At 72.9% G+C, this 57671-nt stretch carries 48 protein-coding genes, 1 tRNA gene and 2 riboswitches (2 of these 51 cut by a window edge); of the genes, 21 read left to right on the top strand and 28 right to left on the bottom strand.

The genetic code is table 11. The annotated features are described in order from the left end of the window. The 15 genes from ACIOJE_RS10670 to ACIOJE_RS10600 form a co-directional block, all read right to left on the bottom strand. A protein-coding gene (locus ACIOJE_RS10670) for an aspartate aminotransferase family protein (RefSeq protein ID WP_400775034.1) crosses the window boundary here: on the bottom strand, nt 1-342 show its start. The gene continues 1065 nt to the left of window position 1, outside the view; the window shows 342 of its 1407 coding nt (coding positions 1-342); it begins with the start codon at nt 340-342; the stop codon falls past the left edge of the window. Continuing rightward, on the bottom strand, nt 332-2242 hold the full coding sequence (dxs, locus tag ACIOJE_RS10665) for a 1-deoxy-D-xylulose-5-phosphate synthase (RefSeq protein ID WP_400775032.1): 1911 nt from the start codon (nt 2240-2242) through the stop codon (nt 332-334). Before dxs ends, ACIOJE_RS10670 begins: the two co-directional genes overlap by 11 nt. Nucleotides 2243-2360: 118 nt before the next feature. Continuing rightward, nucleotides 2361-3389 (bottom strand): adenosyl-hopene transferase HpnH, encoded by a 1029-nt coding sequence (hpnH, locus tag ACIOJE_RS10660; RefSeq protein ID WP_280679636.1) that lies wholly within the window; start codon nt 3387-3389, stop codon nt 2361-2363. Between the two features lie 2 nt (nt 3390-3391). Then, entirely contained in the window at nt 3392-4072 is a 681-nt protein-coding gene (locus tag ACIOJE_RS10655) for a 1-hydroxy-2-methyl-2-butenyl 4-diphosphate reductase (protein WP_400775030.1), read from the bottom strand. Beyond that, nucleotides 4069-6153, bottom strand: coding sequence for a squalene--hopene cyclase (gene shc / locus ACIOJE_RS10650; RefSeq protein ID WP_400775028.1), 2085 nt, complete (start codon nt 6151-6153; stop codon nt 4069-4071). Before shc ends, ACIOJE_RS10655 begins: the two co-directional genes overlap by 4 nt. Nucleotides 6154-6160: 7 nt before the next feature. Beyond that, on the bottom strand, nt 6161-7249 hold the full coding sequence (locus tag ACIOJE_RS10645) for a polyprenyl synthetase family protein (protein ID WP_400775139.1): 1089 nt from the start codon (nt 7247-7249) through the stop codon (nt 6161-6163). Between the two features lie 218 nt (nt 7250-7467). Further along, nucleotides 7468-8901, bottom strand: a complete 1434-nt coding sequence (gene hpnE / locus ACIOJE_RS10640; protein WP_400775026.1) for a hydroxysqualene dehydroxylase HpnE — start codon at nt 8899-8901, stop codon at nt 7468-7470. A gap of 172 nt (nt 8902-9073) precedes the next feature. After that, nucleotides 9074-9931: a presqualene diphosphate synthase HpnD gene (gene hpnD / locus ACIOJE_RS10635; RefSeq protein ID WP_400775138.1), complete on the bottom strand. Its 858-nt coding sequence runs from the start codon at nt 9929-9931 to the stop codon at nt 9074-9076. A gap of 41 nt (nt 9932-9972) precedes the next feature. After that, the gene (gene hpnC / locus ACIOJE_RS10630; RefSeq protein ID WP_400775135.1) at nt 9973-10953 is read right to left on the bottom strand and encodes a squalene synthase HpnC; all 981 of its coding nucleotides are present in this window, start codon (nt 10951-10953) and stop codon (nt 9973-9975) included. A gap of 289 nt (nt 10954-11242) precedes the next feature. Then, the gene (locus tag ACIOJE_RS10625) at nt 11243-12052 is read right to left on the bottom strand and encodes an ABC transporter ATP-binding protein (protein WP_280679621.1); all 810 of its coding nucleotides are present in this window, start codon (nt 12050-12052) and stop codon (nt 11243-11245) included. Next, nucleotides 12045-12986: an ABC transporter permease gene (locus tag ACIOJE_RS10620; protein ID WP_280679619.1), complete on the bottom strand. Its 942-nt coding sequence runs from the start codon at nt 12984-12986 to the stop codon at nt 12045-12047. Before ACIOJE_RS10620 ends, ACIOJE_RS10625 begins: the two co-directional genes overlap by 8 nt. A 137-nt stretch (nt 12987-13123) precedes the next feature. Next, a complete protein-coding gene (locus tag ACIOJE_RS10615) occupies nt 13124-14023 on the bottom strand; it encodes a glycosyltransferase family 2 protein (RefSeq protein WP_400775023.1) in 900 nt (299 codons plus the stop codon). 73 nt (nt 14024-14096) lie between these two features. Continuing rightward, a complete protein-coding gene (locus ACIOJE_RS10610; RefSeq protein WP_400775132.1) occupies nt 14097-14834 on the bottom strand; it encodes a CDP-alcohol phosphatidyltransferase family protein in 738 nt (245 codons plus the stop codon). A gap of 91 nt (nt 14835-14925) precedes the next feature. Continuing rightward, a complete protein-coding gene (locus ACIOJE_RS10605; protein WP_280679615.1) occupies nt 14926-15987 on the bottom strand; it encodes an iron-containing alcohol dehydrogenase family protein in 1062 nt (353 codons plus the stop codon). After that, the gene (locus tag ACIOJE_RS10600; protein WP_400663629.1) at nt 15975-16730 is read right to left on the bottom strand and encodes a sugar phosphate nucleotidyltransferase; all 756 of its coding nucleotides are present in this window, start codon (nt 16728-16730) and stop codon (nt 15975-15977) included. The genes ACIOJE_RS10605 and ACIOJE_RS10600 overlap by 13 nt, the downstream gene beginning before the upstream one ends. A 455-nt stretch (nt 16731-17185) precedes the next feature. Between ACIOJE_RS10600 and idi the strand changes: the two genes are divergently transcribed. Beyond that, entirely contained in the window at nt 17186-17842 is a 657-nt protein-coding gene (gene idi / locus ACIOJE_RS10595) for an isopentenyl-diphosphate Delta-isomerase (protein ID WP_280679611.1), read from the top strand. A 118-nt stretch (nt 17843-17960) separates the two neighbouring features. On the opposite strand, the gene ACIOJE_RS10590 is transcribed toward idi, so the two are convergent. Then, nucleotides 17961-18548 (bottom strand): ATP-binding protein, encoded by a 588-nt coding sequence (locus tag ACIOJE_RS10590; RefSeq protein ID WP_400775021.1) that lies wholly within the window; start codon nt 18546-18548, stop codon nt 17961-17963. 309 nt (nt 18549-18857) lie between these two features. Between ACIOJE_RS10590 and ACIOJE_RS10585 the strand changes: the two genes are divergently transcribed. Further along, a tRNA-Leu gene (locus ACIOJE_RS10585) sits at nt 18858-18942 on the top strand. A 404-nt stretch (nt 18943-19346) separates the two neighbouring features. Next, nucleotides 19347-21029, top strand: a complete 1683-nt coding sequence (locus ACIOJE_RS10580) for an APC family permease (RefSeq protein WP_400775018.1) — start codon at nt 19347-19349, stop codon at nt 21027-21029. A 195-nt stretch (nt 21030-21224) separates the two neighbouring features. Here ACIOJE_RS10580 and ACIOJE_RS10575 read toward each other — a convergent pair whose 3' ends face one another. Continuing rightward, a complete protein-coding gene (locus tag ACIOJE_RS10575) occupies nt 21225-22214 on the bottom strand; it encodes a class I SAM-dependent methyltransferase (RefSeq protein WP_400775015.1) in 990 nt (329 codons plus the stop codon). Nucleotides 22215-22699: 485 nt separating this feature from the next. Between ACIOJE_RS10575 and ACIOJE_RS10570 the strand changes: the two genes are divergently transcribed. Together ACIOJE_RS10570 and ACIOJE_RS10565 are read left to right on the top strand one after the other, a co-directional pair. Further along, complete coding sequence (locus ACIOJE_RS10570; RefSeq protein ID WP_280679752.1) at nt 22700-23164, top strand: DUF6624 domain-containing protein; 465 nt, start codon at nt 22700-22702, stop codon at nt 23162-23164. 112 nt (nt 23165-23276) lie between these two features. Further along, nucleotides 23277-24707 carry an aldehyde dehydrogenase family protein gene (locus tag ACIOJE_RS10565; protein WP_400775012.1) on the top strand — a complete coding sequence of 477 codons (1431 nt, stop codon included), beginning with the start codon at nt 23277-23279 and terminating at the stop codon, nt 24705-24707. Between the two features lie 150 nt (nt 24708-24857). Here the strand turns inward: ACIOJE_RS10565 and ACIOJE_RS10560 are convergent, their stop codons facing one another. Then, nucleotides 24858-26381, bottom strand: coding sequence for a glycine hydroxymethyltransferase (locus ACIOJE_RS10560; protein WP_400775010.1), 1524 nt, complete (start codon nt 26379-26381; stop codon nt 24858-24860). A 41-nt stretch (nt 26382-26422) separates the two neighbouring features. Beyond that, nucleotides 26423-26518: riboswitch (ZMP/ZTP riboswitch) on the bottom strand. A 305-nt stretch (nt 26519-26823) separates the two neighbouring features. On the opposite strand from ACIOJE_RS10560, the gene ACIOJE_RS10555 reads away from it, so the two are divergent. The 4 genes from ACIOJE_RS10555 (at nt 26824) to ACIOJE_RS10540 (ending at nt 32561) form a co-directional block, all read left to right on the top strand. Then, nucleotides 26824-27798 carry an ABC transporter permease gene (locus tag ACIOJE_RS10555; RefSeq protein ID WP_400775007.1) on the top strand — a complete coding sequence of 325 codons (975 nt, stop codon included), beginning with the start codon at nt 26824-26826 and terminating at the stop codon, nt 27796-27798. A gap of 139 nt (nt 27799-27937) precedes the next feature. After that, on the top strand, nt 27938-29689 hold the full coding sequence (locus ACIOJE_RS10550; protein ID WP_400775006.1) for an ABC transporter substrate-binding protein: 1752 nt from the start codon (nt 27938-27940) through the stop codon (nt 29687-29689). Nucleotides 29690-29800: 111 nt separating this feature from the next. Further along, nucleotides 29801-30793 carry an ABC transporter permease gene (locus tag ACIOJE_RS10545; protein WP_400775003.1) on the top strand — a complete coding sequence of 331 codons (993 nt, stop codon included), beginning with the start codon at nt 29801-29803 and terminating at the stop codon, nt 30791-30793. 142 nt (nt 30794-30935) lie between these two features. Continuing rightward, nucleotides 30936-32561, top strand: coding sequence for a dipeptide ABC transporter ATP-binding protein (locus ACIOJE_RS10540; protein WP_400775000.1), 1626 nt, complete (start codon nt 30936-30938; stop codon nt 32559-32561). On the opposite strand, the gene ACIOJE_RS10535 is transcribed toward ACIOJE_RS10540, so the two are convergent. Further along, nucleotides 32519-33088, bottom strand: a complete 570-nt coding sequence (locus tag ACIOJE_RS10535; protein WP_400774998.1) for a GNAT family N-acetyltransferase — start codon at nt 33086-33088, stop codon at nt 32519-32521. The two genes, ACIOJE_RS10540 and ACIOJE_RS10535, sit on opposite strands and share 43 nt — an antisense overlap. A gap of 41 nt (nt 33089-33129) precedes the next feature. Here ACIOJE_RS10535 and ACIOJE_RS10530 point away from each other — a divergent pair, with 41 nt between their 5' ends. The 7 genes from ACIOJE_RS10530 to ACIOJE_RS10500 all read left to right on the top strand — a co-directional run bounded on the left by ACIOJE_RS10530 (nt 33130) and on the right by ACIOJE_RS10500 (nt 38448). Then, nucleotides 33130-33600 (top strand): cytidine deaminase family protein, encoded by a 471-nt coding sequence (locus ACIOJE_RS10530; protein ID WP_400774995.1) that lies wholly within the window; start codon nt 33130-33132, stop codon nt 33598-33600. 183 nt (nt 33601-33783) lie between these two features. Then, on the top strand, nt 33784-34329 hold the full coding sequence (locus ACIOJE_RS10525) for an EF-hand domain-containing protein (RefSeq protein ID WP_280679592.1): 546 nt from the start codon (nt 33784-33786) through the stop codon (nt 34327-34329). 131 nt (nt 34330-34460) lie between these two features. Continuing rightward, complete coding sequence (locus ACIOJE_RS10520; RefSeq protein ID WP_400774993.1) at nt 34461-34880, top strand: gamma-glutamylcyclotransferase family protein; 420 nt, start codon at nt 34461-34463, stop codon at nt 34878-34880. 228 nt (nt 34881-35108) lie between these two features. After that, entirely contained in the window at nt 35109-36347 is a 1239-nt protein-coding gene (cbiE, locus tag ACIOJE_RS10515; protein ID WP_400774990.1) for a precorrin-6y C5,15-methyltransferase (decarboxylating) subunit CbiE, read from the top strand. Continuing rightward, nucleotides 36344-37105, top strand: coding sequence for a precorrin-4 C(11)-methyltransferase (cobM, locus tag ACIOJE_RS10510; protein ID WP_400774988.1), 762 nt, complete (start codon nt 36344-36346; stop codon nt 37103-37105). The genes cbiE and cobM overlap by 4 nt, the downstream gene beginning before the upstream one ends. After that, on the top strand, nt 37105-37902 hold the full coding sequence (locus ACIOJE_RS10505) for a cobalt-precorrin-6A reductase (RefSeq protein ID WP_400774987.1): 798 nt from the start codon (nt 37105-37107) through the stop codon (nt 37900-37902). Before cobM ends, ACIOJE_RS10505 begins: the two co-directional genes overlap by 1 nt. A 42-nt stretch (nt 37903-37944) precedes the next feature. Then, the gene (locus tag ACIOJE_RS10500) at nt 37945-38448 is read left to right on the top strand and encodes a DinB family protein (RefSeq protein ID WP_400774984.1); all 504 of its coding nucleotides are present in this window, start codon (nt 37945-37947) and stop codon (nt 38446-38448) included. Between the two features lie 76 nt (nt 38449-38524). On the opposite strand, the gene ACIOJE_RS10495 is transcribed toward ACIOJE_RS10500, so the two are convergent. Together ACIOJE_RS10495 and ACIOJE_RS10490 are read right to left on the bottom strand one after the other, a co-directional pair. After that, complete coding sequence (locus tag ACIOJE_RS10495) at nt 38525-40054, bottom strand: UDP-N-acetylglucosamine 1-carboxyvinyltransferase (protein WP_400774981.1); 1530 nt, start codon at nt 40052-40054, stop codon at nt 38525-38527. Between the two features lie 137 nt (nt 40055-40191). Then, nucleotides 40192-41490 carry a cobalt-precorrin-5B (C(1))-methyltransferase gene (locus ACIOJE_RS10490; protein ID WP_400774979.1) on the bottom strand — a complete coding sequence of 433 codons (1299 nt, stop codon included), beginning with the start codon at nt 41488-41490 and terminating at the stop codon, nt 40192-40194. A gap of 297 nt (nt 41491-41787) precedes the next feature. Here ACIOJE_RS10490 and ACIOJE_RS10485 point away from each other — a divergent pair, with 297 nt between their 5' ends. Then, nucleotides 41788-43527 (top strand): TIGR03767 family metallophosphoesterase, encoded by a 1740-nt coding sequence (locus ACIOJE_RS10485; protein ID WP_400774977.1) that lies wholly within the window; start codon nt 41788-41790, stop codon nt 43525-43527. Between the two features lie 106 nt (nt 43528-43633). Here the strand turns inward: ACIOJE_RS10485 and ACIOJE_RS10480 are convergent, their stop codons facing one another. The 3 genes from ACIOJE_RS10480 to ACIOJE_RS10470 are packed head-to-tail and all read right to left on the bottom strand — an operon-like array spanning nt 43634 to nt 47273. Beyond that, nucleotides 43634-45190, bottom strand: a complete 1557-nt coding sequence (locus ACIOJE_RS10480; RefSeq protein ID WP_400774974.1) for a precorrin-2 C(20)-methyltransferase — start codon at nt 45188-45190, stop codon at nt 43634-43636. Then, nucleotides 45187-45813: a precorrin-8X methylmutase gene (locus tag ACIOJE_RS10475; protein WP_063350072.1), complete on the bottom strand. Its 627-nt coding sequence runs from the start codon at nt 45811-45813 to the stop codon at nt 45187-45189. The genes ACIOJE_RS10480 and ACIOJE_RS10475 overlap by 4 nt, the downstream gene beginning before the upstream one ends. After that, nucleotides 45810-47273 carry a cobalamin biosynthesis protein CobG gene (locus ACIOJE_RS10470; RefSeq protein WP_400774971.1) on the bottom strand — a complete coding sequence of 488 codons (1464 nt, stop codon included), beginning with the start codon at nt 47271-47273 and terminating at the stop codon, nt 45810-45812. Before ACIOJE_RS10470 ends, ACIOJE_RS10475 begins: the two co-directional genes overlap by 4 nt. Nucleotides 47274-47440: 167 nt before the next feature. After that, nucleotides 47441-47526, top strand: a riboswitch (cobalamin riboswitch). A 43-nt stretch (nt 47527-47569) separates the two neighbouring features. Here ACIOJE_RS10470 and ACIOJE_RS10465 point away from each other — a divergent pair. From ACIOJE_RS10465 to lnt, 3 genes are all read left to right on the top strand, one after another. Then, nucleotides 47570-47800 (top strand): hypothetical protein, encoded by a 231-nt coding sequence (locus tag ACIOJE_RS10465; protein ID WP_400774969.1) that lies wholly within the window; start codon nt 47570-47572, stop codon nt 47798-47800. Nucleotides 47801-47869: 69 nt separating this feature from the next. Continuing rightward, nucleotides 47870-51544, top strand: coding sequence for a cobaltochelatase subunit CobN (cobN, locus tag ACIOJE_RS10460; RefSeq protein ID WP_400774967.1), 3675 nt, complete (start codon nt 47870-47872; stop codon nt 51542-51544). Between the two features lie 89 nt (nt 51545-51633). After that, nucleotides 51634-53397, top strand: coding sequence for an apolipoprotein N-acyltransferase (gene lnt, locus ACIOJE_RS10455; protein WP_400774964.1), 1764 nt, complete (start codon nt 51634-51636; stop codon nt 53395-53397). On the opposite strand, the gene ACIOJE_RS10450 is transcribed toward lnt, so the two are convergent. Together ACIOJE_RS10450 and ACIOJE_RS10445 are read right to left on the bottom strand one after the other, a co-directional pair. Continuing rightward, complete coding sequence (locus tag ACIOJE_RS10450) at nt 53373-54137, bottom strand: VOC family protein (RefSeq protein WP_280679567.1); 765 nt, start codon at nt 54135-54137, stop codon at nt 53373-53375. The two genes, lnt and ACIOJE_RS10450, sit on opposite strands and share 25 nt — an antisense overlap. Nucleotides 54138-54204: 67 nt before the next feature. Continuing rightward, nucleotides 54205-55113, bottom strand: coding sequence for an NADP-dependent oxidoreductase (locus ACIOJE_RS10445; RefSeq protein WP_280679565.1), 909 nt, complete (start codon nt 55111-55113; stop codon nt 54205-54207). Between the two features lie 309 nt (nt 55114-55422). Here ACIOJE_RS10445 and ACIOJE_RS10440 point away from each other — a divergent pair, with 309 nt between their 5' ends. Then, nucleotides 55423-55905: a GntR family transcriptional regulator gene (locus tag ACIOJE_RS10440; protein ID WP_400774960.1), complete on the top strand. Its 483-nt coding sequence runs from the start codon at nt 55423-55425 to the stop codon at nt 55903-55905. 166 nt (nt 55906-56071) lie between these two features. Here the strand turns inward: ACIOJE_RS10440 and ACIOJE_RS10435 are convergent, their stop codons facing one another. Then, the gene (locus ACIOJE_RS10435) at nt 56072-56947 is read right to left on the bottom strand and encodes a GyrI-like domain-containing protein (RefSeq protein WP_400774957.1); all 876 of its coding nucleotides are present in this window, start codon (nt 56945-56947) and stop codon (nt 56072-56074) included. A gap of 132 nt (nt 56948-57079) precedes the next feature. Further along, on the bottom strand, nt 57080-57671 hold the 3' portion of the coding sequence (gene gdhA, locus ACIOJE_RS10430) for an NADP-specific glutamate dehydrogenase (protein ID WP_400774954.1). 806 nt of this gene lie beyond the right edge of the window; the window shows 592 of its 1398 coding nt (coding positions 807-1398); the start codon falls outside the window, past its right edge; its stop codon occupies nt 57080-57082.

Raw genomic sequence — 57671 nt, 5'->3', positions numbered from 1 at the left:
CTCGGCGAGCAGCCCGGGCAGCGGCGAGCAGTCGAAGCGGACCAGGTCCGGCAGGTCGAGGTCCATCACCTGCTGGATCGCCGACCGCACGACCGGGTGGTGGCGGCCGAGCGCGAAGATGCCGAAGCCGGCCAGCATGTCGAGGTACTCGTTGCCCTCGGCGTCGTAGAAGTACTGGCCCTTGGCGCGCTCGTAGTACTTGTCGAAGCCGATGGTGTGCAGCATCCGCGGCAGCTGCGGGTTGAGGTGGCGGCCGTGCAGCTCGTACCGCTCGGCGCCGCGTTCGGCGATCAGCGCGGCGAGGTCGAAACGGGCGGCGGTACGGTCGGGGTCAGCCGGCATGGCGCTGGTTCGCTCCTCGGGTCGGTAGCAGGTTCTTGGCGAAGACGGCGGTCTGGGCGGCGACCCCGGTGCCGGTCAGGCCGGTCTCCTCCAGGATCTCCCCGCGCGCGGCGTGGCCGAGGAACTCCTGCGGCAGGCCGAGCACCCGCACCGGCACGTCCACGTCGGCGTCACGCAGCGCCTGGGCGATGGCGGCGCCGACGCCGCCGGTGCGGCCGTTGTCCTCGACGGTGACGACCAGCCGGTGGGAGGCGGCCAGTTCCGGCAGGGCCGGGTCGACCGGCTTGACCCAGCGCGGGTCGACCACGGTCGCGGTGAAGCCCTCGGCGAGCAGCAGCCGGGCGGCGTCCAGGCAGGCGGCGGCGGTGGTGCCGACCGCCACCAGGAGGATCTCCGGCGCCCGCCCGGTGCGCAGCAGGACGTCCACCCCGCCGATCCGCTCGACGGCCGGCACCGTCGGACCGATGTTCGCCTTGGGGAAGCGGATCACGGTGGGGGCGTCGTCGACCTCGACGGCCTCGCGCAGCTGGGCCCGCAGCTGGTCGGCGTCGCGCGGGGCGGCCAGCCGCAGGCCCGGGACGACCTGCAGGATCGACATGTCCCACATGCCGTTGTGCGAGGCGCCGTCCGGCCCGGTGACCCCGGAGCGGTCGAGGACGAAGGTGACGCCGAGCCGGTGCAGGGCGACATCCATCAGGACCTGGTCGAAGGCCCGGTTCAGGAAGGTCGCGTAGACCGCGACGACCGGGTGCAGACCGCCGGTGGCCAGGCCGGCCGCGGAGGTGACGGCGTGCTGCTCGGCGATGCCGACGTCGAAGATGCGGTCCGGGAAAACCTTGGCGAAGCGGGCCAGTCCGACCGGTTGCAGCATCGCCGCGGTGATCGCCACCAGGTCCGGCCGCTCGTCGCCGAGCGCGACCAGCTCGTCGCCGAACACCGAGGTCCAGGAGACCCCGCCGCTGGGTGTGATCGGCAGGCAGGTGTACGGGTCGATCGGGTTGACGGCGTGGAAGCGGTCGGCCTCGTCCTGTTCGGCGGGCCGGTAGCCGCGCCCCTTGACGGTGAGGCAGTGCACGATGACGGGGCCGCCGAAGTTGCGCGCCTGGCGCAGCGCCTGCTCGACGGCGCCGATGTCGTGGCCGTCGATCGGCCCGAGGTACTTCAGCCCGAGGTCCTCGAACATGCCCTGCGGCGCGAAGGCGTCCTTGAAGCCCTTCTTGGCGCCGTGCAGCGCGTCGAAGATCGGCTGGCCGACCAGCGGGGTGCGCTGCAGCGCGCCCTTGCCGAGGGCGAGGAAGCGCTCGTAGCCCTGGGTGGTGCGCAGGGTGGCCAGGTGGTTGGCGAGGCCGCCGATGGTCTTGGCGTAGGAGCGCTCGTTGTCGTTGACGACGATGACCAGCGGCCGGTCGCGGGCCTCGGCGATGTTGTTGAGCGCCTCCCAGGCGAGCCCGCCGGTGAGCGCGCCGTCGCCGATCACCGCGACGGTCCGCCGGTCGTGCTGGCCGAGCAGTTGGGCGGCCTTGGCGAGCCCGTCGGCGTAGGACAGGGCGGTGGAGGCGTGCGAGTTCTCGACCACGTCGTGTTCGGACTCCGCGCGCGAGGGGTAGCCGGAGAGCCCGCCCTTCATCCGCAGCCGGGAGAAGTCCTGGCGGCCGGTGAGCAGCTTGTGGACGTAGCTCTGGTGGCCGGTGTCGAAGACGATCCGGTCGTACGGGGAGTCGAAGACCCGGTGCCGGGCGATGGTCAGCTCCACCACGCCAAGGTTGGGCCCGAGGTGTCCGCCGGTGCGGGTGACGGCGCCGATCAGGAACTCGCGGATCTCCTCGGCGAGCAGCGGGAGTTCGGCGGCCGGGAGCTTTCGCAGCTCGGCCGGGGACGTGACGCTGGAGAGCAGTGACATGGGTACACCTCACGACTCGAAGTGGTGCGGTGGTGCCGCCGCCCGGCGGGGGCGGGGCCGGCCCGGGCGCGGGGCCCGGGCCGGGCCGGGTGTCCTCGGGAGCGGTCGAACGACTCGCTCAGCGGCCGCGGTTGGCGCCGACGGTCTCGGTGATCGCGCGCAGCGACTCCTTGAGCGAGCCCATGGTGGCGAGTACGGCGGTCGGCTCGTAGCCGCAGTGCGCCATGCAGTTGGCGCAGCGCGGGTCCTTGCCGCGGCCGTACTTGCTCCAGTCGGTCTTCTCGACGAGTTCGCGGTAGGTGGGCACGTAGCCGTCGGCCATCAGGTAGCAGGGCCGCTGCCAGCCGAACAGCGAGTAGTTGGGGATGCCCCAGGGGGTGCACTCGAAGTCGGCCTTGCCCTCCAGGAAGTCCAGGAAGAGCGGGCTGTGGTTGAGCCGCCAGCGGCTCCGGTTGCCGCCGGCGAAGGCCTTGCGGAAGAGCTCCCGGGTCTGGTCGACACCGAGGAAGTGCTCCTGGTCGGGGGCCTTCTCGTAGGCGTAGGCCGGGGAGATCATCATCTCGTCGACCTTGAGTTCGTCGTTGAGGAAGTCCAGCACCTCGACGATGGTCTGCGGGGTGTCGGTGTTGAAGAAGGTGCTGTTCGTGGTGACCCGGAAGCCGCGCCGCTTGGCCTCCTTGATCGCCGCCACCGCCTCGTCGAAGGTGCCCTCCTTGGCCACCGACTCGTCGTGCCGCTCGCGCATGCCGTCGATGTGCACGGCGAAGGTGAAGTACGGCGAGGGCTTGAACTTGTCGATCTTCTTGCGCAGCAGCAGCGCGTTGGTGCAGAGGAAGACGTACTTGCGGCGCTCGACGAGCTGGCGGACGATCTCGTCGATCTGCGGGTGCATCAGCGGCTCGCCGCCGGCGATCGAGACCATCGGGGCACCCGACTCCAGGACCGCGCCGACCGCCTGGGCCACCGGCATCCGCTGCTTCAGGACGCCCGCCGGGTGCTGGATCTTGCCGCAGCCTTCGCAGGCGAGGTTGCAGGCGAACAGCGGCTCCAGTTCGACGATCAGTGGGAACTTGTCCCGCCGTTTGAGCAGCTTCTGCTGCATGAGGTAGGTGCCGACCCGCACGGTCTGGCGCAACGGCATGGCCATGGCTAGCTCGCCTCCTGAGGGAGCGTCGAGGATGTGGGGTGGTTCAGGTCTGCGGAGCCGGGCCGGGACTCCTGCCGGTACCAGTCGACCAGGGCGGGTACCGTCGCCCGCAGGGTCCGCCAGGCGCGCACCCCGGCCGGGAGGGTGCCGGGCCGCAGCAGTTCGCGCTCGGGGGTGTCCACCACCACCCGCAGGACGGCGGCGGGCAGCGTCGGCCGCCGCTCCCGCAGCGCGGCCAGCACCGCGGCGGCCTCCATGTCGACGGCGAGCGCGCCCTGCAGGTGCAGGGCCCGCCGTTCGAGGCCGCGGACCACGTGGTCGGCGGTGTGGTGCACCCCGGCGTGCGCGGTCAGGCCGAGCTCCTTCAGGGCCCGGGCGAGCTCCGGGCCGGAGTCGACCGGGTACAGGTGCCCCTCCGCGTCGCGCACGCCGTCGGCGACCACGACGTCGCCCGGCAGCACGCCCGGGCCGACCGCGGCGCCGAAGCCGGCCACCACGACCGCGCCGTAGCCGCCCGGGGCGGAGCCGAGCAGCCGGCGGACGGCCAGCGCGGCGCGCCGTCGGCCCATGCCGGTGCGCACCAGCACGGGCGGCCCGCCGGCCGAGCCGCGCCAGTCGCCGCCGCGCAGCGCCCAGACCTCGGGACCCAGCGCGCAGAGCACCAGGAGGGGGGCGGTGGTCACCGCGCCGCCCCGATCGCCGGGGTCTCGCCGTTCTCCCGGCCGACGGCGGGGCTGCCGTGCAGGTAGCGGCCGAGCGCGGTGACCGGGAAGACCAGCCGGTACAGGTGGTAGTTGATGGAGAAGTCCCACGGGAACCCGGTGCCGGTGAACTGCGGCTCGTCCCAGGTGCCCTCGGGCAGCTGGGTGCGCACCAGCCAGTCCACCCCGCGCTCCACCGCCGGGTTGGCCCGGCCGTCCGGGCCCTCACCGGCCGCGAGCAGCGCCATCAGCGCCCAGGCGGTCTGCGAGGCGGTGGAGTCCCCGCGCCCGGCCCAGCGTGCCGGGTCGTCGTAGGAGCGCATGTCCTCGCCCCAGCCGCCGTCGGCGTTCTGCCGGTCCTCCAGCCAGCGGACGGCGCGGCGGATCGCCGGGTGCTCGTCCGGCACGCCCGCCGCGACCAGGGCGGGCAGCACCGAGCCGGTGCCGTAGATGTAGTTGGTGCCCCAGCGGCCGAACCAGGAGCCGTCCGCCTCCTGGTTGCGCAGCAGCCACTCGACGCCGCGCCGGGTGCCCCGGTCGCGGGCCCGGCCGGTCTCGGCGAGCATCTCCACCACGTGGGCGGTGACGTCGGCGGACGGCGGGTCGACCACCTCGCCGAAGTCGCAGAACGGCAGCTTGTTGGGCAGCGTGCTGGTGTTGTCGACGTCGAAGGCGCCCCAGGCGCCGTTCTTGGACTGCATGCCGAGGTTCCAGAGCACGCCGCGGTCCATCGCCGCGTCGACCTTGGCCTGGTCGGGGTGGGCGACCCGGCGCAGCGCGAGCACCACCTCGGCGGTGTCGTCGATGTCGGGGTAGGTGTCGTTCTCGAACTCGAAGGCCCAGCCGCCGGGGGCCAGCGAGGGCCGCTGGACGGACCAGTCGCCGCTCTTGCGGATCTCCTCGCCGAGCATCCAGTCGACGGCCGAGACCAGCGCCGGGTGGTCGGCCGGCAGCCCGGCGTCCACCAGCGCGATGGTGGCCAGGCAGGTGTCCCAGACCGGGGACTGGCAGGCCTCCAACCAGCGCCGGCCGTCCCCGGTGTGCACGGTGAAGCGGTCGAAGGAGGAGAGCCCGGCCTGCATCACCGGGTGCTCCAGCTCGTAGCCCTCCAGGTGCAGGGCGATCAGCGAGTAGACGGCGGGCGGCTGGATGCCTCCCCAGCAGCCGTCGGCCTCCTGCCGTTCGACGATCCAGCGGCAGGCCTGGGAGACGGCGAGCCGGCGCAGCGGGCGCACGGCGCGCCGGTGGTAGGCGTGCAGGACCTTGTCGAGGCGCTCGAAGAGGCCGTCCCAGCTGGTGGCGGGGGCGAGCGGCCGGTCGGGGTAGGGGTGGTCCGGGTCGGTGTGCAGCTCGGTGAGCGGGAAGGGCGCCGGACGGACGGGGCGGTGGGCCGAGACGACGGTCAGCGGGACGATGGTCTGGCGGGCCCAGCAGCCGAAGGCGTAGATGTTCAGCGGCAGCCACTTGGGCAGGAAGATGATCTCGGGCGGCATCTCGGGCAGCCGCCCCCACGGCCACCAGCCGAAGAGCGCGAGCCAGATCCGGGTGAAGACCCGGGCGGCCGCGATGCCCCCGGCGGAGCGGACGTACCGCGCGGCGGCCAGCATGTGCGGGGCGTCGGGGTCGTCGCCGGCGAGCTTGAGGGCGACGTACGCCTCGACGGTGGTGGACAGTTCGGGCGGCCCGCCGTGGAAGGTGGCCCAGGTTCCGTCCTCCCGCTGCTGGGACCGGATCCATTCGGCGGTGGCCTTGGTCTGTTCCTCGGTCCGGATCCCGAGGAACTGCCGGAGCAGTAAGTCCTCGGCGTCCATGGTGACGTTGGTCTCCAGGTCGCCCTTCCACCAGCCCTCGGAGCTCTGCAGCGAGAGCAGGTGCGTGGTGGCGCGGGCCAGGGCCTCCCGCGCGTCGGCCGGTCCGAGATCCGCCTCACCGGCCGGCCGGAGCCGGTCGGTGTCCTCGGGCTGCCACCGCCCGGCGCCCAGCAGGGTCGGGGGGCGGTCGCCCACCGCGACCGGCTCGGAATCGTACTCAGGGTCGAGCCGGCCGTCCGCGGTTGCTGTCAACGTAACGTCACCTCTCTCGTACCACCACGAATTCGGCGAGTGCGACGAAGTGCTCGCGCACCTCGTCGGACATGGGCACCTCGTCCAGGGCGGCGAGGGCAGTCGTGTGCTGGCGGCGGGCTTCCTCCTGGGTCCAGGCGCGGCCGCCGGCCTCCTCGATCAGCGCGGCCCGGGCGGCGAGCTCGGGCTCGCCCTCCTCTCCGCGGCCCTTCGGGTCGGCCAGTTGCTCGGCGAGCCTGCGCGAGGCCGCCCCGCCCTCGGCCAGCGCGGCGGCGACCGGCAGGGACTTCTTGCGCTGGCGCAGGTCCCCCCAGTGCGGCTTGCCGGTGACCTCGGTGGCGCCCCAGATGCCGAGCAGGTCGTCCACCGCCTGGAAGGCCAGGCCCAGGTGGTGGCCGTAGCGCTGGAGCGGTTCGGAGACCTTGTCGTCGGCCCCGGCCAGGACGGCGCCGATCGCGGAGGCGGCGGCCAGCAGAGCCGCGGTCTTGCCGCCCTCCATCTCCAGGCACTCGGCGACGGTGACGCTGTCGCGCTGCTCGAAGGCGACGTCCATGGCCTGGCCGTCGATCAGCCGGCGGCTTGCCGTGGTGAGCAGCCGGACAGCACGCACGACGTCGGTGGGGCTCGTACCGCCGGTCACCGCGGCGTCGAGCAGCACCTCCGTGCCGAGCGTCGCCAGGGCGTCGCCGACCAGGATCGCCTGGGCCGGCCCGAAGACCGTCCAGGCGGTGGCCCGGTGCCGCCGGGTCTCGTCACCGTCCATCAGATCATCATGGAGCAGGGAGAAGTTGTGCACCAGTTCAACCGCGACTCCGCCCGGCACGCCGACCTCTGCGGCGGCGCCGGCGGCCTGGGCGGACAGCAGCGCCAGGGCAGGGCGCACGGCCTTGCCGCCGTCGCCCTTGACCGGGGTGCCGTCCCGGTCGATCCAGCCGAAGTGGTAGGCGGCGACGGTGTCCATCGGTGCGGCCAAACGGGCGACCGCGGCCCGTAGCGGCGGGGTGCAGAGCGTGCGGCTGCGGGCGAGCAGCTCCGGCACCGAGACCGGTTCGGCGTGTGCCGTGCCTCCGACGGCGATGCCGGTGCGTGACTCCACGTGCGTTCCCTCTCCCTCGTGGTGCCGGACCGCCCGGGGCGGCCGGGTGCTTGCGATGTCGGTGCGGCTGGTGTGGATGCGGCTGGTGCCAGTGTCGCCGGTGTCGGTGCGGCCGGCGTCGGTAGGGCCCGCGTCGGTGCGGCCGGAGTCGGTGACACCGGCTCGGCCGACGGCGCGCCCGCCGGGTCTGGCGGGGTCCCCGACGGCGGCGCCCGCCGTCACCGGGGCCACCTCCCGTCGCCCCGGTCCACCGGGAGCCGGGTGCCGGTCGCGGCGAGTGCCTCGTCGGCGGCGGCGTGGCCGCTGCGCACGGCCCCCTCCATGGTCGCGGGCCAGCCGGTGGCCGTCCACGCGCCGGCCAGCACCAGGCCGGGGACGTTCGTCCGGGCCGACGGGCGCAGCTGCGCGCTGCCGGGCGCCGGGTCGAAGGTGGCGGTGCGCTCGCGGGTGACGAAGAAGTCCAGCACCTCGGCGCCGGCCGCGGCCGGCAGCAGCCGGGCCAGCTCCGGCAGGTAGCGGCGGCGCAGCTCGGCCACCGGCAGGTCGATCTCGTCCTGGACGGCGGACTGCGAGAGCGCCAGGTACTGGGCGCCGGGGTGGGCCCGGCCGAGTTCGGTGCCGGCCAGGCCGGAGTGCGCGGTGCGGTCGAAGACCCACTGCACCGGGGAGCCGAGGGCGGCGAAGAACGGTCGGCGCAGCACCTTGCGGTCGTAGACCACGTGCACGTTGAGGATCGGCGCGGTGCCGAAGTCGGCCAGCCGCTCCTGGTCGGCGATCGCGTTCGGGGGCAGCAGGGCGGCCGCGCTGTCCTGGGCACCGGCCAGGACGACGGTCTCGGCGGCGATCGGCTCCGCGCCCTCCAGCCGGACGGCGTGCTGGGGCTCGGCGGGCTTGAGCTCCGCGACGCGGGCGCGCAGCAGCACCTTCACGCCGGCGCGTTCCAGCTCGGCGAGCGCCCGGTCGTGGTGGATCGTGCCGAGCGGGACGGCGGCCATGCCGATGTCGGAGGCGCCCGGGTCGGAGAGCAGGCCGGTCTTGAACACCATCGCGGCGAGTGCCAGGGACACCTGGTCGGCCCGGGCGTTCAGGGTCGCGACGCCGACCAGGTCCCAGAGCGCGGCGAGGGTGGTCGCGTTCTGCCCGTTGCGGCGCAGCCACTCGCCGAAGGAGATCTCGTCCAGCGCCGGGTCCGCGAGGTCCAGACCCTGCAGGGCGAGCGCGCCGCGGACCACCCGGGCGCGGTCGGCCGGCCCGAGGTGCGGGTAGCGGGCGAGGCTGCCGGCCAGGTGCAGCGGGACGGGCAGGCCGGCCCGGCGCAGCCGGCCGAGGGTGCGCACCGGGGCCGTCGCGGGCCCGGCGACGGAGAGCACCGGGACGTCCAGCCGGTCCTGCAGGGTGACCAGCCGGGTGGCGCCGAGCCGCTCCAGCAGGCCGCGGTAGGCGGTGCAGCAGCGCAGGTAGACGTGCTGGCCGTTGTCGACGGTCAGCTCACCGCGCTGGAAGGAGAACGCCAGCCCGCCGAGCCGGGGCCGCCCCTCGGCCAGCGTGACCCGGTGGCCGGCCTCGGCCAGCCGCAGCGCGGCGGTGATCCCGGCCAGGCCACCGCCGACCACGACGGCGGCCGGGCGCGCGGCATCGGCTCGCCCGGTCATCGACCCTCCCCCTCGCGATTGCTGGACCGCCCGGCGGCGGTCGCTGTGGCCGGCACGCCTGTGGCGGGCCCGTTCGTGGTCGGCACGCTCGTGGTCGGCACAGTCGTGGTCAACACTGCTCCACCCGCAGGTGATTCCCCGCTGACACAGCGTGACAGAACTGTGGTGAGAATCAAGAACGCCCCCCGGCGAGCCCGGAAAGCGCCACGTACGCCTTCTCCCAGCCCGGCAGCGAGACCCGGCCGCGCAGCACCGACTCGGGGTCGGCGGCGATCCGGCCGAGCAGCCGGTGGTAGATCCCGGCCATCGCGGCGGTGCAGGCCCGGCTGCGGCGGTCGAGCATCGGCAGCAGCCGCAGGCCGTCCTCGAAGGCGGCCTGGGCGCGGGCGGCCTCGAAGGCCACCAGGCCGGTGAAGTCGGCGCCGACCGGCGGCCTGGGCAGGGCGAAGCCCTGCTCGCAGCCGAATCGGGCCAGGTCCTCGGTGGGCAGGTAGGTGCGGCCGTTCAGGGCGTCCTCGCGCAGGTCGCGCAGGATGTTGGTGAGCTGCAGGGCCAGGCCCAGGGTGTCCGCGTACTCTGCCCCGCGCTCGGGGTCCTCGCAGCCGTACACGCCGAGCGAGAGCCGGCCGATCGCGCCGGCCACGCAGCGGCAGTAGACCTTCAGCTCCTCGTAGGTCTGGTACTCGGCACCCTTGAGGTCCATCTCGACGCCGTCGATCAGTTCGTCGAAGCCGCCGAGCGGGATCGGGAAGCGCCGGGCCGCGTCGGCCAGCGCGACCTTGATCGGGTCGGTGTCGTCCTCGGCGACCGCCCCGGCGCGGACCTCGTCCACCAGTTCCCGGGTGCGCACCAGCGCCTCGGCCTTGCGGTCGGACGGGAGGTCCCCGTCGCCGATGTCGTCGACCCGGCGGGCCAGGGCGTACAGGGCCGACATGGCCAGCCGCTTGGGTTCGGGAAGCAGCCGGATGCCATAGCTGAAGTTGCGCGCCTGAAGTCCGGTGACTGCCTCGCAGTACCGGTACGCCGCCATGACCTGGGCCGACGCCAGTGGTGATGCCGCCACTCGGGCGTTCACCTTCCCTTCGCGAAGATGGCCGCCGCCTTCGCTGCGAGGCGGCGCTTGTCCGGCTTCGCCTGCTGCGCGAGTACGTCGTACCCGGCGTCCTCGATGGCCGCCAGGGCCGCGTACCCGCCGGCGGTGAATCCCGCCAGGAGCAGTCGAAGCCTCCCCCGAACCGTACCTACCAATGGCGCGCCGCGGTCGAGCAGGGTGCGGGCCCGACGCACCTCGAAGGCGATCAGCTCGCGCACCGGGCCGTCGGCGGTGGGGGCGGCGAGGTCGGCCTCGGTGACGCCGAACCGGACGAGGTCCTCGGTCGGGAGATAGATCCGGCCGCGGGCCAGGTCCTCGGCCACGTCCTGCAGGTGTTCGACCACCTGGAGGCCGCTGCAGATCGCGTCGGACAGCTCGATCCGCTCGGGGGTGGAGACGCCGGCGATGGCCAGCACCAGGCGGCCGACCGGGTCGGCGGAGAGGGTGCAGTAGCCGATGAGGTCGTCGAAGTCGGCGTAGCGGGCGGTGGTCTGGTCCACCCGGTTGGCCTCGATCAGGCGGCGGAACGGCTCCGGGGTGAGCCCGCGCCGGTCGACCAGCGGGACGAGGCGGCGCAGCAGCGGGTGCCGGGGGCCGTCGGGGCCCCCCGGGTGGAGCGCCGCCCCGAACACCCGGTCGAGGTCGTGCTCCAGGCCGTCCAGCAGCGCGAGGCGGAAGGCGACCTCCGCCGGAGTCGGCGGGCCGGGCTGGGCCGAAGGAGTGGCGGGGGGCCTGGCGTCGACCCCGAGCAGGGCGGCGGTGGCGGCCGGATCGGCCAGGTCGCCGTCGCCGGCGTCGTCGACCAGGCGGGCGAAGCCGTAGACCGCCATCAGGTCGTCGCGCCAGGCGGCGGGCAGGAAGAACGGGGCGACCGGGAAGTTCTCCGCGCCCGCCTTGTCCAGGGTCTCCCCCGCGGAGCGGTTCACCGACGTATCTCTGGGCTGGGCCGAAGCCGACACTGCTGTCACTCCCCCGTTCTACACCGCTGGGTATCACCGGCCCGACTCGGACACGCGTCCGAGCAGGGGCGCCACGTCCGACACACCGCCCCCGCGCCTACAGCCTGACACCACGGGCCGCGCCGGAGAAGACCGCCCCGCCCGGCGCACGGGGCGCTCACCCCCGCGGCGGCGGGCCACCCGGGGTACCGGCGGGGGCGCACGGCAGGGGGCCGGCCCCGGAAAACCCCGGAACCGGCCCCCTGCACGAGTGGCTCACGCACCCACCACCATGGGTCGCCCCACGGTGTTACGGGCGCTCGCCGCGCTCGTAACGGCTCACGACCTCCTCGGTCGGGCCGTCCATGACCAGCTCGCCGTGCTCGATCCAGATCGTCCGCTCGCAGACCTCGCGGATCGAGCTGTTGTCGTGGCTGACCAGGAAGACCGTACCGGCGGACTTGCGCAGCTCCTCGATCCGCTTCTTGCTGCGCTGCTGGAACGCCTGGTCGCCGGTGGCCAGCGCCTCGTCGATCAGCAGCACGTCGTGGGTCTTCGCGGCGGCGATGGCGAAGCGCAGGCGGGCGCCCATGCCGGAGGAGTACGTGCGCATCGGCAGCGAGATGAAGTCGCCCTTCTCGTTGATACCGGAGAAGTCGACGATGTCCTGGTAGCGGCTCTTCACGTCGGCCGGCGACATGCCCATCGCCAGGCAGCCGAGGATGACGTTGCGCTCACCGGTGAGCTCGTTCATCAGGGCCGCGTTCACGCCCAGCAGCGAGGGCTGGCCGTTGGTGTAGATGCCGCCCTTCTCGGTCGGCAGCAGGCCGGCGATGGCGGCCAGCATGGTCGACTTGCCGGAGCCGTTCGAGCCGATCAGGCCGACCGCCTCGCCCTTGTACGCGGTGAAGCTGATGCCGCGCACGGCGTGCACCTCGCGCACGCCCGCGGAGCGCTTGCGGCTGATGATGCGGCTCATCGCCGAGGTCGCACTGCCCTTGCCGGAGCCGGCGCCGTGCACCCGGTAGACGATGTGCACGTCGTCGACGACGACGGTGGGCTCGCGGGCGATGTCCGCGTCCCGGATGGTGTCCAGCTTGCTCAGGTCGACGTCAGCCACGGCCGTACTCCTCCTCGGCCTTCCAGAAGAAGACGTATCCGATCACGAACATCACGACCGCCCAGCCGATGCCGTAGGCCCACTGGTGGTGCGGAAGATCCTGGTGCTGGGGCTGGTGCTTGTTGTAGATGATCGGCGCGAACGCGTGCCGGAGCAGGTCCATGTAGACCGACGCCGGGTTGACGGACATCAGCACCTGGATGGCGTGCGGCCATTCCTTGATCTTGTCCTGGATGCTGAACATCACGCCGGACAGGAACATCCAGGCCCGCATCACGAAGGGGATCAGCTGCGAGATGTCACTGGTCTTGGCGCCGAGCCGCGACATGACCAGGGCGATGCCGGTGTTGAACATCATCTGCAGGAGGAGCGCCGGGATGATCAGCAGCCAGGTGCGGCCCGGCGTGATGCCGCTGATCAGCACGGTGCCGACCAGCACCACCATCGAGATCAGCAGCTGCTGGAGCTGGATCACCGTGAAGGCGATCGGCAGCGAGGCGCGGGGGAAGTGCAGCGCGCGGATCAGCCCGAGGTTGTCGGAGATCGCCCGGGTGCCGGACTGCACCGCGTTCTGGGTGAACTGGAAGACGAAGACGCCGATGCAGAGCCAGGCGATGTAGGTGTCCGGCGGGAAGTTGTCCTTGCTCTTCAGGATCACGCCGAAGACCAGGTAGAACACCGCGCAGTTCAGCAGCGGCGTCACGACCTGCCACAGTTGGCCGAGCTTGGCGTCGGTGTACTGCGCCACCAGGCGGGCGGTGGCGAAGGCCCAGATGAAGTGGCGCCGGGCCCACAGCTGCTTGGTGTAGCTGATCAGGCCGGGCCGTCTGCCGCTGACTGCCAGGCCGTACTTGTCCGCAAGCTGCTTGGGGGTCAGGCCCGCGTCAGCCCCGCGGGGGGCTGAGAGGCTGACGGGTTCACTCACTGTCGACACATTCGTCCTTCACGCGGGATCGGTCGGGGCGGCCGGTCGGCGGGGGTCCGCCGGCCTTGCGCCGAGGGGGATCCACTGGGATCACGGGGAGAGTCCGGCCGGTGTGTGGCCACCGGCCGCGGCGATCGATCATTCGATCAGATGACCGGTGGCCGGCCCAGCCTGGTCAATCGCCAAACGGTACGCCATCGCATGGGCCGCCGCGGACCGCAGGGTTCGCGCCAGCCCGCCCGGAACCCGCCCCACCAGGCCTTCAGCGCCTCCGGGGAGGGGCGGCGGGCCAGGGTCAGCAGGAACCAGGTTCCCAGATAGAGAGGCACCAACAGGGCCGGAAGGTTCCGCCTCGCGAGCCAAACCCTGTTGCGCGCCACGTTGTGGAAGTAGGTAGCGTGCCGGGCGGGCGAGGTCGTGGGGTGGTGCAGCACCACGTCCGCCCGGTAGTCGATGGCCCAGCCGGCGTCCAGCGCACGCCACGCGAGGTCGGTCTCCTCGTGGGCGTAGAAGAACTCCGCGGGCAGCTGCCCGGCCTGCTCGAACACCGCGCAGCGCACGGCGCTCGCGCCGCCCAGGAAGGTGGTCACCCGGGACGAGCGCAGCGGGTCGCTGGCGCGCAGCCGGGGGACGTGCCGGCGCTGGGTGACGCCGGTGTCGGGGTCGGCGATCCGGAAGGACACGATGCCCAGCTCCGGGTCGGCCGTGAAGGCCTCGCGCAGCAGGCGGGCCGAGTCGGTCCGCGGCAGGTGCCCGTCGTCGTCCAGGAAGAGGACCGCGTCCACGTCCCGGCCGTCGCGGCCGAACAGCTCGATGCCGACGTTGCGCCCGCCCGGGATGCCGAGGTTCTCCGGCAGCTCCACGCTGCGCACGCCCTCCGGCAGCGGCGGCAGCGCGGCGCCCTGGCCCACCACGGCCAGCTCGATCGTCGCGCCCTCCTGGGCGCGGACCGAGTCGATCAGGGCGGCCAGTTCCTCGGGACGGTTGCCCATGGTGATGATGACGGCACCGAGACGGAAGGCCTCCGTGTTGGTCGGGGCACTCATCCGCCCACCTCGCTTCGCTCGGCGGGGGCGGTCGCCCACGCGCGCCTGTCCATGATCCGCTCGCTGTGCCCGCTCATCGCAGCCTGCTGGAGAGGACGATGCTGAGCAGGTGCAGCACGGTCTGCAGCATGGCGATCGCAGCCAGCAGCACGACCGCGAGCCGGGTGAAGAACAGCCCGCCGTGGACGGCGTCGGCGATCCCGGCCGCGAGGATCAGCAGCGAGGCCTCGACCGCGCCGACCAGGCGGTGGAACTTCAGGAAGGAGGCCGCCCGGCGGGCCTTGGCCACCGAAGCCGAGCGCGGCACCGAGGCGCTGTCCTGGACCGCCGTCAGGCCGCTGCGGGCCCGGGCCACGTCCACCAGGTCCGTCTCGGACTTGATCAGGATCGCGCCGAGCGCGGCCAGCGTGCCCAGGAACGCCCACTCCCAGTGCGAGCCGCCGCCCTCGCGGTGCAGCAGGTCGGTGGCGCGCAGGCCCAGGCCGGTCAGCAGGGCCGCCTCGGACATGTAGTGGCCGACCCGGTCCAGGTAGACGCCGGTCAGCGAGGTCTGCCGGCGCCAGCGGGCCACCTCGCCGTCCACGCAGTCCAGCAGCAGGTAGACCTGGATCAGCAGGGCCCCCAGCACCGCGCCCACGATGCCCGGCACGACCAGCGCGGCACCGGCCAGGACGCCGGTGAACATCATCAGGTACGTCAGGCCGTTCGGCGTGATCGCCGTCACGGTGGAGAGCACGCGGGTGATCCGCAGCGAGATCCGCCGCATGTACAGGCGCCCGGCCCAGTGCTCGGCGCTGCGGCGCTGGAGCATGCCCTCCGGGTGGATCACCGCGCGCAGTTCCTCGACCGAGGGCCGGCGGGTCAGGTCCACCGGGGGCCGCTCGGCGCCCGTGGTGGAGGGGTCAGCTGTTGACGGCTTGGACATAGTCGGCGTACGCGTCCCTGATGGCTGAGGGGGAGAGGTCAAGGTGCTCAAGGATGGTGAAGCGCCCCGGGCGGGTGTTCGGAGCGTAGTGCACCGCGTCGGTGAACTCCGCCTCGGTGAAGCCGATCTGAGCCGCGGTCACCGGCAGTCCGTGGCTCGCCAGGCGCTCCACGATCAGACCGGTCAGCTCGCGCTCGCCCCGCAGGAAGCTGGCGAACGCGGCGCCGAGGCCGACCTGTTCGCCGTGCTGGGCGGAACGCTTGGGATACAGCACGTCCAGGGCATGCGAGATCTCGTGGCAGGCGCCCGAGGAAGGCCGGGTGCTGCCCGCGATGTTCATCGCGATGCCGGACAGTACCAGGGCCTCCGCGAGGGCCGTCAGGAGGTCCTGATCCTGAGTGTTTCCTGGGTGCCGCAGCAGGTTCTCGCCCGCCGAGCGGGCCATCGCCACGGCCAGTCCGTCCACCGGCTCACCGGTCACCGCGTGGGACAACTCCCAGTCCGCGCAGGCCGAGATGTTGGAGACCACGTCGCCGATGCCGGCCGCCACGAAGCGCGGCGGGGCCTGCCGGATCACGTCCAGGTCGACGATGATGCCGATCGGGCTGGGCACCCCGTAGGAGCCGCGGCCGGCGTCGTTGTCGAGCGTGGAGACCGGCGAGCAGATGCCGTCGTGGGCCAGGTTGGTGGCGACCGCGACCAGCGGCAGGCCGACCCGGGCGGCGGCGTACTTGGCGGCGTCGATGATCTTGCCGCCGCCGAGGCCGACGACCGCGTCGTAGTGCCCGCCGCGCATGGACTCGGCCAGGCTGACCGCGCTGTCCAGGCTGCCGTCGTCCACGTTGTACCAGTCGGCGCCGGGCAGGGCCGGCTCCAGGCGCCGGCGCATCGCCGCGCCCGAGCCGTTGCTGATCGCCACCGCGATCCGGCCCGAGGCGGACAGCCGCTGGTCGGCGAGGATGCCGCCGAGCGCGTCCAGCGCGCCCGAACGGATCTCGACGAACAGCGGTGACGGGACCAGCCTGGTCAGTACTGGCACGCGATCTCCCGCGCCTTCGCCAGGTCGTCGTGGTTGTCGACCTCGACCCAGGACACCTCGCCGATCGGCTGCACGTCGATCCGCAGGCCGCGGTCGACCATCTCCTGGTAGCCGTCCTCGTAGTACAGCTGCGGGTCCCGCTCGTAGGTGGCGCGCAGCGCGTCCGTCAGGTCGACGGCGGCGGACGGGTTGATCACGGTGACGCCGATGTACTCGCCGGTGGCGTCGGTCGGGTCCATCAGCTTGGTGATGCGGCGCATGCCGGCGGCCGGGTCGACGACGACCTTCATCTCCTCGTCGGCGAGCTTCTTCACGGTGTCGAGGGCGAGCAGGATGCCGGCTTCCCGGCCCTCGGCGACCAGCCGGGCGTTGCCCTCCAGCATGGTGCGCTGGACGGAGGCGGGGTGCACGGTGTCGCCGTTGGCCAGCAGCAGGCCCTCGGTGAAGAGCTCGCGGGCGCACCAGAGCGAGTAGGCGTTGTTCCACTCCTCGGCCTTGTCGTTCTCGACCAGGTGGAGCTTGACGCCGTACTTGCTCTCCAGGGCGTCCTTGCGGTCGTACACCGCCTCCTTGCGGTAGCCGACGACGATCGCCGCCTCGCGGATCCCGACCTCGGCGAAGTTGCCGAGGGTGAGGTCCAGCACGGTCCGCTCCCCGTCGACCGGCACCAGTGCCTTCGGCAGGGTGTCGGTGTACGGGCGCAGCCGGCGGCCGGCGCCGGCTGCCAGAACGAGGCCGATCATGCGGGGTCTCCTGATCCGTCGTGCGGTGCGCGGGGGGTGCCGGGGCACCGGCTTTCCGTCCGGCCGGGCCGCGAATCGGCGCGCCGGTGCCGTCGCGAGTGCGGGCACCGTCTCGTAAGCGATGGTAGGCGACCCGGGCGACCAGCCCGAACGCGGCCGGGGGGCTGCGAGGTGACGGGAGGGTGGCGAAGCGGTGCTCGAACGTGAATCGAACGAGTACCGAACGGTCCTGCTATTCCGATGACCCTTCCGAGCACGTCTCGGGCCCATCCGTGCCCGGAATCGGTCGCAGGACGGTCATGATCCGCCCGGTTGTGCGTGGGACCGGTACCGACCGCCACCCATACGGCAGACTGGAGCCCGACGCCGGCGCCGGTGCCCTCGCTGCGTCCGCTGCACTCGGTGTACCGGACGTACCCGATGCTTCCGTTGCTCCCGCCCCCGAAAGAGGCCTCATGCCCCAGAGTCTGCCGACCAACCCGACACACTTCGACTCCGAGATCGACACCGGTCTCGACGTCGAGACAGACGTGACGGTCAACCCGGGGACCACGGCCGGGACCGACGCCGCCGGCACCGGGATCCTGCTCGAACTGGTCGACGACGAGGGCGTCACCATCGGCACCGCCGAGAAGCTCTGGGCGCACCAGCAGCCGGGTCGGCTGCACCGCGCCTTCTCGGTCTTCCTCTTCGACCGGCAGGGGCGGCTGCTGCTCCAGCGGCGGGCACTGGGCAAGTACCACTCCCCCGGTGTCTGGTCGAACACCTGCTGCGGCCACCCGTACCCGGACGAGCCGCCGTTCGTCGCCGCCGCCCGCCGCACCGCCGAGGAGCTGGGCATCGCGCCGGCGCTGCTCTGCGAGGCGGGGACCGTGCGCTACGACCTGCCGGACGAGGCCTCCGGGCTGATCGAGCGGGAGTGGAACCACCTGTTCGTCGGGCTGGTGACGGCGAGCGTCGAGCCCGACCCGGACGAGGTGGACGACTTCGCCTTCGTGACCGCGCAGGAGCTGCGGGAGCTGCGTGCCGAGCGGCCGTTCTCGGTCTGGTTCGAGACGGTCTTCGAGGCGGCGCTGCCGGGGATCCGGGAGATCGCCGGGCGGGACTGGTAGGAGGCGGGACCGTCTCCTGCGGTTCGCGGCGGGCGGGGGGCGGGGGGCGGTTGCGGTGGGTGGGGGCCGGTTGCGGTTCGCGGTGGCCGGTTGCGGTTCGCGGCGGGCGGGGTGCGGCTCAGTCGCCGGTCTCCGGGGGGACGGGCAGCGAGGCCCAGATGACCTTGCCGCCCTCCCCGGTCCGCTCCACGTCGCACACCCCGCCGGCCTGGAGCGTCACGCTCTTCACCAGCAGCAGGCCGCGGCCGCCGGTTCGCCCGGCATCGCTCTCCAGCGCCTTCGGCCGGTACGGGTCGCCGTCCTCGACCGACACCCGCACCCAGCCCCGGCGCACGGCCAGCTCGGTGATCACTTCGGGCGACAGCTCCGCCGCGTGCGTCACCGCGTTGCTCACCAGCTCGGAGACGATCAACAGCACGTCGTCCAGTAGCTCCTGGTAGCGCACCCCGACCATCCCCTGGGCCAGCAGGCGGTCGCGTACCGCGTGCCGGGTGAGCGGCACCGAGGCCTCGGCGGCCGGCACCGGGAAGCGCCACACGCCCTCCACCAGCCCGGCGGGGGTACGGTCCGGCTCGGCGGGCCCGCGTTCCGGACTGCCGCGTCTTGGCTCGGCCTTCGCCGCCCCGCTGATCTGCTCCACGTCCAGCCGCCCTTCGTCCGCGACCCGGGAGTTGTCCGCGCCCCGGGAGTCAGGCGTTCCGCTCATGGCGCCCTCGGTCCACAGAGGCTAGAAGAGGCACCGGCGGGACCGTGGCACCGTCGACAACTTGCCCGTGTCGGACCGCTTCCGGCCGGAACCGACCACGGCCGCCGCCAGGGTCGACTGTTTCCTTCGCGCTCGCCACCGCTTCGGCCGGGTTTCGCGCGCCCTGGCGACCCGTCCCAGCCAGCCCGACCATCCGGACCGGCCCGGACCTCCCCCCACCGGGGAAACGCAGGTGAGAAGCACTCCAGAACCCTGGTAATGTTCTCTCTGTCGCCGAGGGGGCGAGAAAAACCCCGAAGCACACACCCCGTCCGGGTGGCGGAATGGCAGACGCGCTAGCTTGAGGTGCTAGTGCCCTTTATCGGGCGTGGGGGTTCAAGTCCCCCCTCGGACACAATCGAATTCCCTGTGGGATCCGAAAGGAACCCGCGGGGAATTTCCTTTTTCCCGGCCTGTGGCCCGCGGCCCTCGGCCCTCGATGCTCACGGCCGTCACTGCTCGCGGGTTCCGTGTGCGGGCCCGTGCGAACTGAGTGGACCGAGTGGACCGTGCCGGTCCCATGCGGCCTCGTGCGACCTCGTGCGACCTCGTGCGGGCGGCCCAATCCTTGTGATCCGCGCGACTCTTGGGCGCTCTGCGGCCCGGGAACCGGACACGAGATGGCAACGATCGGACGGTTTGAGCTTCCCCTGAGGTATTCGCCCGTTTTTGGCCCATAAGCTGCTTTCCGTTTGTCCGGAAACCAACGCAAAAACCACGACACCACCCGATGAAACCCCGAGCGAGAGGACCGATACGTTGAGTGAGCCCGAGTCGCCGACGGCATCACATCAGAACTACCGCCGATCGCTCGGCACCATCAGCCTGACTGCCGTCGGGCTCGGGTCGATCATCGGATCCGGATGGCTGTTCGGCGCCGAGCGGGCCGCCCGGCTGGCCGGCCCCGCGTCGATCCTGGCCTGGGTGATCGGAGCGGCGGTGGCGCTGACCATCGCGCTCACGTACAGCGAGCTGGGGTCGATGTTCCCGAAGGCCGGCGGCATGGTCCGGTACGGCCAGTACTCGCACGGCTCGCTGGCCGGCTACCTCGCCGCCTGGGCCAACTGGATCGCCATCGTCTCGGTCATCCCCGGCGAGGCCACCGCCTCCGTCCAGTACATGAGCTCCTGGCACTTCGGCTGGGCGCAAGGGCTGTACAACGGCAAGGAGCTCACACTCAGCGGGGTGGCGCTGGCCAGCGTGCTGCTGATCGGCTACTTCGTCCTCAACTGGTTCGCGATCACGATGTTCGCCAAGACCAACACCGCGATCACCGTCTTCAAGGTCGTCGTACCGACGCTGACCGCCGGCGCCCTGCTCTTCGCGCACTTCGACACCGCCCACTTCACCGACCACGGCGGCTTCGCGCCGAACGGCTGGAGCGCCGTGTTCACCGCCGTCGCGGTGTCCGGCATCGTCTGGGCCTTCAACGGCTTCCAGTCCCCGCTCAACCTGGCCGGCGAGGCCCGCAACCCCGGCAAGTCGCTGCCGAAGGCCGTCATCGGCTCGATCCTGATCGCCCTGGTGATCTACGTCGCGCTGCAGATCGCCTTCCTCGGTGCCATCCCGGCCGCCGACCTGTCGCACGGCTGGAGCAGCCTGGCCTACACCTCGCCGCTCGCCGACCTCGCGATGGTCTGGGGCCTCAACTGGCTCGCCCTGCTGCTGTACGCGGACGCGTTCGTCTCGCCCAGCGGCACCGGGATGATCTACGCCGCCACCACCTCGCGCATGATCCACGGCGTGCAGGAGAACGGCCACCTGCCGCGGATCTTCGGCAAGGTGGACGCCCGCACCGGCATCCCGCGCCCGGCCCTGGTGCTCAACCTGGTGGTCGCCTTCCTGTTCCTCGCGGTCTTCCGCGGCTGGGGCTCGCTGGCCGAGATCGTCTCGGTGGCCACCGTGATCTCGTACGTCACCGGCCCGGTCGCCGTGATGGCGCTGCGCCGCCTCGCGCCCGACCTGCCCCGGCCGGTCCAGCTGCGGGCGATGCCGGTGATCGCGCCCGTCGCGATGGTGTTCGGCTCGCTGGTCCTGTACTGGGCCCGCTGGCCCCTCACCGGCAAGGTCATCCTGCTGATGGCGGCCGGCCTGCCGATCTGGGCCTGGTACGAGCTGCGCAAGCCCTGGGCCGAGCTTCGGCCGCACCTGCGGGCGGGCGCCTGGATGGTCGCGTACCTGTTCGTGATGGCCGGCGTCTCGTGGGCCGGCAGCACCGACTTCGGCGGCCGCGGCTACCTGCCCGAGGGCTGGGACATGCTGGTCGTCGCAGCCCTCGGGCTGGCCTTCTACCGCTGGGGCGTCGCCAGCGCCTGGGCCAACCCCTCCCTGGCCGCCGTTCGGCGCGAGATGGCCGAGGAGAGCGCGGCCGGTGCTGCCGGGGAGGCTGGGGCGGCTGGTGAGACCGGCGAGACCTCCGGCCGGGAGCACTCGCGGACCTGAGGGGCGTGTAGCGGTGAAGGGCCGGTCGAGTTCCTCGACCGGCCCTTCGGCGTTGGCGCGGGGTGGCGGGTGGCCGGCCGACGGATGACAGATGACAGCTGACAAGTTTCAGCGAACAGATAACAGATTTCAGATTCTGTTATCTGTTCGCTGACATCTGTCGGTTGAAGTCCGTCCGCTGCCCGCTGCCCGCCGTCAGCCGCGGCGGGCGCGGCGGATGACCGAGGTGACGACTGGGGGGAGCAGGTCGCGGGCGGCGCGCTTGGCGACGTTGGCCGGGCGGCGCAGCTCGGCGGCGCGGGCGCGGCGGGCGGCGAGGTTGCGGGCGGCCTCCTCCTGGGCCCGGCGGGACTCCTCCGCCGCCTGCTCGGCCTCGTGCCGGGCGACCTCGGCGGCCAGCCGCCGGTGGTGGCGGGAGGGACGGAAGGCGCCGATCCCCTCCGAGGTGCCGGTCATCCGGAGCACCTGCTGCCCGTTCAGCGTCTCGGTGCTGAGGTAGCAGCCCGCGGCGAGGTCCACCCGGTCGAGCAGGTCGCGCTGGAACGGCTCCGGGTCACCCCAGGTGCCGTAGAACTTGCACTCGGTCAGCATGATCGGCTTGAGCCCGTGGTTGAACACCGCTCCCCAGGTCGCGGCGGCCACGCCCGGGGTGTGCTGGGAGCGGTAGTCGTCCAGGACCACGACGCCCTGCTCCTGCAACGCGACCCGGGCCACCTGGAGGTCGCCCACGACGTGCTCGTACAGGTGCGAGGCGTCGATGTGGATGAACCGGAACGCGCCCGCCGCGATCCGCCCGCCGGCCAGGACGGACGTCGGGGCCTGGATTATCTCCGGCAGCTCGTCGTGGAAGGAGAGGTAGTTGGTCTCGAAGGCGGAGCGGGTCAGCGACTTCCGGTAGGAGATGTCCATCTCGGCCGCGTTCTCGTCGTCCGGCGCGTCCGAGTCGAAGAGGTCACAGACGGTGAACGTCTCGCCGGGCTGGAGGTGCTCACCGACCACAATCGCGCTGCGGCCCAGGTACGCACCCATCTCCAGCAGGTCGCCGGTGACCCCGGCCTTCTCCTGCCGTCCCATGAACCAGTCGAACGAGTGCCGGTCATGGTCCCAGAACCAACCCGGAACGTCCTCCAGCCCCGCCGGCTCGGCAGGCCGCTGCGACTCGTCCTTCAACGCGGCATCGGTCACGGGATGCTCCTTATGCGGTACGGGATGACCTGCGGATTTGAGCCAGACCTCAGCCCGGTGGCAGTCCCCCGTCGGACCGTGGGACACACCGGTACCGGACCATGCGCACCACGACATACCACTGGCAACAGTAGTGGCCCAGCGCTGAGTTCGCTGCAATCTACAGCCGCGCGCACAGGCGTGAGGAGCCTTTCGCGCGATGAGTTTCGTGAACCGCCGTTTCGCTGCCGGAGGGTTAACACGGCGCCTTCGGGACGGTTCGTCCATTCTCGCGCAGCGGCGCCGCCAAGTCACCGCCCTCGGGGATGATCTTCGTCGCTCCTTCCCCGCCTACCGTGATCTCGGGCGACCCCCGAGGAGCGGGCCCGGACGCGAGGAGCAGAGCGATGGCGACAGAGACGACGACAGGGACGACGGCGGCGACGGCAGCGGAGCAGCACCCGCAGGACGGCCAGTTGCGGCCCCTGGCAGAGGAGTTGATCACGATGCTGGCCGAGGACGCCGCTGCCGCCCCCTTGGCGAACAGCCCGGACCTCGTCGAACAGGCCGTCTGGCGGCGGCTGACGGCCCGGCACGGGGACCGGCTCGCCGAGATCATGGCGGGCCACGGCTGGCCGACGGAGCAGTCCGTGGGTCCGGAGGCCGCCCGGTCGGCCTGGCTGGTCGCACAGCACGCGGACCGCCAACTCGACGTCCAGCGGCGGGCGGTGGCGCTGATGGCGGAAGCAGTGGCGGTGGGCGCCGCGAGCGCTCGGGACCTCGCGTTCCTGCAGGACCGACTGGCCGTCAACGAGGGCCGCGAGCAGCGCTACGGCACGCAGATCGGCACGGTCGCGGACGGCCGCCCGGTGCCGTGGCCGTGCGAGGACCCGGAGCGGCTGGACGAGCGGCGCGCGGGCGTGGGGATCGAGCCGTTCGACGAGTACACCGCGCGGTTCGCCCCGAGGTAACCGGCTGGTCCACCGGGCCGGATTGGCTCTTGCGTGCGGCCACCCGGGCCGCCTTGACTGGCCTTTGACTAGCGCTGTTAGTTAAGCGGCCAATCGGATGAGAGGACACCCGGTGCACCAGCACGCGGAGTACGGCGACCAGTACATCGACGGCGCCTGGCGGCCCTCCCGGGACGACGCCGGGTCGATCACGGTGCTGAACCCGGCGACCGAGCGGGTACTCGCCACCGTGCCGGCCGGCGGGGCGGCCGACGTCGACGCCGCGGTGGCCGCGGCCCGCCGGGCGGCCGGCAGCTGGGCGGCGACCACCCGCGAGGACCGGCTCACCCTGCTGGCCCGGCTGCGGGACGGGATCGCCGCCGCCCAGGAGGAGATCACCGCGACGGTGGTCGCCGAACTGGGCGCCCCGGTCGGCTTCGCCGCCGCCGTGCACGCCGGGCTGCCGCTGGCCGTGGCGACCTCCTACCTGGCGCTGCTCGCCGAGCACCCCTTCGAGGAGCGGATCGGCAACTCGGTGGTGCTCGCCGAGCCCGCCGGGGTGGTCGCGGCGATCACGCCGTGGAACTACCCCTTGCACCAGATCGTGGCCAAGGTCGTCCCGGCCCTGGCGGCCGGCTGCCCGGCCGTCCTCAAGCCGGCCGAGGACACCCCGTTGGTGGCCCGGCTGTTCGCCCGCCTGGTGCACGAGGCGGGATTCCCGGCGGGCGTGTTCAACCTGGTGACCGGCACGGGCGCGGTGGCGGGCGCGGCGCTCGCCGCCCACCCGGGCGTGGACGTGGTCTCGTTCACCGGGTCCACCACCGTCGGCCGACAGGTCGCCGAGACGGCCGGCCGGGGGCTGAAGCGGGTCGCCCTGGAGCTCGGCGGCAAGTCCGCCAACGTGGTACTGCCGGGCGCCGACCTGGCCCGGGCGGTCAACGTCAACGTCGCCAACGTCTTCGCCAACTCGGGCCAGACGTGCAGCGCGTGGACCCGCCTGCTGGTGCACCAGGACCAGTACGAGGAAGCGGTCGCGACGGCCGCCAAGGCCGCCGCCAAGTACGTCCCGGGCGACCCATCCGACCCGCAGACCCGGATCGGCCCGCTGGTCAACGCCAAGCAGCTGACCCGGGTGCGTGGTTACATCGAGGGTGCGCTCGCCGAGGGTGCCCGGCTGGTCGTCGGCGGCGCGGAGCCCGTCCCCGGGCTGCCCACCGGCTTCTACGTCCACCCGACCGTACTCGCCGACGTCGCGCCGGACATGGCGGTCGCCCAGGAGGAGGTCTTCGGCCCCGTCCTGGTGGTCCTCCCCTACCGGGACGAGGACCACGCCGCCGAACTCGCCAACGGCACCGAGTACGGCCTGGCCGGCGGCGTCTGGGCGGCGGACACGGACACCGCCGCCGCCTTCGCCCGCCGCCTCGACACCGGCCAGGTCGACCTCAACGGCGGCCGCTTCAACCCGCTCGCCCCGTTCGGCGGCTACAAGAGCTCCGGCCTCGGCCGCGAACTCGGCCGCCACGGCCTGGAGGAGTTCCTGCAGTACAAGTCGCTGCAGTACTAGCGGAGTTGGTCCGACTGTGGAGCTGATCCGGGAGCGGAGCTGATCCGGGAGCAGGTCGGCCCGGGCGGAGCCGGTCCGGTCAGGGGCGGTCCGGACAGCGCCGGTCCGGGCCCGCCGCGGCAGGAGCGGCGGGCCCGGACCAGGCTCCGGTCAGGCGAGGTCGACGCCCGGGTAGAGCGGGAAGGGGGCGAGGAGGTCGGCGGCGCGCTTGGCGACACCGTCGCGTACGGCGGCGTCCAGGACGTACTGGGCCTTGGACGGGACGCCCTTCGCGCCGGCGGCCGGGGCGGTGGCGCGCAGGACGGTGTCGATCAGGGCGGCGATCTCGTCCATCTCGGCGGTGCCGAGGCCGCGGGTGGTGAGCGCCGGGGTGCCGAGGCGCACGCCCGAGGTGTACCAGGCGCCGTTCGGGTCCTGCGGGACGGAGTTGCGGTTGGTGACGACGCCCGCGTCGAGCAGCGCCGCCTCGGCCTGACGGCCCGTCAGGCCGTAGCCGGAGACGTCGGCGAGGACGAGGTGGTTGTCGGTGCCGCCGGTGACCAGCTTCCCGCCGCGGCGCAACAGGCCCTCGGCGAGCACCCGGGCGTTGTCGACGACGGCGCGGGCGTAGGCCTGGAACTCGGGGCGGCGGGCCTCGGCGAAGGCGACCGCCTTGGCCGCCATGACGTGCGAGAGCGGTCCGCCGAGCACCAACGGGCAGCCGCGGTCGACGTGTTCGGCCAGCTCGGCGTTGCACAGCACCATGCCGCCGCGCGGGCCGCGCAGCGACTTGTGGGTGGTCGTGGTGACGATCTGGGCGTGCTGGACGGGATCGTGGTCGCCGGTCAGCACCTTGCCCGCGACCAGCCCGGCGAAGTGCGCCATGTCGACCATCAGGGTCGCGCCGACCTCGTCCGCGATCTCGCGCATCTTCCGGAAGTTCACCAGCCGCGGGTACGCGGAGTAGCCGGCGACCAGGATCAGCGGGCGGAACTCGCGGGCGGTCTCGCGCAGCGCGTCGTAGTCGATCAGGCCGGTGGCCGGGTCGGTGCCGTAGCTGCGCTGGTCGAACATCTTGCCCGAGATGTTGGGCCGGAAGCCGTGGGTGAGGTGGCCCCCGGTGTCCAGGGACATGCCGAGCATCCGCTGGTTGCCGAGCGCCTGGCGCAGTTCGGCCCAGTCCTGTTCGGTGAGGTCGTTGACGCTCCGGACCTCGGCCCGTTCCAGTGCCGGGCTCTCCACCTGCTGGGACAGGACGGCCCAGAAGGCGGTGAGGTTGGCGTCGATGCCGGAGTGCGGCTGGACGTACGCGTGGTCGGCGCCGAACAGGGCGCGGGCGTGCTCCGCGGCGATGGTCTCGACGGTGTCGACGTTGCGGCAACCCGCGTAGAAGCGGCGGCCCGCGGTGCCCTCGGCGTACTTGTCGCTGAGCCAGTTGCCCATGGCGAGCAGGACGGCCGGGGAGGCGTAGTTCTCGCTGGCGATCAGCTTGAGCGAGGCGCGCTGGTCCTCGATCTCCTGGCCGATGGCGGCGGCGATCCGCGGCTCCACGCCGGCGACCACGTCGAGGGCGCTGCGGAAGGCGGTGTCGGCGGCCGCGGTGGCGGCGGTGTGCGGGGTCTGCGGGGTCTGTGGGGCGTCGCCGGCGGCGTTCGCGGCCGTGTGCGAGGTCTGGGGGGTCTGCGGGGCGGCCAAGGCGGTCTCCTCGTGGTGTACGACGTGGTGTACGGACGAGTACGGACGGCCCAGGCGCTCGGCAACTGTCGTGCGGGTGCACGGAGCCGCTTCCCGATGGTCGGTTCCATCCCTGCGCGCCAGTCGCGGCTCCCCCGAATCGTATCAATGCCCGGGACGATGTGGCGGAGGTCTCAGGATTCAGGACGGCCCGCCCGCTTTGCCCCTCGATGTCCGTTCTCCTGCAACGCCGGTATTGCGGCACGATGACGCCGAATGAAGCCGCAATACGCACCGAAACAATGCCCGGGAAAACCTCCGAAGGTGATTTGCGGACCTCCCTCCGCGTCCGGTCTGATGGCGCTCGGACGGCCGCCGGGAAACCCCCGGTGGCCGGTTCGGAAATGCACACCAGCGCACCCTCACCCACAGGGCGGCGGAGAATTCGGGGAGTACGCCTCTCATGGCCGTGGTCGAAACAGCAGCGGGGCCCGCACCCGCCGTCCCTGCACCCGCCGCACCGAGGCCGCTCGGCCGCCTCCTGGGCGACCGGGTCGGCGCCGCCGCCCTCGCCGTCGTCCTGCTCTTCCTGCTGCTCGCCCTGGCCGCCCCGCTGATCGCCGCCCTGTACGGGAAGAACCCGGCCGAGCACTACGGCCAGAACACCCCCGGCCTGCTCAGCGACGGCGGCCTGCCGGTCCTGTCGAACGGCGGCATCTCCGGCGACTTCTGGTTCGGCCTGGAGCCGGGGCTCGGCCGGGACGTCCTGACCCAACTGCTCTACGGCATCCGCACCTCGCTGCTGATCGCCTTCGCCTCCGCCGCCGTGACCACCACGCTCGGCGTACTGGCCGGGGTCGCGGTCTGCTACCTAGGCGGGATCACGGACCGGCTGTTCGGCTTTCTGGCCAATGTGCTGCTGGCCTTTCCGACCCTGCTCCTGCTTCTCGCGCTGAGCCCCGTCGTCCAGTCCCGACTGGTCGATCCGGGCGCCGCGGAACCGGAGTGGATGCAGTTCCTGGTACTGATCCTGGTCTTCTCCGCGTTCGGCTGGATTCCGCTCGCACTTTCCTTGCGAGCCACCGTCCGATCGCTCCGGGAAAGGGATTTCGTGCAGTCCGCCCGGGCCCAGGGCGCCGGCCGCTTTCATGTCGTCGTCCACGAACTGCTGCCGAATGTCCGCTCGCAGCTGCTGGTGCACGCCACGATGGCGGTGCCGACCTTCGTCGCCTCCGAGGCGGTGCTGTCCTTCCTCGGCGTCGGCATCACGGAGCCGATCCCGGACTGGGGGCGGATGATCTCCCGCGGTTCGGAGGTCTTCCAGGCCGACCCGACCTACATGGTCTTCCCGGGTGTGGCGCTGCTGCTCTTCGTGCTCGCCTTCAACCTGCTCGGCGACGCCGTCCGGGACGCGCTGGACCCGCGCGCCGGCCGCTGAGCCCCGCCCCCTCCGAACTCCCCGCCCACAGGGCCCGCCCTCCACCCGCCCACCGAGTCCTGCTCCCCATCCCATCACCCCAAGTCTCCGATCCATCACCCCAAGCCCGCCCCGACAGCGGGGCAAGGAGAGATTCGCCATGCGCTGGACCAAACCGTCCCTCGCCGTCGTCGCCACCGCCCTGCTGGCGAGCGCCTGCTCGGCCGGCGCGGGCACCGGCCCGGCTACCGCCGGGGCCTCCGCCAAGGAGACGTCCCCACTGACCGCCGCGCTCGGCGGCGAGAAGGAGAGCGTCGGCCCGGCCCCCGCCGTGCCCGGCGCCCGCTCGGGCGGCACCGTGAACGTGTACAACAGCGTCGAGTTCCGCCACCTCGACCCGCAGAAGGTCTACGCGGGTGCGACGTACAACGCCTCGCTGCTCTGGGGACGCCAGCTGACGCAGTATCAGGTGGTGGACGGCAAAGCCAAGTTGGTCGGCGACCTGGCCACCGACACCGGCACCTCCGGCGACGGCGGGCGCACCTGGACGTACCGGCTCAAGGACGGCGTGGCCTGGGAGGACGGCAAGCCGATCACCGCCCAGGACGTCAAGTACGGCATCGAGCGCACCTTCGGCAAGGGCTACGAGGTCGGCCCGCCGTACTGGCCGCAGTGGCTCACCGGCGAGGCGAGCTACGAGGCGGCGCGCACGAAGTACGCGGGCCCGCAGGACGGCGACCTGGCCGCGATCGAGACGCCGGACGAGCGCACCCTCGTCTTCCACTTCCCGCAGCCGCAGGCCGACGTCCCGTACATGGCCGCGCAGTCCTCGTCCTCGCCGGTGCGCCGGGACAAGGACACCGGGACGGACTACGACCGGCAGCCGTTCGCCACCGGCCCGTACCGGATCGTCGAGCACGTCCAGAACACCCGCATGGTGCTGGAGCGCAACCCGTACTGGAAGGCGGAGACCGACCCGATCCGCAGCCAGTACCCGGACAAGTTCGTCTTCACGTACGGCAAGGAGGCGCTCAACAGCAACCAGGAGATCCTCTCCGGACGCGACGGCGGCGCCAATGCCACCACCGCCTCCGACGTGCTCTCCCCCGAGCTGTACCAGACCGCCGACACCGACCCGAAGGCCAAGAACCTGGTCGTCTCCGGCCGCCAGGGCGCCTTCGTCACCCAGCTGGTGATCAACAACGAGCGGGTGCCGGACGTCGAGGTCCGCAAGGCGCTGCACCTCGGCTACCCGCGCCAGCAGGCCCGCCAGGTCCAGGGCGGCTCCCGGATCGGCGAACTCGCCACCACCCTCAGCTCGCCCGCGCTGATCGACTGGGAGAAGTACGACCTCTACCCGGCCAGGCCCGAGGGCGACCCGGAGGCCGCCAAGGCCGCGCTTGCCAAGGCCAAGCAGGCGCCCGCGAGCCTGACCTACGGGTACAAGAACACCCCGGACGGGCAGCGCGTCGCGCAGGTGCTGGTGGACGGCTTCGCCAAGTCCGGCATCACCATCGTGCCCAAGCCGATCGACCCCAAGGCGTTCCTGGACGAGGTGCACCGCGCCGACTCCCCGTACGACCTGTTCGAGGAGACCTCGTCCGTCGACTGGCCGACCCCGTCCACGCTGATCCCGTTCTCCTTCGACGGCCGCGCCGGCAGCGACCTCAACTCCGCGCGCTACCGCAACCCCGAGGTCGACAAGGAGATCGACCGGATCAACCAGATCGGCGAGCCGCGCGCCAAGGCCAAGGAGTTGTACGCGCTGGAGAAGACCGTGATGAAGGACGTCCCGGTGTTGCCGTTCGCCTACCCGACCGTCAACCAGCTGCGCGGCTCCAACGTCGGCGGGGCGTTCGTCCACCCCATCTACGGCACGGTGAGCCTGGCCTGGCTGTACCTGAAGTCCTGAGCGTCGTAGCCGCTTCCTCGCTACCGCCCCCGCCGCTACCCGCCCCCGCCGCGCCCGCCGCGGGGGCGGGCCCCTACCGACTCCCCCCGTCTCGTCGACCCCGGACCGGCCATGCTCTCCTTCGCCCTGCGGCGGACCCTCCAGGCCCTCGCCGTCCTGGTCGCGGTCTCCGCCGCCGCCTTCGCCCTCTTCTACGCCGCGCCCGCCGACCCGGCCCGCGCCGCCTGCGGCCCGCGCTGCGACAACGGTCAGGTCGCGGCAGTGCGCCAGAGCATGGGCCTGGATCAGCCCCTGCTCACCCAGTACACCGACTACCTCGCCGGAGTCGTGACCGGGCGGGACATCGGCGACGTGGACGGCTCGGTCATCCACTGCGACGCGCCCTGCCTCGGCTACTCCTACCGGCTGCACCAGCCCGTCACCGAGGCCCTGGTCGACCACCTGCCGGTCACCTTCTCGCTGGCCGCGGGCGCCCTCGCCGTCCTGCTGGTGCTCGGCCTCGGCACCGGGTTCGTCTCGGCGCTGCGCCACGGCGGCCGCACCGACCGGCTGCTCTCGGGCTTCACCCTCGTCGGCGCCAGCGTGCAGATCTACTTCCTCGGGTACGTCGCGCAGTGGGCGCTGGTCTACTCCACCGGCCTGCTTCCGCTTCCCTCCTACACCCCGCCGGCCGAGGACCTCGCCGCCTGGGCGGGCGGGATGCTGCTCCCCTGGCTCGTCCTCGGATTCGTCAACTCGGCGGTCTTCGCCCGGCTTTCGCGCTCCCAGCTGCTGGAGACGATGAACGAGGAGTACGTGCGCACGGCCCGCGGCAAGGGCCTCGGCCGACTGCGCGCCCACCTCAAGTACACCTCGCGCGGCGCGGCCGGACCGCTGGTGCAGCTGCTCGGTCTGGAGGCCGGGGCACTGCTCGGCGGGGCGGTCATCACCGAGACGGTGTTCGGGCTGAACGGGGTCGGGCGGTTCACCGCGGAGGCCGTGTCCGGGCAGGACCTGCCCGCGGTGGTCGGCGCGGTGCTGCTGGCCGCCTGCTTCGTGGTGCTGTTCGTCGCGCTGGCCGACCTGGTGGTGGCCTGGCTCGACCCGCGAATCCGCCTGAGCTGACTGGAGCCCTTCGATGACGTCCACTGTTGAGTCCGTTTCCGGGGCCGTTCCCGGGCCAGGTTCTGGGCTTGCTTTCGGGGCTGCCTCCGGGCTGGTCTCCGGGCCCGTTTCCGGGTTGGCTTCCGGGCCCGCTTCCGAGCCTGTGCTGAGCGTTCGGGATCTGACCGTCACCTTCGCCGACCCGCGCGGCGGCGCACCCATGACCGCCGTCCGGGGGCTCTCCTTCGACCTCGCCCCCGGCGAAGTCCTCGGCCTGCACGACCCGCGCACCACCACGGTCACCGGCTCGATCCGGCTGAACGGACAGGAGTTGGTGGGCGCGACGGAGTCCGAACTGCGCCCGGTCCGGGGCGGCCGGGCCGCGCTGGTCTTCCAGGACGCGCTCACCTCGCTCAGCCCCTTCCACGGCGTCGGCGCCCAACTCGCCGAGATGTACCGGCTCCACCACCCCGGCACCGGCCGCACCGAGGCCCGTCGGCGAGCGGCCGCGATGCTCGACCGGGTCGGCATCCCGGCCGCCCGGGTGCGCGACTTCCCGCACCAGTTCTCCGGCGGGATGCGCCAGCGGGTGATGATCGCCATGGCGCTGATGAACGACCCGAAGGTGCTCATCGCGGACGAGCCCACCACCGCGCTCGACTCCCGGGTGCAGCGGCAGGTCCTGGACCTGCTCGGCGAGTTGCAGCGCGAGCACGGCACCGCTGTACTGCTGGTAAGCCACGACCTCGGCGTGGTCGCGGGGACGGCGGACCGCACGCTCGTACTGCGCGGCGGCGTCCAGGTCGAGTCCGCACCGACCGCCGATCTGCTGGCCGCGCCGCGCGAGCCGTACACCCGCGCGCTGGTGGGGGCGGCGCTCACCCTGGAGTCGGTACCCGGCGCTCCACTTCCGACTGTTGACGATCCGTCACCCATCGCCGGATTCGCGCCCCGGGTCATCGGACAACCAGAGCGCTGGCTGGTCGAGGTGGCGGACCTCACCGTCCACTTCCCCGGGCGGCGCCGCTTCCCCGGGCTGCGCGCCGAGCCCGTCCGGGCGGTCGAGGGCGTCGGACTGCGCATCGCGCCCGGTGAGACGCTCGGACTGGTCGGCGAGTCCGGCTCCGGCAAGTCCACCACCGCACGCGTCCTGGCAGGCCTCCAACAGCCCACCGGAGGACGGGTGTTGTACGACGGGCAGGACGTCACCCGGCCAGACCGGGAGTTGCGGCGCAGGCTCAGCCGTGAGATCCAGCTGGTCTTCCAGGACCCGTACGCCTCGCTCAACCCGCGTCGCACCGTCGCCCAGACCCTCGACACCCCGCTGCGCCTGCACACCTCGCTCGACGCGGCGCAGCGGCGGGAGCGCTCGGCCGAACTGCTGGAGCAGGTCGGACTGCCCGCCGCCCACCTGGACCGCTACCCGCACGAGTTCTCCGGCGGGCAGCGCCAGCGGATCGGCATCGCCCGGGCGCTCGCCCCGCAGCCGCGCCTGATCATCGCGGACGAGCCGGTGTCGGCGCTCGACGTCTCGGTCCAGGCGCAGGTGCTCAACCTGCTGATGGAGCTGCGCGAACGCCTGGGCGTCGCCTTCCTGTTCGTCTCGCACGACCTCGCCGTCGTGCGGCACTTCTGCGACCGGGTCGCCGTGATGCACCGGAGCCGGCTGGTCGAGTCCACCGACCGCGACCGCCTGTTCAGCGCCCCGCACACCGAGTACACCCGGGAACTGCTGGCGGCGGTCCATCAGGACGGGCCCTGGCGGGGGTCGGTGGGGAGCAGCGCGTAGAGGTACATGTCGCGGCGCTCGTCGCCGACGGTGCGGTGGCTGCGCAGCAGGCCCTCGCGTCGGAAGCCGATCCGCTCGGCGACCCGGAGGGAGGCGGTGTTCCAGGGTTCGATGGACAGCTCCAGCCGGGCGAGGCCGAGATCGTCCAGCGCCCAGTCGGCGACCGTCCGCAGGGCGTGCCCGGCCACCGCGCGGCCGCGCGCCGAGGCGGCCGTCCAGTAGCCGATCGAGGACCGGCCGTCGGCCTGCGGGAACAGCCCGACGAAGCCGACGACCCGGTCGTCCGCCCGGCCCGCCACGGCGAAGGAGTAGCCGGTGCCGTCCACCGCCTTCGCCCACTGCCGTTCGACGAACGCCCGGCCGGCCGCGTCGTCGCACCCGGCGGGGGCGGCCGGGACGGTGGTGACCAGCGGGATGTACGGGTCGGCGGCCGCCTCCCGGACCACGGCGAGGTCGGTGAGGCGCCAGGGGCGGAGGGCGAAGGGCCCGGCGGTGAGCGTTGGCACGATCAGGGGCGGACGGTCCATGCTCGAAGCCTGGCATGTTCGATCAGGGAGGTGTAGCGAATATGTCCGCCAGTGATCACACCGCCGGAGATCGCGAGGCCACCCACCGCGAGGCCACCGACCAGCAGGCCACCGACCGGCAGGCCACCGACCACGAGCTCGTCGAGGCCGCCCGGGCGGTGGCCCGGCGCTACACCCGCGCCGACAACCACACCGTCGCGGCCGCCGGACGCAACGCCGACGGGCGGATCGTCACGGCCGTGAACGTCTACCACTTCACCGGCGGTCCGTGCGCGGAGCTCGTCCTCATCGGCGCGGCCGCCGGCCAGGGCGCGTACGACCTCACCACGGTCGTCGCGGTCGCCGACCAGGGCCGAGGCGTCGTACCGCCGTGCGGGCGCTGCCGACAGGTGCTCCTCGACTACTTCCCGGACGCCAGGATCATCGTCCAGCGGGGACCGGAGCTGCTCGCCCTGCCCGTCCTCGACCTGCTCCCCGAGGCCTACGTCTGGGCCGAGCACCTGGACGGTTAGGGGTTGTCCGGCGACCAGAACGGACGGGTCCTCCGCCGTCCACGCCGCCTGCGTCCGCGGACCGCGCCTGAACAGCCGTTCGCAGGTCGTTCGGCTGCGCAGGCGCGGCTCAAGGGGTTAGCGTGCTGGCGACGTGTCGTAGTGATCGCCAACCGAGGGGGCGCATTGTCGAACGATCTGCTCATGGCCAAGCTCAATCACGGCTTCGACCACCTCGACGCCGACGGTGACGGATTCCTCACCGAACGGGACCACGTCCTCATGGGCCACGCGGTCGCCCGCTCGCTCGGCCACCAGGAGGGCTCGGAGGCCGAGGCCGTCATCGTCCGCGCCTACCTGACGATCTGGCACGACCTGCACCTCGCCCTTCTGCCCGCCGGCACCGAGACGATCACCCGCGAACAGTTCGTCCGGTCGACCGGTTCGCTCGCCGACGACCCCGAGGCCGCGCAGACCAGCATCGGCGCACTCGCGGCCGCCTTCCTCGCCATCGCCGACACCGACCGCAGCGGAACGGTCGACGCCGGCGAGTTCTTCGTCTTCCAGCGCGGCCACTTCGCCGGACTCTCCCGCGACGACGCCGACGAGGCCTTCCGCCACCTCGACCGCGACGGCGACGGCACCCTCTCCGCGACCGAGTTCATCAGCGCGATCATGGAGTACTGGACCAGCCGCGACCCCGACGCCCCCGGCAACTGGTGGACGGGCACGCCCCCGCACGCCCTCTGACACCCGCCGGCCCCCAGCTGACACCCGCCACGGCACAGCCGCCGCCCGGCGGCCGGGCCGGGCGCAGTGGGTATCCCGGAGGGGGCGCGAGGACGTACCGTGGGCGCTCCCCCAGCCAGGAGGTGGCGCCCGTGCCCGAGGAGTCCCTGCCGTTCTTCGTCTACGGCACCCTGCGCAGCGGCGGCCGCAACCATGCCGCCCACCTGACCGGGCGCTGCGCCGACATCCGGCCGGCCGTGCTGGACGGCGCCGCGCTGCACGACGGGCCCGGGTACCCGTACGCGGTGCCGGATGCGACGCCCGGGCGCCGGATCGTGGGTGAGCTGATCACCGTTCGCCCGGGCGCGTACGCCGGGGCGCTCGCGGCGCTGGACCGGCTGGAGGACTGCCGGGCGGACGGGACGGGTCTGTACGTACGACGACGGTTGCCGGTTCGGACGGCGGCGGGCGAGGTCCGGGAGGCGTGGGTGTACCTCGCCGGGCCGGCCGCTGCGAACCGACTGCGGGAGCATCCGGCGGTGATCGAGTCGGGGGACTGGGCGGACAGGTGACGGATGACGTATGACGGCTGACAGATGACAACCGACAACTTTCAGATTTCAGATTTCAAAATCTGTTAGCTGTCATCTGTTATCTGTTACCCGTCGGCTGCCGCCGCTCGCCACCGCTCCCCACCTCCCGGCCCCTCCGGCCGACGGTCGGCCTCATACCGCCAGGTAGGCTGCCCCGGCCGCCTGCTTTTCCGCCTCACGGCCCACCGAACAACAAGGAGCCACCCGGTGCCCGAGCTGCCACTCCCGATCACCGTCGTCGGGATCGGGGCCGACGGCTGGCCCGGCCTCTCCGCCATCGGCCAAGCCGCGCTGCGGGCGGCCGAGGTGGTCGTCGGCGGCCCCCGGCAGCTGGCTCTCCTCCCCCGCGACGAGGTCGCCGCCGAGCGCATCCCGTGGCCGTCCCCGCTGCGCCCGGCCGTCCCAGGGCTGCTCACGGCACACGCCGACCGCCGGGTGGCCGTCCTGGCCAGCGGCGACCCGATGTTCTACGGCATCGGCCGCACCCTCGCCGAGACGGTCGGCGCCGAGCGGCTGCACGTCCTGCCGCACCCCTCCTCAATCTCCTACGCCTGCGCCCGACTCGGCTGGCCGCTGGAGGCCACCGAGGTGGTCAGCCTGGTCGGCCGCCCGCTGGACACCCTCGCCCCGGCCCTCCACCCCGGCCGCCGCCTGCTCGTGCTCAGCGCCGATGCCGCGACGCCGGCCGCCGTCGCCGCACTGCTCGCCGCACGCGGCTTCGGCACCGCCCGTCTGCGGGTACTCGAACAGCTCGGCGGCCCGGCCGAGCGGCAGCTCGACGGGCCGGCCGACGGCTGGCCACACCCGCCCGGCGACCCGCTGAACGTCATCGCGGTCGAGCTGGGCGACGGCCCGCGTGGCTCGCTCGTCCCCGGACTGCCCGACGCCGCGTACGAGAGCGACGGTCAGCTCACCAAGCGGCACGTCCGCGCCGCCACCCTCGCCACCCTCACCCCCTCCCCCGGCGAACTGCTCTGGGACGTCGGCGGCGGATCCGGTTCGATCGCCGTCGAGTGGCTGCGCGCCCACCGCGACTGCCAGGCCGTCAGCATCGAGCGCGACCCGGTCCGGGCCGAGCGGATCACCCGCAACGCCGCCTCACTGGGCGTGCCGCGGCTGCGTGTGGTGACCGGCCCCGCCCCCGCCGCACTCGCCGAACTCCCGACCCCTGACGCGGTGTTCATCGGTGGCGGCCTCACCGCGCCCGGCCTGCTGGACAGTTGCTGGGCGTCCCTGCGACCGGGCGGCCGGCTGGTCGCCAACACCGTGACGCTGGAGTCCGAGGCGCTGCTCACCGAGTGGTACCGGCGCCACGGCGGCGAGTTGCTGCGGCTCGCCGTCGCGCACGCCGTCCCGGTGGGCGGCTTCACCGGGTGGCGGCAGGCCATGCCGGTCACCCAGTGGTCCGCCGTCAAGCCCAACACCCCCCAGGAGGACGCCTCGTGACCGTCTACTTCATCGGAGCCGGCCCGGGCGCCGCCGACCTGATCACCCTGCGCGGCCAGCGCATCCTGGCCCGCGCCGAGGTCTGCCTCTACGCCGGCAGCCTGGTGCCGCGCGAACTCCTCGCCGAGTGCCCGCCGGGCGCCCGCCTCATCGACACCGCGCAGCTCAACCTGGACCAGATCATCGCCGAACTGGTCCGCGCGCACCAGGCCGGACAGGACGTGGCCCGACTGCACTCCGGCGACCCGTCCGTCTTCTCCGCCGTCGCCGAGCAGATGCGTCGCCTCGACGCGGCAGGCGTGCCGTACGAGGTCGTCCCCGGCGTGCCCGCCTTCGCCGCCGCGGCGGCCGCGCTCAAGCGGGAGTTGACGGTGCCGACCGTCGGCCAGACCGTCATCCTCACCCGGATCGCCAAGCGCGCAACCCCGATGCCCGAGGGCGAGGACCTGGCCACCCTCGGCCGAAGCGGCGCCCTGCTCGTGCTGCACCTGGCCGCCGGGTACGTGGACGACGTCGTCGAGCAACTGCTCCCCCACTACGGCGCCGACTGCCCCGCCGCCGTCGTCGCGATGGCCAGCCGGCCGGACGAGTTGGTGCTGCGCGGCACCCTCGCCGACATCGCGGAGCAGCTCAAGGCGTCGGGTGTGGTCCGCACCGCGGTCATCATCGTCGGACGGACGCTGGCCGCCGAGCAGTTCCGTGACAGCCACCTCTACTCGGCGGAGCGCGAACGCCCGCACGAGCCCTGCGGAGTGTGATGGCGGCCGTGCCGAGACACGTCCTGATCCTGGGTGGGACGACGGAGGGCCGGGCGCTGGCCGCCGCGCTCGTCGAGCTGCCGTCCCTGCGGGTCACCAGCTCACTGGCCGGCCGGGTCGCCCAACCCCGGTTGCCCGCCGGGGAGGTGAGGATCGGCGGCTTCGGCGGTCCGGACGGGCTGAGCACCTGGCTGCGCGGCGAACGGGTGGACGCCGTCGTGGACGCCACCCACCCGTTCGCCGCCGGGATGTCCCGCAACGCGGCGCTCGCGGCCGCCACCGCCGAGGTGCCGCTGCTGGCACTGCGGCGGCCCGGCTGGACGCAGGTCCCCGGGGACCGCTGGCACCCCGTCCCCTCGCTCGCCGCGGCCGCCGACGTCCTGCCCGGCCTCGGGCGGCGGGTCTTCCTCACCACCGGACGGCAGGGCATCGCCACCTTCGCCCACCTCGACGAACTGCACTTCCTCGCCCGCTCGGTGGACCCGCCCGAGCCGCCGCTGCCGTCCGCGCTCGAAGTCCTGCTGGACCGGGGCCCGTTCACGCTCGACGGTGAGCGGGCGCTGCTGCGCGAGCACCGGATCGACGTCCTGGTGACCAAGGACAGCGGCGGCGCCGCGACCGCGCCCAAGCTCACCGCCGCCCGCGAACTCGGGCTGCCGGTGGTCGTCGTGGAGCGCCCACCGCTGCCGGACGGCGTGCCGGTGGCCCCGGACGTACCCGGCGCGGTGCGGTGGCTGGAGCACCTGCGCCAGCCCGGGCCGACCGGTCCGACTCGTCCACCTCATCCCACCGTGTGAAATCACCGCGCGAATTCGCCGCCGTATCGGCAGGATGAGCCGATGGCAGACGATCACCGCACCACGACCCTGCGCACCGCCGACGAACGGGCCACCCTGGCCAGCTTCCTCGACTACCAGCGCGACACCCTCGCGCTGAAGTGCGCCGGCCTCACCGCCGATCAGCTCCGCACCCGCGCCCTCGAACCCTCCGGACTCTCCCTGCTCGGCCTGGTCCGCCACCTCGCCGAGGTGGAACGCAGCTGGTTCCGCAACGTCCTCGGCAACGAGGGCCGGCCCGGCTTCTGGAAGCACCCCGACGGCTCCTTCGCCGAGTTCGACACCGACACCGCCGACCCGGACGAGGCCTTCACGGTCTGGCGCCGCGAGTGCGACCACGCCCGGGAACTCGTCGCCGCCGCCGACTCGCTGGACGTCCTGGGCCACTACGGCGAGGAGGTCTACTCGCTGCGCTGGATCCTCACCCACATGATCGAGGAGTACGCCCGCCACAACGGCCACGCCGACCTCCTGCGCGAACACCTCGACGGCACCACCGGCGAATAGCCCCGGCAAGCGGCAGCGGGGAACGAGTTGCCGGCCGGCCTCGGAGGGTGCGGCCGGCCGGCGGGCCGGGTGGCTGTCAGATGTCGCGGAAGGTCTCGATCTGGGCGCCGATGGAGTTGAGGCGCTCGGCGAGGTCCTCGTAGCCGCGGTTGATGACGTAGACGTTGCGCAGGACGGAGGTGCCCTGGGCGGTGAGCATGGCCAGGAGGATGACGACCGCGGGGCGGAGGGCCGGCGGGCACATCATCTCGGCGGCGCGCCAGCGGGTGGGGCCCTGGACCAGGACGCGGTGCGGGTCGAGGAGCTTGACGTCGGCACCGAGACGGGTCAGCTCGGTGAGGTAGATGGCGCGGTTGTCGTAGACCCAGTCGTGGATCATCGTGGTGCCGTGGGCGGCCGCGGCGATGGCGGCGAAGAACGGCACGTTGTCGATGTTGATGCCGGGGAACGGCATCGGGTGGATGGTGTCGATCGGAGCGGTCAGCTTCGACGGACGCACGGTGAGGTCGACCAGGCGGGTGTGACCGTTGTGGGCCCGGTACTCGGGGGTGCGGTCGTAGTCGAGGCCCATGCCCTCCAGCACCGCGAGTTCGATCTCCAGGAACTCGATCGGCACCCGGCGGATCGTCAGCTCGGAGGAGGTGACAACGGCGGCGGCGAGCAGGCTCATGGCCTCCACCGGGTCCTCGGCCGGCGTGTAGTCGACGTCGCAGGTGATCTCGGGGACGCCGTGGACGGTGAGGGTGGTGGTGCCGACGCCCTCGATCCGCACGCCCAGCTTCTCCAGGAAGAAGCAGAGATCCTGGACCATGTAGTTGGGCGAGGCGTTGCGGATGACACTCACGCCGTCGTGCCGGGCGGCGGCCAGCAGGGCGTTCTCGGTGACGGTGTCCCCGCGCTCGGTCAGCACGATCGGGCGGTCCAACGGGGTGCCCGGCTCGACCGAGGCGTGGTAGGCACCGCCGGTGGTGGCGACCTCCAGGCCGAAGCGGCGCAGCGCCGTCAGGTGCGGCTCGACGGTGCGGGTGCCGAGGTCGCAGCCGCCCGCGTACGGAATGGCGAAGCGGTTGGCGCGGTGCATCAGCGGGCCGAGGAACATCAGCACGCTGCGGGTGCGGCGGGCCGCCTCGACGTCCATCGCGGCGAGGTCGAGCTCGGCGGGCGGGGTGAGTTCGAGGTCGCGGCCCTCGTTGGTCCAGCGGCTCTTGACTCCGATGCTGGTGAGGACCTCGAGGATGCGGTAGACCTCCTCGATCCGGGCGACGCTGCGCAGGGTGGTGCGACCGGTGGTCAGCAGCGAGGCGCAGAGGATCGCGACGCACGCGTTCTTGCTGCTGCGGACGTCGATGGCGCCGGAGAGTCGGGTACCGCCGGCGACCCGCAGGTGCATCGGGCCGGAGTAGCCGAGGGAGACGATCTCGCTGTCGAGGGCTTCGCCGATGCGGGCAATCATCTCAAGGCTGACGTTCTGCTTGCCCTGCTCGATGCGGTTGACCGCGCTCTGGCTGGTGCCGAGGGCCTCGCCGAGCTGCGCTTGGGACCAGCCGCGGTGCTGGCGCGCGGTACGGATGAGGGTGCCGATACGGGTGAGGTAGTCGCCTGTCACTCGCCAGACCATATCTCATGGTTGAGATGACGAGAGAATCAAGGGTGAGCATGACGATCCTTTTGTCCGTTTCTCACCCCGTATAGACGTCAGATCTTCACATCACCAGGCGATGTTGTCGGGATTCTGTGACAGCGTCACGGCCCGAGCGGCTCCGCCCGGCCGACGATGGTGCCCGCGCGGTCGATGCAGATCACGTCCACCGCCACCGGCGATCCGACCAGCACGCCGAGCGCCGTCGCCCGCGCCGCCGCGGCGACCAGATCGCCCAGCGGCACCCCGGCCGCCCGGCACAACTGCACCGCCTCCAGCCCGGTGTTGGCCGCGGCCACCGCCTCCGCCAACGCCCCGTCCGCCCCGCCGAGCCGCGCCAGTTCGGCCAGGTACCCCTTGTCCACCTGGGAGCGCGCCGAGTGCAGGTCCAGGTGGCCGGCGGCGAGCTTGGACAGCTTGGCGAAGCCGCCCGCGATGGTCAGCCGGGGCACCGGATGGCGCTTGAGGTACTTGAGGACCGCGCCGGCGAAGTCGCCCATGTCCAGCAGCGCGTCCTCGGGCAGCCCGTGCACGGCGACCGCGACCTTCTCGGAGGTCGAACCGGTGCAGCCGGCCACGTGGGTGCGCCCCGCCGCGCGGGCCACGTCCACGCCGCGGCGGATGGAGTCGATCCAGGCGGAGCAGGAGTAGGGGACGACGATGCCGGTGGTGCCGAGGATGGACAGGCCGCCGAGGATGCCGAGCCGGGGGTTCCAGGTGGAACGGGCGATCTCCTCGCCGTGGTCCACGGAGATCTCCACCACCACGTCCCCGCTGCAGCCGTGCGCGGCGGCCACCTCGGCCACGGCGTCGCGGATCATCTGCCGGGGCACCGGGTTGATCGCGGGCTCGCCGACGGGCAGTGGCAGGCCCGCCTTGGTGACCGTCCCCACCCCCGGGCCGGCCCGGAACACCACGCCGGTGCCGGGCTCGCCAGCCCGGACCGTCGAGCGGATCAGCGCGCCGTGGGTGACGTCCGGGTCGTCGCCGGCGTCCTTGACCACGGCAGCCATGGCGCTCGCCCGCCCGGACGGGCCGGCGGTGCGGTCCCGCGTGGTGAGGTCTTCGGCGGTCAGGTCGTTCGCAGCCGGGCCGCTCGTGGCCGGGTCGTTCACGGCCAGGTCGTTCACGGCCAGGTCGTTCGTGGCCAGGTGCTCGGCGGCGAGGGCGAAGGCGGGTTGCTGGCCCTTGGGGAGGGTGATGCTCACCGGGTCCGGGAACTCGCCGGTGAGCAGCGCGGTGTACGCGGCCTTGGTGGCGGCGGTGGCGCAGGCGCCCGTCGTCCAGCCGTGCCGCAGGCCGCTGCTCTTGAGCTGGCCAGCCCGGCCTCCGGCCTCGGCTCCCGGTCCAGCTGCCGCTTCGACTCCGGCTCCGGCTGCCGTTCCGGCTTCCGCTTTGGCCACCTGCGTCTCGCTTCCGGCTCGGTAGGGGTGCTGCGGCATCGACCGCCGGTACGGATCTTCCCCCATTCGCCTGGCCGGGCTCCGGCCGGGGCGGTGGGAGCGGGCCCTGCGGCCCGGTGCGCGAGCTGTGCAGAGGCCACCGCCCCGCGTTCCCGAAGAGTTCTCCGCACCGGGCTCGCACCCCACGCCTACCCGCGAGTAATCTGGCGGTCCGCCAGAGAGCGGGTTCATGACACGGGGTCCGGTGGCCGGGTTGTCCGGCCGGGCCATCAGCATGTGGGGGTTTTTGTGGCAGGGATGAATCGGCGTACGTTCCTGACGGGTACGTCGGTGGCCGCCGCCTGGGCGGCCTTGTCGCTGGGCGGCGCGCAGTTCGCCTCGGCGGCGGAACGTGAGCGCGCGCTGGCGGCCACCGCCGCGCGGGCGGTCAAGGTCACCGGCACCACGCTCGACCAGGTGGCCACGCCCGTCGGCGCCGGCGCGTACAAGCGGCTGACGGCGGGGCCGGGCTGGCCGCTGGTGGTGCGCGGCGACCTGGCGGCGCCGGGCACCGGGCGGGACGACCGCCGGACCGGGCTGGCCAGCTTCGTCCAGTTCAGCGACCTGCACCTGGTGGACACCGAGTCCCCGGTGCGCTTCGAGTACCTGGCCCGGTTCAACGGCAGCGCGTACCGGCCGCAGGAGGCCCTGAACGCCCGCGGTGTCTCGGCCCTCGTCGAGCGCGTCAACTCGCTCGACGGCGGCCCGTACACCGGGATGCCGTTCAGCATGGTGATGGCCACCGGCGACAACACCGACAACCACGAGCAGGTCGAACTCGACTGGTACCTCACCGTCATGGGCGGCGGACGGCTCGCCCAGAACACCGGTGACCCCAACCGCTACGAAGGCGTGCAGAATTCGGGCAACGCGGCCTACTGGAACCCCGAACTCTCCTACAGTGACGGCTACAAGGCGAAGGGCTTCCCGCAGATACCGGGCTTCCTCGGCGCCGCCGGCCGCCCGTTCGACGCGCCGGGCCTGCACACGCCCTGGTACACGACGGTCGGCAACCACGATGACAGCCTTGAGGGTTCGCTGCCGGACCTCGGTCTGCTGAACGACCTCTACACCGGCCAGTACAAGCTGGAGGGCTGCAACGACGCGGACGCGGCCCAGCTGATGGACTCGCTGCGCCGCGACCCGGCCGGCGCCGCGCTGCTGCTCGCCAAGCTCCTCGCGAGCGGCGATGCGGTGCGCCGGATCACCCCGGACGAGCGCCGACGGCCGTTCACGCTCAAGGAGTTCGCCAAGGCCCACCTGGACCCTGCGCACACCGGCGCGGGCCCGTACGGGCACGGCTTCACCTCGGACATGGTGGGCAGCGGCAAGCTCTACTACTCCTTCCGCATCTCGGAGAAGGTGGTCGGCATCAGCCTGGACACCACCAACCAGGCCGGGTTCGCGGACGGTTCGCTGGGCACCGCGCAACTGCGCTGGCTGGAGCAGCAGTTGAAGGCGCACAGCGGGCACTGGTACGACACCGACGGGCGCAGGGTGGCGGGCGGCAGCACGGACGAGGTGATCCTGCTGTTCAGCCACCACACCAGCACCACGATGGGCAACCTGCTGCCCGACCCGCGCAACATCTTCGAGAAGCGACACGACGGCAACGAGCTGGTGGCGCTGCTCCAGCGCTACCCGAACGTGGTCGCGTGGGTGAACGGGCACACCCACATGAACAAGATCACGGCGCACGGCCACGCGGTGCCGGAGCGGGCGTTCTGGGAGATCAACACCGCCTCGCACATCGACTACCCGCAGCACGGGCGCATCATCGAGATCGCGGACAACGGGGACGGCACGCTCTCCCTGTTCACGACGCTGATCGAGTCCTCCGCACCGTACGACACGGACTTCGCCGGCACCTCGGACGCCAACCTGGCCGCGCTGTACCGCGAGCTGTCGTACAACGACCCGAACGGCCGGCCGACGGCACTGCTGGGCGCGGGTGAGGACCACAACACGGAGCTGCTGATCACCAAGCCGACCCGGTGACGGGGGCGGGCTGCGGCTGACGGCGAACAGAACACAGATGACAGCTAACAGATGATGAAATCTGTTAGCTGTCATCTGTTCGCCGTCGGCCATCAGCCGTCGGCCGTCACGCCTCCGGGTAGCGCCGCGGCGTCCAGACGACCTGCACGCCGCCGCCCCGCTCGACCGCCTGGGTCTGCGAGGAGCCGACCAGCAGGATCGTCCGCATGTCGACCAGCGCCGGATCCAGCTCGCCCAGCCGGACGATCCGGACGCGTTCGGTCGGCCCGCCCACATCGCGCGCCATCACCACAGGCGTCTGCGGCGCGCGGTACTCCAGCAGCAGGTCCCGGGCGAGGGCGACCTGCGTGGTGCGCGACTTCGAACCCGGGTTGTAGAGCGCGAGCACCAGGTCCGCCTCGGCCGCCGCGCGCAGCCTGCGGGCCACCACGTCCCAGGGCTTGAGCCGGTCCGACAGCGACACCACCGCGTAGTCGTGCCCGAGCGGGGCGCCGGCCCGGGAGGCGGCCGCGTGCGCCGCCGTCATCCCTGGGACGATCCGCACCGGGACGTCCCGGTAGGCCTCCTCGCAAGCGACCTCCAGCACGGCGGTGGCCATCGCGAAGACGCCCGGGTCGCCCGAGGACACCACCGCGACCTTGTGCCCGCGCCGGGCCAGTTCAAGGGCGTACTCGGCGCGCTCCGACTCCACCTTGTTGTCCGAGCCGTGCCGCCGCTGCCCCGGCCGCTCGGGCACCCGGTCCAGGTAGGTGGTGTAGCCGACCAGGTCGGTCGCCTCGGCCAGGGCGCCGCGCGCCTCCGGGGTGAGCCAGAGCGGCCCGGCCGGCCCGGTGCCGACGACGGTCACGGCGCCCGCGCCGTCCGCCCGCCGGTCCAGCGGCTCCACCGGTTCCAGCGGTTCCAGCGGTTCCACCGGTTCCAGCGGCGCGACCTTGCTCGGCAGCACCGCGACCGAGAAGTACGGGACGCTGTCGCCCTCGACCTCCGCGAGCGGCGCGATGCGCTCCCCGTCCATGAACGCGCGCTCGACGTACTGCGCGTCGTCGAGCCGCCCGGCCCGCTCCAGCGCCCGCCGGACGACCGGGAAGGTGCGCCCCAGCTTCATGATCACGGCGGAGTCGGCGGCGGCGATCCGCGCCGTCAGCTCCTCCTCGGGCAGCGTGCCCGGGATGACGGTGAGCGTCTCCTCGGCCTCGGTCAGCGGCTGCCCGAGCCGGGCGGCCGCGGCGCTGACGGAGGTCACGCCCGGCACCACCTCGGTCGGGTACCGGTGCGCGAGCCGCTTGTGCATGTGCTGGTACGAGCCGTAGAACAGCGGGTCGCCCTCGGCGAGGACCACGACGTCGCGCCCGGCGTCCAGGTGGGCGGCCAGCCGGGCGGCGGCCTCCTCGTAGAAGTCGTCCAGCGCGCCCCGGTAGCCGCCCGGGTGGTCGGTGGTCTCGACCGTGATCGGGTAGACCAGCTTCTCCTCGATCTGACCACCCGTCAGATACCGCTCGGCGATCGAGCGCGCGATGGACCGGCCGTGCCGGGCGCTGTGGTACGCCACCACGTCGGCCTTGCCGATGAGTTCGGCCGCGCGGACGGTCACCAGCGACGGGTCTCCCGGGCCGAGCCCGACGCCGTAGAGCCGCCCGGCACCGGAGATTTGAAGATCCGTCACTCTTCTTCGCTCGCAATCGCGTTGACGGCAGCAGCGGCGATCGCGCTGCCCCCGCGCCGGCCGCGCACCACCAGGTGCTCCAGACCGGACGGGTGCTCGGCCAGGGCCTGCTTGGACTCCGCGGCACCGATGAAACCGACCGGTACGCCGATCACCGCGGCCGGGCGCGGCGCGCCCGCCTCGATCATCTCCAGCAGCCGGAACAGCGAGGTCGGCGCGTTGCCGACGGCCACCACCGCGCCCTCCAGCCGGGGCAGCCACAGCTCCATGGCGGCGGCACTGCGGGTGTTGCCCATCTTCCGGGCGAGCTCCGGCACGGACGGGTCGGTGAGGGTGCAGACGACCTCGTTGTCGGCGGGCAGCCGCTTGCGGGTGACGCCGCTCGCCACCATGTTGACGTCGCAGAGGATCGGCGCCCCGGCCCGCAGCGCCGCCCGCGCGGAGGCGACCACGCCGGGCGAGTACACCAGGTCCTCGACCAGGTCGACCATCCCGCAGGCGTGGATCATCCGCACCGCGACCTGGGAGACGTCCGCCGGGAGGGCGGCCAGATCGGCCTCCGCACGGATGGTGGCAAAGGACTGGCGGTAGATGGACGCGCCGTCCTTCTCGTACTCGATCACTTCGTGGTCCTCCTGGCCTCGGCGACCGCCTCGGCCATCTCCTCGTTCGTCACGTCCACGGCCACCCGGGCGGCCACCGGACCGTTCACCGTCACCCGGTAGCCCTGCCCGACGGCGAGCACGTCCACCCACCGCCCGGCCGGATGACCGCAGCGTCGTTCACACCCCGACCAGTGCACCGGCAGGCCGACGGCAGGCCGGCCCCCGGTGGAGGCCGCCGTATCGAGCGCCAGCGCCGCGTCCGACCGGACGTCGGCCAGCGACTTGGCGCACCCCGGCAGTCCGGTGCAGGCGGTGGCCCGCTCCCAGGGCGAGCCGGGCGCGGTACGGAACCCGGCCGCCGCCAGTGCGGGCAGCCGGTCGGCCGGCGCCCCGGGCAGGACCGCGCCGCGCCAGGGCGTCAGCCGGACCTCCCCGGCGCAGGCGCCCGCGAGCTCCCGCCACTGCGCGGCGGTGGCCCGGCCGAAGCGCATGCCCACCGAGAGCCCGCCCATCGTGGCACCGCCCATCGCCGAACCGTCCGTCGCGGCACCGTCCGTCGCCGAACCGTCCGTCGCCGAACCGCCCATCGCCAAACCGTCCGTCGCCGAACCGTCCGTCGCGGCACCGTCCGTCGCCGAACCGTCCGTCGCCGAACCGCCCATCGCCAAACCGTCCGTCGCCGAACCGTCCGCTCCGGCGCCAGCCGCCAGAAAACCCGCCGCCCGGGCACCGCCCGTCACCACGCCGACCGCGGGCGCCGCCCCGGCGAAGGCGGGCAGCGGCACCGAACCGGCCGGCAGCAGATCGGGCGCCTCGCGCAGGTGCCAGGCCTTGCGCCCGCCCGCCCGCAGCGCGTCCAGGAAGGCCCGGGCCGCGTCCAGTGCGGCCGTCACCGCCTGCCCCGCGGGCACCGGGCGCCCGTAGGCCGCCCGCCCGAGGCGCAGCAGCGCGGCCCCGTCCGAGCCTGCGATCAATGTCACATCGGCGTCGAGCGCGGCGACATCGCCCCGCCCGTCGTCCAGCGCGAACAGGAACTTGCCGGAGAGTCCGGCCGCCCAGTCGCTCGCACACAGCCGCGCGTCCAGCTCCCGCACCCAGGTCTGCACGTCGGCGAAGCCGTACGCGTCGAGCCCGGCGAGCGGCGAGGCGACGATGTTGCGCACCCGCTCGTGGGTGTCCGAGGGCAGCAGGCCGACGGCGCGCAGCCGTTCGGCGAGTTCCGCCCCGCAGTGCGAAGCCAGGCCGCGGAGTTGGACGTTGCCGCGGGAGGTGGTCTCCAGTTCGCCGTCACCGAGCGCCTCGGCGGCGTCGGCCAGCGCCAGTATCTGACGGACCGTCAGCAGGCCGCCGGGCAGGCGGACCCGGGCCAGGGCGCCGTCGTCGGCCGCATGTAGACGAAGGGCCCCTGGGCAGGCGTCCGCGCGCCCCCGGTCGGGCACCGCGGCGCCCGGCGCGGTGGCGTCGGGTGTCGGTGGCATGGCCGCGAGCATACAGATGATCGGATCGATTGCCTCCGTCCGCTGCCTCACACCCCGGGCGCTCCGAGCGGCCTCCTCGGGATCACCCTCCCCCAGGTCAGCCGCACCCCGTACGATGCTGGCGGACGGTCCCCGCGGACCGTGCACACGCCAGCGACGGCGCAGGGGAGGAAACCGGTGCAAGCCCGGTGCGGTCCCGCCACTGTGACCGCGGTTCACCGGGAGACCGGACGGCCGCGGGAGCCAGGAACTCCTGCCGTCCTCCACCGGCCCGGGGCGCGGACCCCGAGGAAGGCTTGAAGAGCATTGCGCTGTCGCATGCCCGCGCCCGTTTCCCGTACGGGCGCCCGGCGCCCGTACGCCTCCGGGCGCTCGCACCCGCCGTCCTCGTACCGGCCGTCGACGCCGCACCCTCCGTCGACGCCCCGCCCCAGCCCGGCGACCGGGCGGTGCCCCGCCGACTCGGCGCCCGCTCCTTCGTCAGTCGCTCGTCCTTCGTCAGTCGCCAGTCACCCGCCAGTCGCTAGTCACTCGTCACTTTCAACGCCGGCGCGCCCTTCGGCTCGGGGCGGCTCCGAGGCCGGGAGGGCCTTCGCATGATCCTGCTGCTGTCGACGTCCGACACCGACCTGCTCAGCGCCCGCGCCGCCGAGGGCCCGGTCCGCTATCGGCTCGGCAATCCTGCCCGGCTCACCCCCGCGGACCTGCCCGCCCTGGTGGAGGGCACCGACCTCGTCGTGGTCCGCCTGCTCGGCGGCCGCCGCGCCTGGCAGGAGGGCCTGGACGCCCTGCTGGCCGGCCCCCGCCCGGTAGTCGTACTGACCGGTGAGCAGGCCCCCGACGCCCAGCTGATGGAGCTGTCCACCGTCCCGGCCGGCATCGCCGCCGAGGCGCACGCCTACCTCGCCCACGGCGGCGCCGCCAACCTCGCCGAGCTGGCCGCCTTCCTCTCCGACACCGTGCTGCTGACCGGCCACGGTTTCGCCCCGCCCGCCTCCGCCCCGGCCTGGGGCCCGCTGGAGCGCGAAGCCCGTACGCAGGCCGGTCCGACGGTCGCGGTGCTCTACTACCGCGCCCACCACATGAGCGGCAACACCGCCTTCGTGGAGACGCTCTGCCGGGCGATCGAGGACCAGGGCGCGCAGGCCAGGGCCTACTACTGCGCCTCGCTGCGCGGCGCCGAGCCCGAACTGCTGGCCGCGCTCGGCGAGGCCGACGCGATCGTCACCACCGTGCTCGCCGCCGGCGGCACCCGCCCCGCCGACGCGCAGGCCGGCGGCGACGAGGAGGCCTGGGACGCGGGCGCGCTCGCCGCGCTGGACCGGCCGATCCTGCAGGCGCTCTGCCTGACCTGGTCGCGCGCCCAGTGGGAGGCCAGCGACGACGGCCTGTCCCCGCTGGACACCGCCACCCAGATCGCGGTGCCGGAGTTCGACGGCCGGCTGATCAGCGTCCCGTTCTCCTTCAAGGAGCTGGACGAGGACGGCCTCACCGTCTACGCCGCCGACCCGGAGCGCGCCGCCCGGGTGGCCGGCACCGCCGTCAAGCACGCCCGGCTGCGGCACATCCCGGCCGCCGAGCGCCGCCTGGCGCTCGTGCTGTCCGCGTACCCGACCAAGCACGCCCGGGTCGGCAACGCCGTCGGCCTGGACACCCCGGCCAGCGCGATGCGGCTGTTGCACCGGCTGCGCGCGGAGGGCATGGACCTGGGCGACCAGCTGCCCGGCCTCGACCGGACCCCGCTCGACCGGGCCGCACTCGACCGGACCACGGCGACGGACGCCCACGCCCAGGCCGCGGAGCCGGACGCCCACGAGGGCGACGCCCTCATCCACGCCCTGATCGCGGCGGGCGGCTACGACCAGGACTGGCTCACCGAGGACCAGCTGGCCCGCAACCCGGTGCGCATCCCCGCCGCCGATTACCGCCGCTGGTACGCCACGCTGCCCCAGGCGCTGCGCGAGCGGGTCGAGGAGCACTGGGGCCCGGCCCCCGGCGAGCTGTACGTCGACCGCTCGCAGAACCCGGACGGCGACATCGTGCTGGCCGCGATCCGCTCCGGGAACCTGCTCGTCCTCATCCAGCCGCCGCGCGGCTTCGGCGAGAACCCGGTCGCCATCTACCACGACCCCGACCTGCCGCCGAGCCACCACTACCTGGCCGCCTACCGCTGGATCGAGGCCACGCAGGCCGACGGCGGCTTCGGCGCGCACGCCGTCATCCACCTCGGCAAGCACGGCAACCTGGAGTGGCTGCCCGGCAAGACCGCGGCGCTGTCCGCCGAGTGCGGCCCGGACGCCGTCCTCGGCGACCTGCCGCTGGTCTACCCGTTCCTGGTCAACGACCCGGGCGAGGGCACCCAGGCCAAGCGCCGCGCCCACGCCACCCTCGTCGACCACCTCGTCCCGCCGATGGCCCGGGCCGACTCCTACGGCGACATCGCCCGCCTGGAACAGCTGCTGGACGAGCACTCCAACATCGCCGCGATGGACCCGGCCAAGCTGCCCGCGATCCGCGCCCAGATCTGGACCCTCATCCAGGCCGCCAAGCTGGACCACGACCTCGGCCTGGACGAGCGCCCCGAGGACGACGGCTTCGACGACTTCCTGCTGCACGTCGACGGCTGGCTCTGCGAGATCAAGGACGCCCAGATCCGCGACGGCCTGCACGTCCTCGGGCAGGCGCCGGCCGGCACCGACCGGGTCAACATCGTGCTCGCCATCCTGCGCGCCCGCCAGATCTGGGGTGGCGTCAGCGCACTGCCCGGTCTGCGCGAGGCGCTCGGGCTGGACGAGGCCGCGCTCTCCCTCGGCGCCACCGACGCCGCCGAGGCGCAGGCCCGCGCCCTGGTCGAGGCCATGGAGGCGCAGGACTGGGCGGTCGAGGCGGTGGAGAAGGTCGCCGCCGGACTGCCGGAGGCCGTCCACGAGGTGCTGACCTTCGCCGCCACCCAGGTGGTGCCGCGGCTGGCGGCCACCACCGACGAGCTGGACGCCGTGCTGCACGCGCTGCGCGGCGGCTTCGTCCCGGCCGGGCCGTCCGGCTCGCCGCTGCGCGGCCTGGTCAACGTGCTGCCGACCGGCCGCAACTTCTACTCCGTCGACCCGAAGGCCGTCCCCAGCAAGCTCGCCTGGGAGACCGGCCAGGCACTCGCCGCCTCGCTGGTCGAGCGGTACACCGCCGACAACGACGGCGCCTACCCGCCCTCGGTCGGGCTGTCGCTGTGGGGCACCAGCGCGATGCGCACCGCCGGCGACGACATCGCCGAGGCCTTCGCCCTGCTCGGCGTCCGCCCGGTCTGGGACGACGCCTCGCGCCGGGTCACCGGCCTGGAGGCGATCACCCTGGAGGAGCTGGGCCGCCCGCGCATCGACGTGACGCTGCGCATCTCCGGTTTCTTCCGCGACGCCTTCCCGCACGTGGTCGCCCTGCTGGACGACGCGGTGCGCCTGGCCGCCGCCCAGGAGGAGCCCGCGGAGCAGAACTTCGTGCGCGCCCACGTCCAGGCCGACCTCGCGGTGCACGGCGACGAGCGCAAGGCCACCGTCCGCGTCTTCGGCTCCCGCCCGGGCACCTACGGGGCCGGCCTGCTCCAGCTGATCGACAGCCGGGACTGGCGCACCGATGCCGACCTGGCCGAGGTGTACACGGTCTGGGGCGGCTACGCCTACGGACGCGGGCTGGACGGGCGGCCGGCCCGCGAGGAGATGGAGACCGCGTACAAGCGGATCACCGTCGCCGCGAAGAACACCGACACCCGCGAGCACGACATCGCCGACTCGGACGACTACTTCCAGTACCACGGCGGCATGGTGGCCACCGTCCGGGCGCTCACCGGCAAGGCGCCGACCGCCTACATCGGCGACTCGACCCGGCCGGAGACCGTCCGCACCCGGACGCTGACCGAGGAGGCCGCCCGTGTCTTCCGCGCCCGGGTGGTCAACCCGCGCTGGATCGAGGCGATGCGCCGGCACGGCTACAAGGGCGCGTTCGAGATGGCCGCGACCGTGGACTACCTCTTCGGCTACGACGCCACCACCGGCGTGGTCGCGGACTGGATGTACGAGAAGCTGACCCAGGAGTACGTGCTCGACCCGGTCAACCGGGAGTTCCTGGCCGGCGCCAACCCGTGGGCGCTGCACGGGATCAGCGAGCGACTGCTGGAGGCGGCGAGCCGGGGGCTGTGGGAGCGGCCCGACCCGGAGCTGATCGCGCAGCTGCAGGCCGCGTTCCTGGAGACCGAGGGGGACCTAGAGGGCGGCGAGGGCTGAGTCACGGGAGTGGCCACCAGTGTTCCTGTACGCCGTTCGGGTGGCATGAACACTGGTGGCGTAGTCCATCCAAGCGGACAATACGGGGCATGCCCCGCCGCCTCGCCCTCACCAGCCCCGCCCGGCGCACGCCGCACCCCGAGCGCCGTGCCGACCCGCAGGCACACCGGCACCCGGAGGTGACCTCGCCCTCGCGTCGGGGCCGGCGTCCGCACCTCCATCCGCATCCACAGCCACACCCACAGCCGCACCCGCACCGCTACCGCGCGCGGTTCGGCGCGCTGGCGGCCGGGGCGGTACCGGTGCTCGCCTTCCCGGCGCCGGGGCAGGCCTGGCTGGCGTGGGTCGCGCTCGTCCCCGGGCTGCTGCTGATGCAGCGCGCGCCCGGCGGACGGGAGGCGGCGGTGCGCGGGTGGTGGTTCGGGGCGGGCTTCATCCTGACCGCGATGTACTGGCTGGTCCCGTCCATCGGGCCGGGGCTGCCGGTGCTCGCGGTGCTGTTCGGGGCGCTGCAGGGCGGCGTCGGCTACGCCGTCCACCGACTGCTGCACCCGCCGCTGACCACCCGTGGGGCGGCGCTCGCGCTGGTCGTCGTCCCGGCGGTCTGGGTGACCACCGAGTACGCGCGGTCCTGGCCCGCGCTCGGCGGGCCGTGGGCACTGCTCGGCGCCACCCAGTGGCAGCACCCGGCGATCCTCACACTGGCCTCGGCCGGCGGGATCTGGCTGGTCAGCGCGGCGGTCGTGGCCGCCAACACCGGGGTGCTGATCGCCCTGACCGCCGTGCACTGGCGGCCGCGCGCCCTCGCGGCGCTGGCCACCGTCCTGGTGCTGGCCGCCGGCCCGCTGCTGTTCGCGCTGCGCGAGGCCCCCGCCCGGGCCGGGGCGGTCACCGTCGCGCTGGTCCAGCCCGGCATCGTGGAGGACCCGCAGGCCCGGTTCGAGGCCAGCGCCCGGGCCACCGCCGCACTCGGCGGGCGGCCGGTGGACCTGGTCGTCTGGGGCGAGAGCAGCAGCACCGCCGACCTCGACCACGACCCGGCCGCACTCGACCGGCTACGCGCGCTCGCCGCCGCGACCGGTGCGCAGATCATCGCCGGGGAGGACGCGCGCAAGGCGGACGGGCGGATCTCCAAGGACGCGGTGCTGGTCTCCCCGGCGGGCGTGGTGGACCGCTACCGCAAGATCCGGCTGGTGCCCTTCGGTGAGTACATCCCGCTGCGGCCGGTGCTCGGCTGGATCGCCGGCGTCAGCCGGGCGGCCGGCGAGAACCGGGCGCCGGGCACCGCCTTCCACGTCCTGCCGGCCGTCGACCGGGCGGGCGCGCCGCTGCCGGTCGGCGCGCTGATCTGCTTCGAGTCGGCCTTCCCCGACATGGCCCGCACCGCCGCGCGGGACGGCGCCCGGGTGCTCGTCTACCAGTCCTCGACCTCGACCTTCCAGCACACCTGGGCGCCCGAACAGCACGTCTCACTGGCGGCCATCCGGGCCGCCGAGACCGGCCGGCCGGCCGTGCAGGCCTCACTGACCGGGGTCTCGGCGGCCTTCGACGCGCAGGGCCGGGAGCTCGCCCGGCTCGGCACCGACGGCACCGGCGCGCTGACCGTCCGGCTGCCGCTCACCGACGCCGGAACGATGACCTGGTACGACCGGATCGGCGACGTGGTGCCGGCTGGCGCGCTGCTGGTCACGGCGGGGGCGGCGGTGGCGGGGTGGCGATCCGCCCGGGGGCTGCGCCGACGGGCGCCGGCTTCCGCTCAGCCGTCATCCCAGTCCCCGGCGCAGCCCCCGTCCCAGCCCTCGGCGCAGCCCTCGTCCCAGTCCTCGGCTCACCCTTCGGCGCCGGCCAAGTAGACGCCGAACGCGGCGCCCTGCGCGTCGCGCAGTACGGCGATCCGCGGGCCGTCCGGCACGTCGGTGGCCGGCATCAGCACGTCGGCGCCCAGCGCGGCGGCCCGGGCGACGGTGGTGTCGACGTCGGCCACCGAGAAGTACGGCAGCCAGTGCGGCGGCACCTGCGGCGGGAAACGGTCGTCCATCGCCAGCATGCCGCCGAAGTCCTCGCCGTTCAGGCCCCACTGGGTGTACTGCTCGGACGGGCTGACGGACCAGCCGAAGACCGTCGGGTAGAAGACGGTCGACCCGGCCGGGTCACGGGTGAGCAGTTCCACCCAGCCGAGCGATCCCGGCTCGTTGAACACCCCTGCGCCCTGGAACGCGCGGGCCTGCCAGAGGGTGAAGACCGCCCTCGACTGGTCCGCGACCACCGCAAAGCGGCCGAGGTCGAACACGTCAGTGGGCCCCATCAGCACGGTGCCGCCGGCGCCCTTGATCTTCGTGACAGTGGCGTCGGCGTCGATGACGGCGAAGGCGACCGTCCAGGCGATGGGCTGCTGCGGCCCGGCCAGCGAGGTGACGGCGGCGGCCGGGGCATCGCCGAGGAACATCTGGGTGTAGCCGCCGGCCTCGGGGCGTACGCCGTTGTCCGCGCGCCAGCCGAACAGCTCGCTGTAGAAGGCCTCGGCGGCGGCGGGGTCGGAGGTGCCCAGCTCGACCCAGCAAGGGCCGTTGGTGGTCACGGAGGTCTGCTTCATGGCTGTTCTTCCCTTGGTTTTCTACGGCTCTCGGTTCGCTGCGATCGACCGTCAAGTGTCTTTTGCATCAGGCGACTTCAAGGACGACCTTGCCGCGGGCGTGGCCGGACTCGACGAGGGCGAGCGCCTCGGCGACGTGGGCCAGCGGGTAGCGGGCGGTGATGTGCGGGTCCAACTCGCCGGCCGCGACCAGGGCCGCCAGCGCCGCGAGGGTCTCGGGCGTCGTCGAGCGGGTGACGTAGCGGCCGCCGAGTTCGGCCGCGGTGGCCTGGTCGGCGGTACTGACCAGCTCCGCGCGGTCCTTGAGCGCGTGGACGGCGGCCCGCAGGGCGTCGCCGCCCACCAGGTCGAGGATGCCGTCGACGCCGCCGGGCGCCGCGGCCGTGATCCGTTCGGCGACGCCGTCCCCGTAGCGGATCTGCACCGCGCCGAGGGACTCCACATACGCACGGCCGGTGTCGCTCGCGGTGCCGAGGACGGTCAGGCCGCGGCTGCGGGCGATCTGGGCGGCCGCGCTGCCGACGCCGCCGGCGATGCCGAGGATCAGCAGCGTCCGGCCGGCGCCGAGGCCTAGGTCCCGGATGGCGTCGTCCGCGGTGGCGACCGAGACGGACAGCGTGGCGGCCTGGTCGAAGCCGACGCCCTCGGGCTTGAGCGCGCTCGACCCGGCGCTGAGCAGCGTTTGTTCCGCGAAGGCGCCGGCGGCCGTGATGCCGAACACCTCGTCGCCCGGGGTGAAGTCGGCGACCCCCGGGCCGACCTGCTGCACCACGCCGGAGGCCTCCTGGCCCATGACGGCGGGGAGTTCGCGCCGCCGGCCGAGCAGGCCGCGGCGGATCTTCCAGTCCACCGGGTTCACCCCGGCCGCGCGGACCGCGATCGCCAGTTGTCCCGGGCCGGGCTCCAGCGCCGGACGGTCCAGGAAGTCCTGTGTCTCTGGCCCGCCGTAGTCGACGAAGCCGAACGCCTTGGCCATCGGTGATCCCACTCCTCGCATCGGCAGCCGCTCCCCCGCCCCAGCATGCGGCCCGGCGCGGGCCCCGGCCTGCCGCTGCTGCGCCGAACGGGCTGTCGGCGGGGGCGGCGAACAAGTAACAGATGACAGCTTTCAGATGACAGATTTTGAAATCTGTTATCTGAAAGCTGAAATCTGAAAGTTGTCATCTGTTCGCGAACCGCGCGCACATCGCCGCAGCGCCGCCCGGGTCGGCGACCCCATCCCCACCGCCCCCCACGGGAGTGACGAATCGGCCGACCGTCAGGTTGATTGGACCCGCCCTGAGCGATGCAGCGGCTGGAGCAGGAGGGCTTCCTCACCGTCCAGGCCCGCCGGGGCGCGGTGGTCGCCGAGTTCGGCCCGACCGAGGCCGAGCACTTCTTCGCCGTCCGGGAGTCACTGGAGGCCCTCGCCGCCCAGCACGCCACCCCGGCGGACCTGAAGTCCCTCGAACGCATCCTGGCCCGGACCCGGAAGGCGGCCGAGGCGGGGCGGCTGCGCGAGACGGTGAGCCTCAACGCCGACTTTCACCGGGCGATCGTCGAACTCTCCGGCAACCCACTGCTCCAGGACATGATGGCCCCGCTCGACGGCCGCCTGCGCCGTCTCTTCCGCCTCACCTCCGGCCCGGAGAGCACCTCCCCGATGTGCAGCGAACACGAGCAACTGCTGGCCGCCATCCGCTCCCGCGACCCCCAGGCCGCCGCCGACCTGGCACGCCGCCACGTCGCCGGCACCCGCCCCTTCGCGCTCACCGCCCTGGGCGACTGACCCACCCGGCACGCGACCTTCCTGCACCCGCCCGGCCCGCGCCCCTCCCGCACCGGCCCGGCGCGCGCCACCGAACCGGCCCGGAAGGGCACGTGCCTCGCCATGTGCGAGCCCTCACCAGCCCTGGGCCGGTGGAACGCTCAACGTCCCACCGGCCCAGGGGTGTTCATCGCGCGGCGGCGCGCTCGACCGGGATCCAGAGCTGGGCCTCGGCGTCACCGGTGCCGGGGACGAAGCGGGTGCGCAGGATCTCCGGCCCCGACCGGAACTCGTACGGGTTGGACGGGAACCACTGGGTGAAGACGTCCCGCCACATCTCCTGGAGGGCCTTCGGGAAGGTCCCGGTGCTGGAGAAGACCGCCCAGGTGCCCGCCGGTACCTCGCGGACGTCCAGGCCCTCCGGGACGACGACGTCCGTGTCCGCCACCACCGCGTGGTAGTAGTCGAGTTCGACGCCCTCCTCGCGGCTCTCCGAGAAGAACTCGGTGACCGAGAGGATGCCTTCCGGCTCCCGGCCCGAGAGCGCCGAGATCCGGTCGACGGTCTCCCGACCGAGCCCTTGGATGAACGAGGCGATGGCCGGGTTCACACCCTCGTGCACCAGCGGGACCCGCGCCCGCCGGCCGACGATCCGGAAGTCCGGCTGTTCGATGATCCGGTATTCCATACTGCTGCTTCCTTCCACGACGAGTCGGAAGGACATCCGGGGCTGGGACTTGAGCACCGCACCGTCGCGCCGGGCCTCGCCCGGCCCTACCCCGTGCATCGCCCGGAACGCCCGGGCGAACGCCTCCCCCGAGGTGTAGCCGTACCGGTTCGCGATGTCGAGCAACGTCCGCTCGCCGCCGAGGACTTCGGCTCCGGCGACGGTCAGCCGCCGACGCCGGACGTACTCCGACAGCGGCATCCCGGCGAGCGTCGAGAACAGCCGCCGGAAGTGGTACTCCGACGTCATCGCGATCCGGGCCAGCTCGGCGACCTCGACCTCGTGGTCCAGGTCCCGTTCGATGTGCTCCATCGCCCGGTTCAGGTGCTCCAGCATGCCGACCCCGTCCTTCCCTTACTGATCACCACCGTAGGAAGGACCCACCCTGCCGCACCCGACAATCGGTGCCCGCTCCGGTCGGGTGCGGCAGGGTGGTGACGGACGACGATGGGGGGCAAGCAGCCTGGCTCAGATTACGCCCTGGGCCAGCATCGCGTCCGCGACCAGCTCGAAGCCGGCGATGTTCGCGCCCACCACGTAGTCGCCCGGGTGCCCGTAGCGCTCGGCGGTGGTGAAGCAGGAGTCGTGGATGTGCTTCATGATCCCGGCCAGCCGCTCCTCGGTACGGGCGAAGGTCCAGGAGTCGCGCGAGGCGTTCTGCTGCATCTCCAGCGCACTGGTGGCGACGCCGCCCGCGTTCGCCGCCTTGCCAGGGCCGAAGGCCACCCCGGCCTCCTGGAACACCCGTACCGCCTCCGGGGTGGTGGGCATGTTGGCGCCCTCGGCGACCGCCTGCACCCCGCCCCGCACCAGGGCGAGCGCGTCCGCCTCGGTGAGCTCGTTCTGGGTGGCGCAGGGCAGCGCCACGTCGCAGGGCACGCCCCACACGCCCGGGCCCTCGACGAACCGGACGTGGCTGCCGCGCAGTTCGGCGTAGTCGGTGACCCGGCCGCGCCGGACCTCCTTGACCTCCTTGAGGAGGGCGAGGTCGATGCCCTTCTCGTCCACCACGTAGCCGGTGGAGTCCGAGCAGGTGAGCACGGTCGCGCCGAGCTGCTGC

It is taken from the genome of Kitasatospora sp. NPDC087861 (assembly GCF_044742585.1).
In the GTDB taxonomy this organism is placed as follows: Bacteria; Actinomycetota; Actinomycetes; order Streptomycetales; family Streptomycetaceae; genus Kitasatospora.
Note: the sequence above shows the minus strand (reverse complement) of the source record. Positions and strands in the feature narration are given on the sequence as shown.

Coding starts and splice junctions, on each gene's coding strand:
- ACIOJE_RS10450 (WP_280679567.1), bottom strand. CDS start 54,137: ATGAAGCAGACCTCCGTGACCACCAACGGCCCTTGCTGGGTCGAGCTG.
- ACIOJE_RS10530 (WP_400774995.1), top strand. CDS start 33,130: ATGTCCGCCAGTGATCACACCGCCGGAGATCGCGAGGCCACCCACCGC.
- ACIOJE_RS10505 (WP_400774987.1), top strand. CDS start 37,105: ATGGCGGCCGTGCCGAGACACGTCCTGATCCTGGGTGGGACGACGGAG.
- ACIOJE_RS10470 (WP_400774971.1), bottom strand. CDS start 47,273: ATGCCACCGACACCCGACGCCACCGCGCCGGGCGCCGCGGTGCCCGAC.
- dxs (WP_400775032.1), bottom strand. CDS start 2,242: ATGTCACTGCTCTCCAGCGTCACGTCCCCGGCCGAGCTGCGAAAGCTC.
- lnt (WP_400774964.1), top strand. CDS start 51,634: ATGCCCCGCCGCCTCGCCCTCACCAGCCCCGCCCGGCGCACGCCGCAC.
- ACIOJE_RS10435 (WP_400774957.1), bottom strand. CDS start 56,947: ATGCTGGAGCACCTGAACCGGGCGATGGAGCACATCGAACGGGACCTG.
- ACIOJE_RS10550 (WP_400775006.1), top strand. CDS start 27,938: ATGCGCTGGACCAAACCGTCCCTCGCCGTCGTCGCCACCGCCCTGCTG.
- ACIOJE_RS10600 (WP_400663629.1), bottom strand. CDS start 16,730: ATGATCGGCCTCGTTCTGGCAGCCGGCGCCGGCCGCCGGCTGCGCCCG.
- ACIOJE_RS10485 (WP_400774977.1), top strand. CDS start 41,788: ATGAATCGGCGTACGTTCCTGACGGGTACGTCGGTGGCCGCCGCCTGG.
- ACIOJE_RS10590 (WP_400775021.1), bottom strand. CDS start 18,548: ATGAGCGGAACGCCTGACTCCCGGGGCGCGGACAACTCCCGGGTCGCG.
- ACIOJE_RS10525 (WP_280679592.1), top strand. CDS start 33,784: ATGGCCAAGCTCAATCACGGCTTCGACCACCTCGACGCCGACGGTGAC.
- ACIOJE_RS10615 (WP_400775023.1), bottom strand. CDS start 14,023: ATGAGTGCCCCGACCAACACGGAGGCCTTCCGTCTCGGTGCCGTCATC.
- ACIOJE_RS10570 (WP_280679752.1), top strand. CDS start 22,700: ATGCTGGCCGAGGACGCCGCTGCCGCCCCCTTGGCGAACAGCCCGGAC.
- hpnD (WP_400775138.1), bottom strand. CDS start 9,931: ATGGCGGCGTACCGGTACTGCGAGGCAGTCACCGGACTTCAGGCGCGC.
- ACIOJE_RS10610 (WP_400775132.1), bottom strand. CDS start 14,834: ATGCTCCAGCGCCGCAGCGCCGAGCACTGGGCCGGGCGCCTGTACATG.
- ACIOJE_RS10500 (WP_400774984.1), top strand. CDS start 37,945: ATGGCAGACGATCACCGCACCACGACCCTGCGCACCGCCGACGAACGG.
- hpnH (WP_280679636.1), bottom strand. CDS start 3,389: ATGGCCATGCCGTTGCGCCAGACCGTGCGGGTCGGCACCTACCTCATG.
- ACIOJE_RS10445 (WP_280679565.1), bottom strand. CDS start 55,113: ATGGCCAAGGCGTTCGGCTTCGTCGACTACGGCGGGCCAGAGACACAG.
- ACIOJE_RS10535 (WP_400774998.1), bottom strand. CDS start 33,088: ATGGACCGTCCGCCCCTGATCGTGCCAACGCTCACCGCCGGGCCCTTC.
- hpnE (WP_400775026.1), bottom strand. CDS start 8,901: ATGACCGGGCGAGCCGATGCCGCGCGCCCGGCCGCCGTCGTGGTCGGC.
- ACIOJE_RS10555 (WP_400775007.1), top strand. CDS start 26,824: ATGGCCGTGGTCGAAACAGCAGCGGGGCCCGCACCCGCCGTCCCTGCA.
- cobN (WP_400774967.1), top strand. CDS start 47,870: ATGATCCTGCTGCTGTCGACGTCCGACACCGACCTGCTCAGCGCCCGC.
- ACIOJE_RS10545 (WP_400775003.1), top strand. CDS start 29,801: ATGCTCTCCTTCGCCCTGCGGCGGACCCTCCAGGCCCTCGCCGTCCTG.
- ACIOJE_RS10440 (WP_400774960.1), top strand. CDS start 55,423: ATGCAGCGGCTGGAGCAGGAGGGCTTCCTCACCGTCCAGGCCCGCCGG.
- idi (WP_280679611.1), top strand. CDS start 17,186: ATGCCCCAGAGTCTGCCGACCAACCCGACACACTTCGACTCCGAGATC.